The organism is Bradyrhizobium sp. IC4060 (assembly GCF_020193715.1).
GTDB lineage: Bacteria > Pseudomonadota > Alphaproteobacteria > Rhizobiales > Xanthobacteraceae > Bradyrhizobium > Bradyrhizobium yuanmingense.
The window spans coordinates 56087-110887 of the sequence record NZ_JADYVJ010000016.1; the positions used below are offsets into that span (position 1 = coordinate 56087).

Sequence of the window (54801 nt, forward strand, 5' to 3'; positions counted from 1 at the left end):
TCCGTGATGTGCTCGACTGACACCACGTGCTCGTCCTCGGCGGTGTCGAACACGATCACGCCTTGCGTCGAGCGGCCGGCGATGCGGATGCCTTCGACCGGGCAGCGGATCAGCTGGCCCTTGTCGGTGACCAGCATGATTTGATCCGCCTCCTCCACGGGGAACGAGGCGACGAGATTGCCGTTGCGGTGGTTGACGCTCATAGCGACGATGCCTTTGCCGCCGCGGCCGGTGGTGCGGTACTCGTAGGACGAGGTCCGCTTGCCGTAGCCGTTGACGGAGACGGTCAGCACGACCTGCTCCTGCGCCGACATCTCGACATAGCGCTCCTGCGGGAGCTGGAAGCTGCCCGAGGTCTCCTCGGCCTCGGCATCGGCCGGCGCCTCGTCTGCGGCGGCTTCGCCCGCGACCGCGCGGCGCATCTTCAAATAGGCCGAGCGCTCGTCCGAGGTGGTGTCGACGTGGCGCAGGATCGCCAGCGAAATCACCTTGTCGCCTTCGCCGAGCGCAATGCCGCGCACGCCCATCGAGGTGCGCCCGGTGAATACGCGCACATCGGTGACGGGGAAGCGGATGCACTGGCCGCCCGCAGCGGTCAGCAGCACGTCGTCGCGCTCGGTGCAGATCTGCACGTCGACGATCGCCTCGTTGTCGTCGAGCTTCATGGCGATGATGCCGGAGCGGCGGACGTCAACGAAGTCGGACAGCTTGTTGCGCCGGACGTTGCCGCCCGTGGTCGCGAACATCACGTCGAGCTGGCCCCAGGTCGATTCATCCTCCGGCAGCGGCATGATGGTGGTGATGCGCTCGCCCTGCTCCAGCGGCAGGATGTTGATCATGGCCTTGCCGCGCGCGTTCGGCGCGGCCATCGGCAGCCGCCAGACCTTTTCCTTGTAGACCTGGCCGCGCGAGGAGAAGAACAGCACCGGAGTATGGGTCGAGGCGACAAAGAGCCGGCTGACGAAGTCCTCGTCGCGGGTCTGCATGCCGGAGCGGCCCTTGCCGCCGCGGCGCTGCGCCCGGTAGGCCGACAGCGGCACGCGCTTGACGTAGCCGGCGTGCGAGACCGTGACGACCATGTCCTCGCGCTGGATCAGGTCCTCGTCCTCGACCTCGCCCTCCTGCTCCATGATCACGGTGCGGCGGGGCGTTGCGAACTCGGCCTTCACCTCGGCAAGCTCGGTCTTGATGATGTCCAGGATGCGCGCGCGTGAGCGCAGGATCGCGAGATAGTCGCCGATCTCCCCGGCGAGCTTCGACAGCTCGCCGCCAATCTCGTCGCGGCCGAGCGCGGTGAGACGTGCGAGACGCAATTCGAGGATCGCCCTCGCCTGCTCCAGCGAGAGGCGGATCGTGCCGTCCTCGTTGATCCGGTGACGCGGGTCATCGATCAGCGTGATGATGTCCTCGACGTCGCGCGCGGGCCAATCGCGCGTCATCAGGGTGTCACGGGCCGCCGCCGGTGTCGGCGAGGTGCGGATCACCTTGATGATCTCGTCTATGTTGGCGACCGCGATGGCGAGGCCGACCTGCTCATGGGCGCGCTCACGCGCCTTGCGCAGCTTGTACTTGGTGCGCCGGGTAACGACCTGCTCGCGGAAGCCGACGAAGATCGTCAACATATCCTTCAAGTTCATCGTCTGCGGACGCCCGGAATCGAGCGCAACCGCGTTGACGCCGAAGCTCGTCTGCAGCGGGGTGAACTTGTAGAGCTGGTTCAGTACCACGTCGGGCACGGCGTCGCGCTTGAGCTCGACGACGACGCGATAGCCCTCGCGGTCGGACTCGTCGCGCAGGTCGGAGATGCCCTCGATCTTCTTTTCCTTGTAGAGCTCGGCGATGCGCTCGACCATCGTCGCCTTGTTCACCTGATACGGAATCTCGGTGATGACGATCGCCTCTCGATCCTTGCGAATGGTCTCGAACGTGACCTTGCCGCGCATCACGATGGAGCCACGGCCGAGATGGTAGGCGCTGCGGATGCCCTGGCGTCCAAGGATGATGCCGCCAGTCGGGAAATCCGGGCCGGGAATGATGTTGATGAGCTCGTCGATGGTCAGCGAGGGATTGTCGATCAGCGCAATACAGGCGTCGATCACCTCGCCGAGATTGTGCGGCGGGATGTTGGTCGCCATGCCGACGGCAATGCCGCCCGCGCCGTTGACCAGCAGGTTCGGGAACCGCGCCGGCAGGACCACCGGCTCCTTCTCGGAACCGTCGTAATTGTCCTGGAAGTCGACGGTGTCGCTGTCGATGTCCTCGAGCAGCTTCAGCGCGATCTTGGTCAGGCGGGACTCGGTGTAGCGCATGGCCGCCGCCGGGTCGCCGTCGACCGAGCCGAAATTGCCCTGCCCGTCCACCAGCAACTCGCGCATCGAGAAGTCCTGCGCCATGCGCACCAGCGCGTCGTAGATCGCCTGGTCGCCATGAGGGTGGTATTTACCCATGACGTCACCGACGATACCGGCGGACTTCTTGTGCTTCTTGTCGGGCGTGAAGCCCTGCTCGTTCATCGAGAACAGGATGCGCCGATGCACCGGCTTCAGGCCGTCGCGCGCATCGGGCAGCGCGCGCGACACGATCACGCTCATGGCGTAATCGAGGTAGGACTTCTTCATCTCGTCGAGGATGGAGACGGGGCGAATGTCCGAGGGTTGCGCCGGCTGGTCGCCGGGCTTGTTATCGTCGTCAGCCAAGGGGAAATCCGGTGAGGTTTTATCTGGGAATCATATAGCGCATCACACCCCTGATAACCACCCTTGCCGAGCTTTGGGGAAGCGCTTTTTCCCACTGTTTTTCCAGAGACTTACGCCCTTCGCGCCACGGCCGCGGACGGGGCCGGAACGGACTGGGCGGAACCGGCTCTCACGCCCCGAAAGTCACCCGGTGCATGATGCGCCCAGGCGCCAGCGTGAACAGTCCTGCCACCACCAGGGCGCCGAAGAAGATCAAGATCATCATCCGCCGGTGGTCGGCGACGCGATGGGTGCGCGCACGCCATACCGCCAGCGGCAGCACCGCCAGGGTGAAGATCGACAAGAAATGGATCGGGCTGAACGGCCCGACCAGACGGATCTCGTGGATCCAGAACGACGAGGCGGCCACGAACACCATCAGGACCACCCAGATCCAGCCGATAGTCCGGTGCGGCAGCGTGCCCTTGGGGGCGGAGAACTGGAAGAGGCCAAGCACAAGGGCGGCCATTGCGGCAAAGGCATGCAGCGGGACCACCGGCGCGGCCTCAAGCAGCGGCGCAAGGCTCATGCAGGGCTTCCTCGTGTCCGGCGGAGGCGCACATAAGCTTAGGCCGGAAAAGCCGTCGACCAAAGAACTGTATTTATGTAGCAGGAACTCTCGGAAGCCCGCCCGAGAAGCACCGACCAATCATTCCCGCCGATACCTGCCCGATCGTCTCCGAGAGCGGCAAAGTGACCAACGTCCTTTTCGTCTGCAGCGCCAATCGCCTCCGCAGCCCTACCGCCGAGCAGGTGTTTTCGACCTGGCCGGGGATCGAGACCGACTCGGCCGGCATTTCGAACGGCGCGGACGTCTTGCTGTCCGCCGAGCAGATTGAATGGGCCGACGTCATCTTCGTCATGGAAAAGACCCACCGGACCAAGCTGAACCGGAAATTCCGGTCCAGCTTGAACAACAAGCGGGTCATCTGTCTCGACATTCCGGACGACTATGAATTCATGGATCCTGTCCTGGTGCGGATCCTTGAAAACCGAGTTGGCCGTTATCTGCGCCGAGACTAGCCGCCTCTTCCCAAGTCCTAGAACGGGATATCGTCGTCCATGTCGCTGTTGCGGCCGCCGCCGGCGGCAACGGGACGGCGCGGCGCGCTGCTGACGGGTCCGGAGGAGCCGAAGTCGCCGCCCGGCTCGTCGCCGAAGCTGCCACCTCCGCCGCCGCCACCGCGGCCGTCCAGCATCGTCAGCGTTGAGTTGAAGCCCTGCAGCACGACCTCGGTCGAGTATTTCTCGACGCCGCTCTGGTCGGTGTACTTGCGGGTCTGGAGCGCGCCTTCGATGTAAACCTTTGCGCCCTTCTTCAGATACTGTTCGACGATCTTGCAAAGCGGCTCAGAGAAGATCACGACGCGATGCCACTCGGTCTTCTCCTTGCGCTCGCCGGTGTTCTTGTCGCGCCAGGTCTCCGAGGTCGCGATGCTCAAATTCGCGATCGGCCGCCCGTCCTGGGTGCGGCGGATTTCGGGATCCTTGCCGAGATTTCCAACCAGAATGACCTTGTTGACGCTTCCCGCCATCGCCGCTCTCCACTCCGAATGCCACTGAATTTCAAAAGGGCGAATCCGCTGCCCGCGTTCCTCTGCGCCCGCTAGGGCGACCCTATACGCTTGCGGGCACCGATCAGCCTGCCACCCCCAAGGTTATCCCCACATATAGCATCGCGCGCACGTTTGTTCCAGATTTGTTCTTCGGCACGAGCGAGCGGAAATTTCCCGCATGTCCTCTCATGCCACAAAAAAGGACAGCCCTCGAATGGAACCTTTTTGGGTTCCCGAGTATGGCAAAAACCATTTAACATTCATCAAGTTGGAACCCATTCAATCAATCCGCAAGTGTGGCATTCCGGAGACGGACTCTGCCCTTTCCTTAGGCTACCTTTGCCTTGGAATTGATTCATATGGGTGTCGCGTCTGATCAGCCGCTTCGGGGACTTTCATGAAGCGGACGAAACTTGGGGAGACTGCAATGAATAAGATTCTTTTCGGCGTAATCAGTGCAATGGCATTGGGGCTGTCGGCTCCGGCAAGCGCGGCGGATATGGCTGCGCGTCCCTACACCAAGGCTCCGGCCCCGGCGGTCGCCGCGGTTTACGACTGGAGCGGCTTCTACATCGGCGTCAACGGCGGCGGCGGCACGAGCCGCAAGTGCTGGGACTTCGTGACCCCGGTCACGGGCGTTCTGGTGGCTGAAGGCTGTCACGATGCGACCGGCGGCACGGTCGGTGGTCAGATCGGCTACCGCTGGCAGTCGGCCAATTGGGTGTTCGGCCTCGAGGGCCAGGGCAACTGGGCTGACTTCTCGGGGGACAACGTCAGCCTCCTCTTCCCTGGAAGCGCTTTGGTCACCGGTGATCGTAACCGCTCTCACATCGATGCTTTTGGCCTGATCACGGGCCAGGTCGGTTACGCCTGGAACAACGTGCTGCTCTATGTGAAGGGCGGCGCCGCCGTAGTCGGGGACAAGTACGACGTCTATGCCGCGCCTGGCACGCCGGGCGCCGGCACGCTGCTGGCGTCGGCTCGCGAGACCCGCTGGGGCGGCACCGTTGGCGCCGGCCTGGAATTCGGATTTGCTCCGAACTGGACGCTCGGCGTCGAGTACAACCACATCTTCCTCGGCGACCGCACGATCGCCTTCACGACGCCTGCGGGCGTTGCCTTCGGGAGCGATCGCATCAGTCAGGACGTCGACATGGGTCTAGTCCGCCTGAATTATCGCTTCGGCGGCCCGTTGGTCGCGAGGTACTGATATCCCACCTATCGTGAGCGAAACGAAGGGCCGGCCCCAGCGCCGGCCTTTTTTTTTGCAGCACGACGGCTGGATGTAAATAAGTCAGCAACCATCACCTTTTCCGCTGTTGTGGCTTTTCGGAGACACAACTTGCGGCTTTGGTGGTGTAAAGACGGCGTCAGTTGGGCCGTTTGAGTCCGCTGCCCTTCCGCCACGGAAGGCAACAACAGAAACTGGGACTGGGATTAAGTTGAAAATGAAGAAGGTTTTGTTGGCTTCGGCCTGTGTATTCGCCCTTGCGGCCCCCGCTTCGGCTGCTGATCTGGCAGCCCGCCCCTACACCAAGGCCCCCGCGCCTGTGGCCTCGGTCTACAACTGGACCGGCTTTTACCTGGGTATCGTCGGTGGCGGCGCCTGGGAAAACAGCTCCGATGATCCGCGCATGCAGGGCGGTTTCGTCGGCGGCACCGTTGGCTACAACTGGCAGACCTCCAACGTCGTGTTCGGCATCGAAGCTGATGGCGCGTGGGCTGACGTAAACGCCTCGGCGACCGGTCTTGTTGATTTTGGTGGCGCCCTCGTTCCCACGACGGTCAGTTCGCGTATCGACGCGCTCGGCACCGTGCGTGGTCGCATCGGCTGGCTCGCTTCCCCGAGCGTCCTGCTGTACGCCACGGGTGGTTACGCCTGGATCAACAACAAGATCAGCGTCAGCGCGCCCCCTGTTCTGAGCCTCTCGGAGAGCCAGTTCCATTCGGGCTGGACGGTCGGCGCGGGCGTCGAGGCGATGTTTGCTCCGAATTGGTCGGTCAAGGGCGAGTACCTCTATCGCAGCCTGGGCGGCGAGACCTACTTCTCGGGCGTCTTCCCGGTCAACACCGGCACTCTCGACCTCCACACCGTGCAGGTCGGCGTGAACTACCACTTCGGCGGCCCGGTCGTCGCCAAGTACTGAGCTTCGTCTCTGACGCATCATCGTCACGAAAGGCCGGCCTCGCGCCGGCCTTTTTGTTTGTTGCGGCCGCCCGTTCGCTCGCGTTTTCGAAGGGGTGTGGCCGCTGGGTGACACAACCTTTGGCTTCAATGGTGTAAAAGCAATGACGTTGCTTGAGTCATAAGGTCCGCTGCTCTTCCGCTCTCCGGAAGACCGGAATGAGAAATGGAAGTGGGGAATGGATATGAAGAAGCTTTTGCTGGCTTCGGCCAGCTTGTTCGCACTCAGCGCGTTGGCACCGGCCTCGGCGGCCGATTTGGCGGCCCGCCCCTACACCAAGGCTCCGGTGGCACCGGTCGCGGTGTACAACTGGAGCGGTTTCTACCTCGGCGCCAACGCCGGCGGTGGCTGGAGCCGCAACTGTTGGGATCTCACCAGTGTCGGCCCCTTCGTGGTCGCTCCGGCGGTGGCCGAAGGTTGTCACAATGCGACCGGCGCACTCGTCGGCGGCCAGATCGGTTATCGCTGGCAGTCCGCCAACTGGGTGTTCGGTCTCGAAGCCCAGGGCGACTGGGCTGACCTGAAGGGTTCGAACATCAGCTCGCCTGCCGCGCTCGCGCCGCTGGTGAACGAGACCAGGATCGACGCCATCGGCCTCTTCACTGGCCAGGTCGGTTATGCCTGGAACAACGTGCTTTGGTACGTGAAGGGCGGCGCTGCCGTCACTCACAACAAGTACACTGGCAGTTTTGGCGGCGTTACGCTCGACACCGCGAACGAAACGCGCTGGGGCGGTACCGTCGGCACCGGCATAGAATTCGGCTTCGCCCCGAACTGGTCGGTCGCTGTCGAATACAACCACCTGTTCATGGGCAGGCACAACGAGACCTTCACCTTCCTCGGCGTGACCACTCGCACCGACAGCATCAAGCAGGACGTGGACATGGCTACCGTTCGACTCAACTACACCTTCGGTGGCCCGGTGGTCGCGAAGTACTGAACTTCCCTGCCGAGGTCACATCGTCACGAAAGGCCGGCCTCGCGCCGGCCTTTTTGTTTTGGCTGGGTGCTCCGCGAGCGGTTCCGCGCGTTCCTGCTGCCAGATCCCGCCAGCACGCCAACAATCCGTTGACGATTCGCAAGTCCCACTGGAAATCCGCCGCCGTTCTTCCTACGTTCGCTGCCATACCCATCGGCGCCGATCCCGGTTCCGGGCGCAGCGCGCCTTTTTTGTTGGCGCGATCGCGCACCTTTGGGCTTCCTTGAGGGCAACTCGGATGGATGAAGTGATCAAGGCGAAGCGCCAACAACAGAACGCGGGCTCCAGCCTGCGCGCAATTACGATCCGCGGCGCGCGCGAGCACAACCTCAAGAATATCGACGTCGAGATTCCCCGCGACAAGCTGGTGGTGTTCACCGGGCTATCCGGCTCCGGCAAATCCTCGCTCGCCTTCGACACCATCTATGCCGAGGGCCAGCGCCGCTACGTCGAATCGCTGTCGGCCTATGCCCGCCAGTTCCTGGAGATGATGCAGAAGCCCGACGTCGACCAGATCGACGGCCTGTCGCCGGCGATCTCGATCGAGCAGAAGACGACGTCGAAGAACCCGCGCTCCACCGTCGGCACCGTCACCGAGATCTACGACTACATGCGCCTGCTCTGGGCCCGCGTCGGCGTGCCCTATTCGCCGGCCACGGGCCTGCCGATCGAGAGCCAGACCGTCTCGCAGATGGTCGACCGCGTGCTGGCGTTGCCCGAGGGCACCCGCCTCTATCTGCTCGCCCCCGTCGTGCGCGGCCGCAAGGGCGAGTACAGGAAGGAGCTCGCCGAATGGCTCAAGAAGGGCTTTCAGCGCGTCAAGATCGACGGCACCTTCCATGAGCTGGCGGAAGCTCCTAGCCTCGACAAGAAATTCCCGCACGATATCGACGTGGTGGTCGATCGCATCGTGGTGCGTGCCGATATCGGCCAGCGCCTCGCCGAGAGCTTTGAGACCGCGCTGAAGCTCGCCGAAGGCCTTGCCGTCGTCGAGTTCGCCGATGCGCCCGCGGCGGCTGCGCCTGCGGAGGAGAAGAAGAAGACCGCGAAAATCCACGACAAGAGCGGGCCCGAGCGCATCCTGTTCTCGGAAAAGTTCGCCTGCCCGGTCTCCGGCTTCACCATCCCCGAGATCGAGCCGCGCCTGTTCTCCTTCAACAATCCCTACGGCGCCTGCCCCGCCTGCGGCGGCCTCGGCGTCGAGCAGCATGTCGACGAAGACCTCGTCATCCCCGAGAAGGATCTGACGCTGCGCAAGGGCGCGATCGCGCCCTGGGCCAAGTCGTCGTCGCCCTATTACGTGCAGACGCTGACCGCGCTCGGCAAGCACTACAAGTTCACGCTCGACACCAAGTGGAAGGATCTGCCGAAGAAGACGCAAAACGCGATTCTCTACGGCTCGGGCGAGGACGAGATCAAGTTCTCCTACGAGGACGGGGTGCGCTCCTACGACACCAAGAAGCCGTTCGAAGGCGTCATCACCAACATCAACCGCCGCTACCGCGAGACCGAGAGCGAGTGGGCCCGCGAGGAGCTGGCGAAATATTTCCACGACGTCCCCTGCGAGGGCTGCAAGGGCTTTCGGCTCAAGCCCGAGGCGCTCTGCGTCAAGGTCGGCGGCAAGCATATCGGCGAAATCTCGGAGCTGTCCGTGAAGGGCGCCGGCGCATGGTTCGAGACCGTGCCGGAGGCGCTGAACGCGCAGCAGAACGAGATCGCGGGCCGCATCCTGAAGGAGATCCGCGAGCGCCTCACCTTCCTGCTCGACGTCGGCCTCAATTATCTGACGCTGTCCCGCTCCTCCGGCACGCTGTCCGGCGGCGAGAGCCAGCGCATCCGCCTCGCCTCGCAGATCGGCTCGGGGCTCACAGGCGTGCTCTACGTGCTGGACGAGCCTTCGATCGGCCTGCACCAGCGCGACAACGCCCGCCTGCTCGATACGCTGAAGCGGCTGCGCGACCTCGGCAACACCGTGGTCGTGGTCGAGCATGACGAGGACGCCATCCGCCTTGCCGACTACGTGCTCGACATCGGCCCAGGCGCCGGCATGCATGGCGGCAACATCGTCGCCGAAGGCACGCCCGCCGAGATCATGCGCAACCCGAAATCGCTGACCGGCAAATACCTGACCGGCGAGCTCGAGGTCGAGGTGCCGGAGCGGCGTCCGCCGAACCATCGCCGCACCATCAAAGTGGTGAACGCGCGCGGCAATAACCTCAAGAACGTCACGGCGGAAATTCCGCTCGGCCTGTTCACCTGCGTGACCGGCGTCTCTGGCGGCGGCAAGTCGACGCTGCTGATCGATACGCTCTACCGCGCCATCGCCCGCAAGCTGAACAACGCCAGCGAGGGCGCCGCCCCGCACGACCGCATCGAGGGCCTCGAGCACATCGACAAGATCATCGACATCGACCAGTCGCCGATCGGCCGCACGCCGCGCTCGAATCCGGCGACCTATACCGGCGCGTTCACGCCGATCCGCGAATGGTTCGCCGGCCTGCCGGAAGCGAAAGCACGTGGCTACGAGCCCGGCCGCTTCTCCTTCAACGTCAAGGGCGGCCGCTGCGAGGCCTGCCAGGGCGACGGCGTCATCAAGATCGAGATGCACTTCCTGCCCGATGTCTACGTCACCTGCGACGTCTGCAAGGGCAAGCGCTATAACCGCGAGACGCTGGAGGTGCTGTTCAAGGGCAAGAGCATCGCCGACGTGCTCGACATGACCGTCGAGGAAGCCGCCGAGTTCTTCAGGGCGGTGCCGCGCGTGCGCGAGACGTTCCAGACATTGCACCGCGTCGGCCTCGACTACATCCATGTCGGCCAGCAGGCGACGACGCTGTCGGGTGGCGAAGCCCAGCGCGTCAAGCTGGCAAAGGAATTGTCAAAACGCGCCACCGGCCGCACGCTCTACATCCTGGACGAGCCCACCACCGGCCTGCACTTCCATGACGTCAAGAAGCTGCTTGAAGTGCTGCACGAGCTGGTCGCGCAAGGAAACACGGTCGTCGTCATCGAGCACAATCTCGAGGTCATCAAGACCGCCGACTGGGTCATCGATCTAGGGCCCGAAGGCGGCGACGGCGGCGGCGAGATCGTGGCGTGGGGACCTCCGGAGGACATCGCAAAAGCGCCGCGGAGCTATACGGGGAAATTCCTGGCTCCGGTGCTCGAGAAGGCGCGGAAGCCGAAGCGGAGGCGAACCGCGAGCGAGGCGGCGGAGTAGATTGCGCTGCATCGAAGCCACGGGGCTGAGGGCGGATTAGCGGAGCGTAATCCGCCACTATTCGATCGGGAAAGAACCGACATGTCCGCTGGACGCGTCCAAACCTACCGCGCCTTCGCCCACAACAACGCTTGGGCGAACCATCGCCTGCTCGCCGCCTGCGCTGCGCTATCCCAGTCTGAATTCGAAGCCCCCCGCACCGGCTTCTTTCCAAGCCTGCAGCGTACGCTGAACCACATCTACATCATCGACTTCTTCTACATCGATGCGCTTGAAGGGGGCTGGCTCGGACCGGCAGCCTGGAAGAACGCGGTGCCGTACCCCTCGTTAGCCGAGCTCAAAGCTGCCCAGGCCGCAATGGACGACCGCCTGATTGCGATCTGCGATGCGCTGACAACTGAACGGCTCGACGCCTTCGTCCGGATCAACCGCGATACGAGCGTTCAAACCGAGCGCTGCGACCGGCTGCTCATGCATCTCTTCCAGCATCAAATTCATCATCGCGGACAGGCGCATGCCATGCTGTGCGAAACGGATGTCGCGCCCCCGCAGCTCGACGAGTTCTTCGCGGAAGGCGAAGCGCCGCTGCGAGCCGCCGAATTCGCCGAACTCGGCTGGACCGAGGAGACCGTTTGGAAATCCAGGACGTAAGCTACGCCAGGAACTCCGGCGGCACATGGTCGGTCAGCCACACACCGTTCTCTGCGCGAAAAAACTTGAATCCCTTGGCATTCATGCTGCCGGCATCGACCTTGAAGATGTGCGGCTTGCCGTGGCGCTGACCGACACGCTGCGCAGTTGCCTCGTCGGAGGACAGATGCACCTGCTGGCGCGCCTGCGGCTTCAGGCCCTCGGACAGGATCGCCTCGACAAACCGTGTCGCCGTGCCATGATACAGGATCGACGGCGGCTCCTGCGGCGCCAAGCCAAGTTCAACCGAGACGGAATGTCCTTGCGCGGCGCGAATGCGATCAGTTCCAGGGGATAGCGAGAAACGCTTCTTGTCGCTCTCTGCGACGACGCGCAGCAGATCGTCGCGGCCAAACTTTGTGCCGGCGGCATTTGCCTTGGCGATCAGGTCGTCGATGCTGGCCCACCCGTGCGAATCCAGCACCAACCCGATCGTTTCCGGCTGGTGGCGCAGGACCAGGCTCAGAAATTTGCTGAGCTGGGTGTCATTGATCGGCATGGTTACCCTTCCAGTCCCGCATCACTACACTCAAGTGGTTGGCAAGGCCAGATGATCGATCTGGAGGGAGCAATGAGCCAGTCGAACCTATACGCTATTTCGGAACGCGATCCTCGCCGATCAACAGGTGACTTGCGTCTACGAGGGTCGCCGTCGCGAGCTCGGTCCGCATATTATAGGCACCGACAAGTCCGGTGACTAAGCCGTGCTGGCCTGGCAGTTTGCAGGCGAAAGCAGCAGGCGCTGCCGCAATGGCGCTGCCTGAAGCTGGCCAATGTCAGTGGGGCCCGGGCGCGGGATGGCCGCTGGCATGAAGGCGGCTCGCATAGGAGCACCCAGACCTGCGTGGCGAAGATCGATCTCGACATCAATGTCGATGTTCGTAAGTTGCGGTGAGGGAGCTACAGGGGTCGAGATCGGAATCGAACCCCGTCGACCACGACGTAACGGCCGATCGCAGGGTTGATTTCGATCCGCTCGTGTCGCATGGCTGTCCTCGAACTCCACGAATATTAGCAGGCGACCTCACGCATGTCAGCGAGCTCAAAATCCGGCCTCATGCCCTATTCCCTCGCCATATTCGATCTCGACGGTACCCTCGCCGACAGCTTCCCGTGGTTCCTGCGCACCATCAACGACGTCGCGGACCGCTTCGGCTTTCGCCGCGTAAAGGACGAGGATGTCGAGGAGCTGCGCCACGCCTCGTCGCGCGAGATCCTCGCCAAGCTCGAAGTGCCCATGTGGAAGCTGCCGGCGATCGCGCGGCATGCGCGGCGGCTGAAGGCGGAGGCGGCTTCCGAGATTTCGCTGTTCGCAGACGTCGAGACGATGCTGCGAACGCTGGCCGAGAACGGCGTGCAGCTGGCGCTGGTGACGTCCGACAGCGAGGCCAATGCGCGCGAGAAGCTCGAGGACGCCGCAGCGCTGTTCTCGCATTTCGACTGCGCAGCGTCGCTGTTCGGCAAGGCCGCGAAATTCCGCCGGGTCATCCGCCGCGCAGGCGTCGCGCCTAGCAGGGTGATCTCGATCGGCGACGAGGTCCGCGACATCGACGCGGCGCGGGCGGTCGGGATCGCCTGCGGCGCGGTGTGCTGGGGCTATGCGGCACCGGCGGCGCTAACGGCGCTTCGGCCCGACCATGTGTTCGAGCACATCCGTGACATCGCGCCGGCGCTGATCGGCGTCACAGCTCCGATGCGGGCTTAACACCACCGCGCGGCCGTATTGCTTTTCCATCGAGAGCCCGGGCCGGCCCTCACTCACTCGCCGGATCGACCGGCAGCCTTGCGCGAGGCTCCCGCTCCGATCTCCCGGTTCAGGCACGCAAAAGCCTCTTTCACGTAGACGGCCAAGGGCCGCTTGCCCTGGTCGCGATTCCAACTGTCCATCGCAAGCCGCAAGGCTCCGACCGACATCATGGCGACCACGCGCAGCGCAGCCTGCCGATGCGGCTGCGGCCACATCTGGGACAGCGCCGCGAACACGGCAGCTTCCTTCTCGACGTATTTCGCCTGCTGCCGGATGCGAAGCGACTCGTTCGCGGACATCAGGCGCTCGATCACTTTTGTTTGCTTGTAATCGACCGGGAAGCGGGCTGTCAGCTCCAGCAGGCCGTTCCTTGCGGCATCGAGCGGCGACTGCTTGGTCGTTTGCTCGAGCACGGCGGCACGCAAGGTCTCGCTGAAACCACCATCCTGCCACGCCAGGAGGATCTCTTCCTTGGACTTGAAGTAGTAGAAGAACGTCCGCCGCGAGATCCCCGCCGCCTCCGCGATCGCGTCGAGCGTGGTGGCATCATAGCCCCTGGTCAGAAACAGTTTAAGGCCCTGCTCGGCGATACGATGCAGCGTTTCGCGCCGCTTCCGCTCGCGCAGGCCTTCCTCCTTCCGGGATGAACTTTTCATGACCTGTTTTGCCATGAAATCGACCAGTTTGCAAAATTACACTAAGTGCAATACGTCGATTACACTCGGTGCGACTTCATACAAGGTGCCTTCATGGTGAACGGGTTGAGCGACACTTCCTCTCAGCATGTGCGATCCGCGCACGCGAATGGCGCGGACGGTGCGAGCGGAGCGACAAGCCTGACCCGACGGCGGTTCGGTGCCGCGCTGCTGGCGGTCGCCGTCACGGCCACGCTCGCCGCGCCTCCAGCCCGGGCGCAGTCCGCGCCCCCCGCGGTCGTCGACTTCGACTGGGTCGATCCGGCGCGTTCGCGGCCCGTTCCGGCGCGCCTGCACTGGCCGGCGGATGTTGCGCCGGGATCGCGCGTGCCGCTCATCGTGTTCTCCCATGGGCTCGGCGGCTCTCGCCGGGGCTACAGCTATCTGGGGCGATATTGGTCGGCCCGCGGCGTCGCCAGCCTGCATGTTCAGCATGCCGGCAGCGATTCCTCGCTCTGGGCGGGCAATCCCCTCGCCGTCGTGGACCGCCTGCAGCGTGCCGCTCACGAGAGCGAGGCGCTGGCGCGAGCCCTGGATCTGCGCTTTGCCCTGGATCGCATGCTGTCGAGTCCCCATGGTGCCCACGTAGACCGCCGGCGCATCATGGCGGCGGGGCATTCCTATGGGGCGAACACGGCGCTTGTTGCGGTTGGCGCCCGCGTGATGCGCGACGGCAAGTGGGTCGAGGCGCGCGACCCGCGCTTTGCCGCCGCCATCGTCATTTCGGCCCCTCCATTCTATGGCGAACCCGATCTTGCCTCGGTGTTGAGCAGGATCACCGTTCCAACCCTGCACGTGACGGCGACGAAGGACGTCATCCAGATCCCCGGATATTACTCACCCGCTGCCGACCGGCTGGAGGTCTTCAACGCCATTGCCACACCGCGCAAGCTGCTTGCCGTGTTCGAAGGCGGCTCGCACAGCATCTTCACCGATCGCTCGTTCACCGGTGGTCCGGCGCTCAACCCGAAGGTGAAGCTCGCGACGGCCGAGCTCACCCTGGCCTTTCTCGACCTGGTTTTCGATGGCAACGGTGCCACGCTGGCGCGCTGGAACGTGACCTGGCAGCCCATGCTCGCCTCGGCGCCGGGCGCCGCACCTTCTCCCCTGCCCGTCGCGCAGTCCCGGCGCGTGGCCCAGGGAGTGGCGACCGGTCTCGTTCCCTCGCCATGAGGTGGCTCGCAGTTGCGGTCTTGAGCTCGATGGCCGCCGGTTGCGCGGCGGCTCCGCTGGAACGAGCGGGGTCGCTGGCCTCCTACGACGATCTCACGCCGTCCGATGGTCTCTTGACCAAGTCGCAGCTCCGGATCAGCAAGGCTGATGTTCTCGCCGCGAAGACCGCTCGCATCGAGCCGACCGCGTTCACGGCGACCGCAGCCAGCCAGCCGTTCACGCCGCAGCAGCGCAGGCTGATCAAGAACGCAATCAACAGAGCGATGTGTCTTGCGCTCAGCGAGCGCTTCCGGATCGTAGCTCCCACGGAGGCTGCGGACTTGAATGTTCGCGCCGTCATCACACAGATTGCGCCGACCGATGCGGCGGCAGCCGGCGTCTCCAAGGTCGCGAGCGTCGTGCCGTCCATCGTCGCTCCCGGCGTGCCCATTCCGGTGCCGCGCCTTCCGATCGGACTGGGAAGCCTGTCCGTCGAGGCCGAGGCCCGTGACCGCAGCGGCAACCAACAGGCGGCCATGATCTGGGCGCGCGGAGCGAACTCCTTCACCAGCGCTCCGCGTGTATCGAGCGATGGCGACGCCTATGACCTGGCCGAGGCTTTCGGAAGCGATTTCGGGAGGTTTCTCGTTGCCGCGGAGAGCCCGTTCGGGAAGGTCCCCACACCGCCTTCCGTCGACAGATTGAGCGCCTCTCTCGGTGGTGCGCCCAAGGAAGCGATCTGCGAAACATTCGGCCGGGCGCCAGGATTGGCAGGCCTGGCCGGAGAAAGAATCGGGCTGCCGCCGGACTGGACCGACCGAGGCGCGCCGGAGAACACGATCTTGGAAGCGCAGAACGTCAATTGAGCTCTGGCGGAATGGCCGCTTGAATTCGGCCGGCCGGAGCAAGCGGCCTCGGGTTGTGACGAACTACTCCGTCCTGCGCAGGAACGCCCCGAACGCCCTTGGGCCGTCGCCGGTCTTGATCTCGCCGATCACCTTGAGCTCGGCCGCATCGATGATGCTTAGCGTGTTGCTTTCCCAGCAGGCGACAATGACGCGCTTGCCGTCGGCAGTCGCCGCAATGCCTTCGGGATAGTCGCCGACATGGATGCGCTTGACCGGCTTGAGGCTCGCCAGGTCGAACACGCTGACGGTGCCGCCATATTGGTCGGTGACGAAGCCTCGGCCTAGCGTCAGCGCCACCGCATATGGGCGCATGCCGACCGGCACGCGGCCGATCTCGCGGCCTTCCGCGATATCGATCACAGAGACATCGTCGGAGCCGACATTGGCGGTGTAGGCGCGCTTGCCCTCGGCATCGATGGTGACGCCGAACGGGCGGGTGCCGACCTTGATCACGGCCTTGCCTTGGCGCGTTGCCGTTTCCACCACCGAGACGCTGTCGTCGTCGCGGTCCGCCGAGAGCAGCAGCTTGCCGTCGGGCGTCACCGCAAGACCCGACGGCGAGGCGCCGACCGCGATGCTGGCGACAACGCTGCGCGAGGCCGTATCGATCACCCGCACCGCGGCCGCGTACCAATCGGCGACATAGACCGTCTTGCCATCGGGCGCCACGGCAATGCCGAGCGGCCCGCCGCCGACCTCGACGCGGCCGGCGACCTGCCGCGTGGCAGCGTCGACCACCGTCACCGCCTTGGCATCCGGGCTCGTGACATAGGCAAAGCGCCCGTCGGCGCTGACGGCGACGCCGGCCGGCTTGCCGCCGATTGGGATGGTCGCAACGCCGCGCGCGCCAGCGAGATCCACCACCATCAGATCTTCGCTGAGCTGGTTGGTGACGAACGCCTCGTCGGCGCGCGCGCTTCCAAAGCCGGCGTAACAAAGGCTGGCGGCGAGCGCCGCCAGAACCAGCGCTCGCACGATCAGCTGCCGCTCTCGATCTTCTTCTTGAGCGCCTCGAGCCCGGCCTTGTACAGCCCGCTCACGGCCTTGATCGCGGCCTCGTCGCTCAGCTCCGGCGGCGGGTCGTTGTTGGGATAGCCGCGATAGAACGCGCCGGCCCATTCCAGCTTGGCCTTGCCATCAGGCGCGGGCGAGACCGTCAGGGTCGAGGAATAATTGGTCACAGGCAGCACCTTCACGTCGACCTTGGTGATCCGGTACGAATAGCTCTGCATGTCGGGCTCGTATTTGTAGAGCTCCTCCTCGACCGTCCCGCCGCCCGTCAGGGTCAGCTTGCGCGTCGCGCCGATCTCGTTGCCCTTCTCGCCTTCGGTCTTGGTGACCGGCTGAAGCCAGCTCATGTCCTGGAAATTGCCGATCACCGCCCACACCTTGGCGGGGGCCGCGTTGATCTCGATGGATTCCCGCACCTTCTGCCGCGTCGGCCCATGGGCCCAGACCGGCTCGAAGGCGGTCATCAGAGCCATCCCCGCCACCGCCAGCGCCGCCACCCCGGCGATCGCCGGTCTGCTTCTCATCCTCATCTCGTTTCCTCGTTTCTCAATCTGCGCGACTTGGAACGCGCGCTGAGGTCATGCTAGCGCATTTTTGGGCCATGGGGAGACCCGTTCGTGGCACGGCGGTGGCAAAGCCAATGCACACTATTGATTGGGTTGGCGGACGGGCAAAACACCAGACCGGGGTCAATCATGCCAAGCCGAAATAATTCGCTTTACGCGAATTCGGAATTATCGCATGTTGCGCCTACCCCAACCCGGGCCGAGGGGCGCATCGCGATCGTCACGAACGCGGGATGGGAGGTGGTGGACGCAGGCAGCGTCGCGCGCAGGCGGTTTGCAGGGCGGGTCACTCCGTGAGCAGGCTAGGCGCGCACACGACGGGCGCAGTCTGCGTACGGCAAAATCGTGTGGTCCTGGCGCCCGGGGTCTGTGCGCCAAGGCTTGCGGTGACGTTGCGGCCCGACCGGGCCCGCACCGTCAGTCATCCGCAAGGCGACGGGGGCAATAGTGCATCGCTCCCCGGGGAGAGCACGACATAAGCCGTCAACCCACTGCGCAGGGAAGGCCGGATGTTTGGCTTCACCTGTATGCCGCTGTGCAGCTTTTTCAAGCACACGCTTCGCACAGTGGAGCGCGGGTGCCCGGCCGGCACCCGGCCTTCCCTGCGCCCTCGGCACTTTTCGAGGGTGGCGAATGCAGCAAAGCTCGGGCGGAATCCGCCGCGAGGATGCGAAACCGTGCCAGCGAATTGATAACGGTCTCGTGCCACAGACGCTGCGCAGCACCATAAGCGCGTTCACGCGCGTCTTCGACGCTATGATGTTGCGCTGCAGAGCCGGGGCCCATGCATCCGCGATGCTGCGGCTCCTGGGTCCCGGCTCCGCGCCGCAACGCCCACGCGTTGCAGCTTGACCGGGACACGGGAGTTGGCGCACTGCTGCTCCACACTCCGTCATTGCGAGCGCAGCAAAGCAATCCAGACTGCTGCCGCGGAAAGATTCTGGATTGCTTCGCTGCGCTCGCAAGGACGGCAGAGAGAGCTACTGTTAGGGGATTCCCTCACCTACTCCCCCAGCGTCGCCTCCACGAACCCGCGCGGATCGACACAAAACTCACGCATCAACCGGTAATGGTCGGTCTGCTCCACCGTGACAGGCTCCAGGCCGTATTTGCCGAGCCGCAGCAGCCGCGCGTTGGGATAGGCCATGAGCATCGGCGAATGCGTTGCCATGATGACCTGGCAGATGCGGGAGTCTTCCATGCGCCGCAGTAGCTTGAGGAATTCGATCTGGCGCGCCGGCGACAGCGCCGATTCCGGCTCGTCGAAGATGAAGATGCCCTGGCGCTGGCAACGCTCCTCGAAGAAGCGCAGAAAACCTTCGCCATGGGAGTGCGACAAGAAATCGGGACCGACCTGGCCGGCGTCGCGCGCAGCCTTGTCCAGATATCGCGCGACCGAGAAAAAGCTCTCCGCACGAAAGAACCAGCCGTTGGTGATCTTCGGCACCCAGCTTGCGCGCAGCGCCTTGGAGAGTTGGCCGCCCATCTCCTCGCGCGCTTCGGAATGATCGACCGGCCTGTAGCCCTTGCCGCCTCCGGCATCGTCATAGCCGGCGAGCGCTGCGATGCCTTCGAGGATGGTCGACTTCCCGGTGCCGTTCTCTCCAACGATGATCGTGATGGGGCTGTCGAAGCTAAGCTCGAAATCGTCAGGGAAGATCGGCAAGCAAAACGGATAGGCCTCGCGGTCGCGAACCTGCGACGGGTCGAGCCATACCCGCTTCAGATACGGCGCTGGCAGGTTGATCGTTCGATTGCCTCTTCGTGCCATGACTTCCCGCCGCTCCTCGCGCCCGCGATGGAACGTAACAGGAACATTTGGAGTGCAAAAGCGCTATCTTGCACCCACTCCCTTACGGCTGACGAGCTAGTCCCCTGCCTCCAGCACCAGCTCCATCGTCATCAGTACCGGATTGTCGCCACGGATCAGACGCCCCTCCGCAACGCCGCCGGTATAGTCGATCAGGGCGACATCGAGCGCAGCTTCCAGCGCGCCGGAGGCGCCGGGCGCGATTGTCCCTGCCGTAATCGCCAGCTCCGTCGCAAACGGCTCGGTCACGCCGCCATGGCTGAAGTGCGCGCCGATGGTCGATCCGACGCCGCCATGGATCTTCGCGCGGGCGATGCCGTTCGTGCGGCAGAACGCTTCGAGTGCGCCGGCAAAATCCTGGTTCGGGCGCAGCCGTAGCGCGAAGGCGCGGCTCGTCGTGCGCACGCCGGTGCTTGCAGCCGCGACCGGTCCGAACAGCTTGAAATTGGTCTCCGCATCAGGCTCGGCCGTGAACATCGCACCGTCGAGACCGAAGGCCTCGACCTCGAACGGCTCGGCGACGACGGTCTCGTCCGGCATCATGTGGCCGCCGCTCGTCTTGCCGTCAGCCTCCGTCCACAGTCCGTGGCAATGAAAGAACGGCGCACCGTCGCGCGTGCCGAGCGTCATGCTGCCGAGCCTCAAACGCGTCACGCCGGCGGGCCGGAACGTATCGCTGTAGAACGCCGCATTCTCACCGGTCTTCGACAGCGCCGGCATGACATAGGCGAACGGCCCGAGCGCGCCATGGCGAAAATTCAGCACGCCGCCGGCGAAGCCCTCCGCGGCAAAGCCGCGCCGCGCGGCCTCCAGCAGCGGCAGACCGGCCTGAAGTGTGAACGAGAAAGCGCGTCCCCTCGCCTCCACCCATTGAATGCGTTCGGGAAGCGGCGCGCCCGGCTGCTTGATGCTCCGCATCTGGTGCGCTCAGCTCGCCTTGTCGAGGTCGAGCAGCCCGCGCGCCTCGAGCTCGTCGCGCACCATGCGCTTCGGCACCTTGCCGTAGCCCGATTTCGGCAGCGCGTCCCAGAAGAAGAAGCGCTTCGGCATCTTGTAGCGCGGCACTTTCGGCGACAAGAACGCCGCCATCTCCGCTTCGGTCACCGCCTTCGCGCCTTCTCGGACAACGCAGACGGCGACACCGACCTCGCCCCAGGTCGCGTCGGGCACGCCGAGCACGGCGACCTCGCCGATCCCGGGATGGGTCAGGATCTTCTCCTCGATCTCGCGCGGATAGATATTGGAGCCGCCGGAGATGTACATGTCCGACGCACGTCCTGTGATGTACACAAAACCCTCCTCGTCCATGTGGCCGAGGTCGCCGGTGCGGAACCAGCCATTGCGGAACGCCTTCGCATTGGCTTCGGGGTTGTCGTAATAGCCGGCGAACACGGCAGGCCCGATCACGCAGATCTCACCGCTCTGGTTAGCCTTGAGCTCGCGGCCCTCATCGTCCTGAATCGACACCTGCATGCCGGTGCGCTCGAAGCCGCAGGTGCCGATCCTGGCGTGCGGGCCGTCCTCCGGGTCGTGCAGCGCCGCCGGCAGCACGGTGATGTTGCCGGTGACCTCACCGAGGCCAAAATACTGCACGATCACCTTGCCGAGCTTCTTCAACGCCGCCTTCTGGTCCTCGCGATACATCGGCGCGCCCGCATAGATGACGTAGCGCAGCGAGGAATGGTCGTATTTGCCGGCGGCGGGATGCTCGACCATCATCTTCAGGATGGTCGGCACGGTGAAGAGATTGCTGACGCGATGCGCCTCGATCAGGCGGAACGCCTCGTTGATGTCGAATTTCTCGGTCGGCAGCAGCACGGTGCGCGCGCCGCGCGCGGTCTGCATCAATTGGTGCACGCCGGCACCGTGCGACAACGGTGCCACCACCAGCGAGGCATCCTGCTCGGTCGTGCCGGGCGTCAGATCGGCGAGATGATTGGTAACGACGAATCCCATCTGGCCGTGGGTGAGCACGGCCGCCTTGGAGCGTCCAGTGGTGCCGGAGGTGAAGAAGAACCAGCAGGGATCGTCATGCTCGACCGCGACATTCTCCACAACGGCGCCTGCATGCGAGGCGATCGCATCGGCCACCGAGCGCTCGCCGAACGCGGCCTTGCCGTCGACGCTCCAGGTGAACTCCAGCGCACCGTCCTTCACCGCCGCGGCGTGCTCGGGGAAATCGACATGGCACAGAAACGCCTTGGCGCCGGAGGCCTGCGCAAGATAGCTGACCTCATCCGGCATCAGGCGGAAATTGGTGGGCACCCAGACCGCGCCGAGGCGAAACGCGGCGAACATCGAGACAAACATCTCATCGCCATTCTTGGCATGGACAAGGATGCGGTCGCCCTTGGCAATGCCCCGCGCGGCGAGCGCCGCAGCCAGGGCGGAGACCTGCGCATCGATCTCGCGCCAGGTCCAGGACTTGTCCCCCCAAACGAAGCCGGGACGCGCGCCATGCCGCCGCGCATTCTGGGTGAGCATATAGGCGAGATTCATGACGCGGCGGGACATGCGCAGGGGCTGCATCGGGCTTCCTCTTCGACGACGGGCGGCACGCAAGCCGTCCGTTCATTGCAGCCCATTTATCGCCATCGCCAGCGGCCCTGCAAGGCCGGCTGCCGCGGACTTGGCCTACTGCTTGAACGCAAAAGGCGTCGCCGTGATGGCCTTGGTCTTCCAGCAGGCTTGCGGACCAAAGCCGCCGCAGAAACTGCCATGCAGATCGAAGCGGATGGTGCGCGCGGCTCCGCGCTTCACTGGCGGGGCCATGATCTTATAGCGGAGCACGTAGCCGTCGAACACCTCGCGCACGCTGCCATCCGGCAGCGTCACCATGATCTTCATGACGCAACCGCCGGTTCCGCAATAGGTCGTCTCGCGATCGCCGCATTTGGTGTCCTGGAAATCGACGATGTAGTCCTCGCGGCCATCGCCGGTCAGGTCGATCCTGCGCACCGTATCATGCGCGAAGGTCACCTCGCCGCCTTGCTGGCTCTCGCATTCCTCGTTGGCGTAGCGCACAGCCTTCTGCACGCCGGGCGGATAATCGGCCGGATTGAACGGCTTTGCGTCGTCGGCACGCGCGCCGGTCACGAGCAAGCTGAGCAGGAGGATCAGATATCGCATTGGTGTTGGTCGCAACCACAAACGATATCGTTCAGGAAATCTTAAACATGATCGACGCAACCTCGCTCAGTTCTCGCGTACAGAGTGCCGTATCATGGTCAAAGCGCCTGCCCTCCTTCTGTTGTCACTGGCGCTCGCCGGATGTGCCGCGACTCCGCAAGCGCATCTGGCATCCGATCTCGCCGTCAAGCCTGCGCGTTATGCCTGGGATGGCGCCGGCGAGGATCCCAACCGGCCCCGCGCCGCCTCGCAGCCGACACGAACCTCCAGCCGCTCCGAGCGCAACAGGTTGCAAGCCGACGCTCAGCCCCATTCGAAGGAACGGTGGCAGGCGCAGGATGGCATCGAGGCCGAACAGGACGCCAGGGTCAACCGCTCCCTGGTCATCTGCCAGGGCTGCCTCCGCCCGCAGCCGCAGGCCGAAGATTCCAGGCTCGCCAAAGCGACCGATTGAACGGAACAGCTTCGGATTGGAAACCCCGGCCGGACCGTGCGTTACGATCTCGTGCGCGAGGCCGGCAGCTGCAAGGCAATGATATGAGCGACGTCATCAACAACAAGGCCCATCACCGCTATGAGCTCGACGTGGAGGGTCATCTTGCGACCGAGCACTACCGGCTCGACGGCGGTGTCATCACCTTCGAGCACACCGACGTGCCGAAGGAGCTTGGCGGCAAGGGCATTGGCTCGAAGCTGGTGCAAGGCGCGCTCGACCAGGTCCGCGCCGACGGATTGAAGCTGATCCCGCAATGCCCGTTCGTGAAGGCGTGGATCGACAAGCACCCGGACTATGCGGATCTCGTGACACGGTGAGTGCCCAGGCCCGCCGCTCGTGGCCGGCGGGCCTGCCGTACTTACGGTCTATTGTCCGTGCTTGAGCAAGTCCTGGTCATTCATATCCCAGTCCTGCCATAGCTGGAGAATGCCGAGCAGCACCACCACCGCACCGAGGGTCGTGTGATAGATGCGGAGAAATCCCTCACCGGAATAGCCGATCACGTATGGCGAGGCGATGAGCCACAGTCCGGCCAGGATCGTCATCACCTCCTGCCAGCGCTGCAAGGCGACATATTCGAGCTGGCTGATGCCAAATACGACGAGACCGATCGCGACCGTGTTCAGGATGGCCGTCTGGTGACCGGAGATCGCCTGATCCTGGATCGGGAACCACGGCGAGGCCACGATCACCGCACCCAGCAGCATCCCACACCAGTCTTCCCATGTTCGATGAGTATTCAAGAAACCAGAGTCCGACATCGTACCCTCCTGCAAAAGAGGCATACGTCTGCGGCTGGCGATCATGACACTCCGAATATCTGGCGACCCTGCCGGCCGCATTCGGGCGTATGTCCTTTCTAGGACGTGGGAACCGAACTCCGGCTTGCAAGAGCGGTATCGGGAATTATTTGCGGAGCCGCGGGACCATGCTCGCCGGGCGCCATGGCCATACCGCAGTGCGGTCAGGGCGGCGCGCATTTGCAGATGATCTCATCTGCGCCAATCTCCCCTGGTCCCACCTTGGCAAGGGCCGTGTCAGCCTCCTAGATCAGGAGGCACCTGCAGTTCGGAGGGACCCCGCATGGCGGCTTCGGTACGCGACAACAAGGACAGGAGCCGCTTCGAGCTCGATGTCGGCGACGACATCGCCTTCGCCAATTACCGGCTGACGCCGTCGGCCGTAATCATCACCCACACCGAGACGCCGCGCGCGTTGCGCGGGCGCGGCATCGGCTCCGAGTTGGTCAAGGGCGCGCTCGACCTGATCCGGCGCGACGGCAAGAAGGTGATCGCCGGCTGCGGCTTCGTCGTCGACTATCTCGATCGGCATCCGGAGGATGCGGATCTGGTCGCCTGAATGCAAAAGGGCCCGCGGCGATCGCGGGCCCCTGAGGCACTACCCCAGATCCGGTCAGTGCTTGATCTCCGGCGGCAGCTTGCCGCCATTAGCGGCGAGCTTGGACATCACCTGCTTGTGCAGCCAGACGTTCATGCTCGCCGAGTCGTTCATGTCGCCGCTGTAGCCCAGCTCCTTGGCGAGATCCTTGCGCGCAGCGAGGCTGGAATCGATGTCGAGCGCCTTCATGAGGTCGACGATGGAGGTACGCCATTCCAGCTTCTCGCCCTTGTGCGCGGCGGCCGCCTTGTCGACGATCGCCGCCACGTCGACCGCAGCCATGGGTGCGGCGGCCGGCGCCGAAGGACTTGCCGACCCTGCGGGGGCGCCCGGCGAAGCGGCGCCACCGGCCGGCGCAGCGGAGGCCGGCTGGCCGCCGAAGATCGCGCTGATGATTTTCCCGAAAATGCTCATGTCTGCTCCCCGAAAAGGAATCCGTTGGAAGGGCCTTGCGTGGCACTTATAGACGAAGTTGGTGCGCCGCGCCCGCGAAGTTGCGCGAACGGACAGCAGCATCAGCTTATCTGCGGCGAAATGACGACAGAATGACGCCGCATTGATTGCGTCGCGGCATCGAAATTTCACCCAAGCGTGAGGGACAGGACTCGGACTTGGGAGTATGCTTGCCGTTCAGCTCGCGATGCCATCCGGAATTCGCGTCTGGTCGGGATCGTGGGATTTCAAGAGAATGGGCGGCCGCTTGCGCCGTTTGCCGGCGCCGGATGCAGCCGCTTGGCAAGGGAGCTAGCGACCATGGCCACACTCTACCAGGGCAATGTCCCCACGATGGCCCAGCCCACGGATGAGGCTGGACCGGTGATCCGAACCATACAATTGTCCGATCTGCACGACGCGCTCAGGCGCGGCTGGGAGGATTTCAAGGCCGTTCCGAGCCACGCCATCATCCTCTGCGTGATCTACCCGGTGCTCGGCCTCGTGCTCGCCCGTGTGGTGATGGGCTATTCGGTGCTGCCGCTGCTGTTTCCGCTCGCCGCGGGCTTCGCGCTGATCGGGCCCTTCGCTGCGCTCGGGCTCTACGAGCTTTCCAGCCGGCGCGAGCGCTATGAACCGGCCAGCGCCTGGGATGCCATGGAGGTGCTGCGATCGCCGTCGTTCGGCGCGATGCTCGGCCTCGGTACGTTGCTGCTCGCCCTGTTCGTCACCTGGGTGGCGACCGCGCAGGCGATCTATATCGCGGCGTTCGGCTACGAGGGCGTCACCGGATTCTCGGACTTCATGATGCGCGTGCTGACGACGCAGCAAGGCTGGTGGCTGATCGTGGTTGGCTGCGGCACCGGATTCCTGTTCGCGCTCGCCGCGCTCTGTCTCAGTGCCGTGTCGTTCCCCTTGATGCTGGACCGCCATGCCGGTGCGTTCGAGGCGATGAGCACCTCGTTGCGCGTGGTCGCGAAAAACCCGGTGCCGATGGCGGCCTGGGGCCTGATCGTGGCGGTGCTGCTCGCGCTTGGCACGATCCCGGCCTTCCTCGGCCTCGCCGTTGTGGTCCCGCTGCTCGGGCACGCCACGTGGCACCTTTACCGCAAGGTGATCGCGTCCGATCCGGGCGCACGTCCGGTCCCCCCTCCGCCGCATCGGGCGCGCAAGCCGGCCGCCGACTTCCCGGCCAACCTTTTCCCGTGGCGGAATCGGACTGACGTCTGACAATCTCGTGACGTGCGGCCCTGGCCGGTTCGGACAGGGCCGCGCGCCTTGCTTTGGCCGCGGTTACAGCCGAGATTATGCTGCCGGTCAGGTCAATTCACGGAAATCCATTTCATCTGATGACTCCGACGATTTCTCGTCTTGCTCTCGCAGCCTTGGCCGTCTCCGCGTCCCTTCTCTCAGTCCAGCCAGCGCCCGCCGCGGTTGCCTGCGACTCGGGCAATTTCGACGCTTGGCTGGCTGATTTCAAAACCGACGCTGCGGCGAAGGGCATCTCGCAGCAGACCATCACTGCCGGGCTTGCCGGCGTCACACTGGATCAGAGCGTGCTCAACCGCGACCGCTCGCAAAAGGTCTTCACCCAGAGCTTCGAGGAGTTCTCCGGCCGCATGGTGCCGCCACGCTTGGAGCGCGGCTCCAACAGGATGAAGCAATACGGCTCGGTGCTGTCGCGCATCGAGCAGGCTTACGGCGTGCCGGGCGAAGTCCTGGTCGCGATCTGGGGCCTGGAGACCGATTTCGGCGTCAACACCGGCAAGTTTGCAACGATCCGCTCGCTTGCAACGCTCGCTTACGATTGCCGTCGCTCCGAGCAGTTTCGCGCCGAGCTGTTGGATGCGTTGCGCATCGTCCAGCGCGGCGATCTTGCGCCTGCCGACATGAAAGGCGCCTGGGCCGGCGAGCTCGGCCAGACCCAGTTCATGCCGTCATCCTGGATGAAATATGCCATCGACTTCGACGGCAACGGCAAGCGCGATCTTCTGCATAACGTGCCCGACGTGCTCGCCTCCACGGCCAATTATCTGGTCGGCTATGGCTGGCAGAAGGGCAAGGACTGGCAGCCGGGCAGCCCGAACTTTGAGGTGCTCAAGCAGTGGAACAAGAGCGAGGTCTACTCCAAGACCGTGGCCTATTTTGCCGCACAGCTCGCACGCGCCCCTTAGATCTCAGCCCAGCCGAAGCGCGCCGAATCGCCGCTGCCGAACCCCGGCAAGCGGGCCTAGCCTGTAGCGGCGCCAGCGCATCGCTCATGGGCGCATTTTCGGTATTCAATGGATCTTAAAGTGAATCCATATTCATATAATGGCGTCGCGTCCTATGCGAATCAGGCAGGCATGACTTGAGTCTATAAGCTGCTGGGTTGAACTTGCTGGCCGCTTATAGGCAACCTATTTCCGCGATGACCCATATCAATCTGTGACATAAGCCCGTTATTTTACGAGTACTTATCGCCGACACCGGACGACCTTGGCCAAGCTCTGGGCGGGAGGGCCTTCCGGTTAATCATCCGTTACGTACGCCATGCGCACAGCGCTTAGCTGCATCGCAACATCGGAACTTTCGCACTGCACCACTCTCACCTATATTCATTTCAACGATGAGGCCTCAAGCAAAGGCTGAATCGAACTACAGGAGACTACCAATGCTGCTCTCGCTCATCCGCATGATCCAGGCCTTCCGGGACTATCAGCGCAATGTTGCCGAGCTGTCCCAGCTCAGCGATCGCGAATTGGCCGATATCGGCCTCGATCGCTCGGACATCCCGCGCGTTGCCGCCGGTCAGTATCAGGGCTGATATCCTTCAGCCCTTCACTAGAACGGACCGATAGCGCCCGCCTCGTGCGGGCGTTGTCGCATCTGGTGGCAGAAAACTCGATCTCGGCGATTCCACTCTCCGCCGAAAAGCGCTACCTGTCCGCCCCATGACAGGACCCCAATCCAACCTCGTCCACGTGATCGGTGCCGGCCTCGCCGGTTCGGAAGCTGCCTGGCAGATTGCGAAGTCCGGCGTGCCCGTGGTGCTGCACGAGATGCGGCCGACCCGCATGACCGACGCGCACCGCACCGACGGACTTGCCGAGCTCGTCTGCTCCAACTCGTTCCGCTCGGATGACGCCGCCAACAACGCCGTCGGCCTGCTGCATGCGGAGATGCGCCGCCTCGGCTCGCTGATCATGCGCGCGGCCGACGCCAACCAGGTGCCCGCCGGCGGCGCACTCGCGGTCGATCGCGACGGCTTCTCGGCGGCCGTCACCAAGGCGCTGAACGATCATCCCCTGATCGAGATCGCGCGCGGCGAGATCGCGGGCCTTCCGCCGGCCGCGTGGAGCAACGTCATCGTCGCCACCGGCCCTCTCACCTCCGCGCCGCTGGCCGACGCCATCCGCGAACTGACCGACGAGAACGCCCTCGCCTTCTTCGACGCCATCGCGCCGATCGTGCACCGCGAGTCCATCGACATGTCGGTGGCCTGGTTCCAATCGCGCTACGACAAGGTTGGCCCCGGCGGCAACGGTGCCGACTACATAAACTGCCCCATGACCAAGGAGCAGTATGAGGGCTTCGTCGCCGCGCTGATCGCCGGCGAGAAGACCGAGTTCAAGGAATGGGAGACCAACACGCCCTATTTCGACGGCTGCCTGCCGATCGAGGTGATGGCTGAACGTGGCCCCGAGACGCTGCGCCATGGTCCCATGAAGCCGGTCGGCCTCACCAACCCGCACGATCCCACCACGAAACCGTACGCGATCGTGCAACTGCGCCAGGACAACAAGCTCGGCACGCTCTACAACATCGTCGGCTTCCAGACCAAGCTGAAGTATGGCGAGCAGCAGCGCATCTTCCGCACCATTCCGGGGTTGGAGAACGCCGAATTCGCCCGCCTCGGCGGCCTGCATCGCAACACCTTCCTGAACTCGCCGAAGCTGCTCGATGGCCAGCTGCGGCTGCGCGCACAGACGCGGCTGCGCTTCGCCGGCCAGATGACGGGCTGCGAAGGCTATGTGGAGTCCGCCAGCGTCGGCTTGATCGCGGGTCTCTATGCAGCCGCGGAAGCGCGCGGCGAGACGCTTGTCAGCCCGCCGGCTACGACCGCACTGGGATCGCTGCTCGGTCACATCACCGGCGGCCATATCGAGACCATCGAGCCGGGCACGCGCTCGTTCCAGCCGATGAACATCAATTTCGGCCTGTTCCCGCCGCTCGCGAGCTTGCCAACGAAGAAGCCCGACGGCACGAGGCTGCGCGGCAACGAGAAGACGGTGGCCAAGAAGCAGGCGCTGAGCGCACGGGCGCTCGCCGATCTCGATCGCTGGATCGCCGATCACCTGCGCATTGCCGCCGCCGCGTGAGTTTGCAATGAGCTTGCCCAAAGACGACGCCGCAGAGCTGTCGGCGCGCTGGACCGAAGGCGTGCTGCTCAAGCGCGACGTGTTCTCGACCGTCGAGCGCGGCCGTTTCCGCAGCGAAAGCGGCGAGATCGACGCGGTGCTGCGCCGGCTCGACGAGGTGCCATGGTGGTCGTTCCTGCTGGCACGCCACCTGTTCGCCCGCGAGAAGCGGGCCCTGGTACGCGCCAAAGGCCTCGACGTCGGCCCCGAGTTGCTGTGGGCCGGGCGCCGCGCCCTGGTGCGCGGCTTCGTCGACGGCGTCGCGCTGCATCTGGCAAAGCCCCATGGCGATCTCGCCTATTTCCGCTCCGCCAAGGCCGCACTGCGCCGGCTGCGCCGCGCCGGCATCTGCCACAACGATCTTGCCAAGGAGCAGAACTGGCTGGTCGGTCGCGACGGCCGCGCCTATGTGACCGACTTCCAGCTCGCCGCGTGCTTTGAGCGCCGCGGCCGGCTCTATCGCATCCTCGCCTATGAGGACCTCCGGCATCTGCTCAAGCACAAGCGCTCCTACGCGCCCGAGGCGCTGACGCCGCGAGAGCGAAAGATCCTGGCGAGGAAGTCGTTCGCCGCGAGCCTATGGCTCGCCACCGGCAAGAAGGTCTATCGCGCCATCACCCGCGGCCTGTTCAACTTCACCGATCGCGAGGGCGGCGGCCGTCGGCTCGTCAACGACGCGCCGGTGCTGGCCGAGCTGATCCGCCGGAATCCCGCCGTGCGCGACGCCGCCATCGTCGCCTTTGCCGACCGTCGCTCCGGTGTCGGGCTTTACGCCTTCGTCGAAGCCGATCAGGCCGCGCTCGAGGGCCAGCTCCGCAGCGAGCTTGCCGCCTCCAAGGGACCGAAGCCGCCCGAGCACATCCAGGTCGTGCACGCCCTGCCACGCAACGCCAGCGGCAAGCCACGCATCGAGGTCCTGCAACTGGTCGCCATGAACCAGCTCGACCTGATCGAGCCGATGATGAAGAACGAGCAGGATCGCGCCTTCCTCAAGGATATCCTGGAGCAGCGCAAGAACCTGCGCGACCGCTTCAATTTCGAGGCGAAGCTCCCGACGAGCTAGCGCGGAATCTGCGCCTTGAAGCCTCCACAATGGCGATCGAGAAGCGCTTGGATCAGGAAGGGTTGGCAGAGATCATGGGCGCTCGGGGGACGATGATGCATCGTATGGTTGGCGGAACGATCGCCGGCCTTGTGCTGCTGGCAGGGGCGCCTGCGCTGGCCGACTCACCGGCGGAGCTGATCTCCAGCTTCCGTCTCAAGCATGGTGAGGCCCGCGTCGTGCGCGACGCCACCCTCGATCGCATCGCCATGGATCAGGCCCGCGCGATGGCGGCGAAGGACGACCTCAGCCACGACACACTCGGCCCATTCAATCGCCGCGTCGCACCGGCCGGCGCGGGCCGCGCCGCAGAGAACATCGCCTACGGCTACGACAGTTTCGACAAGACGCTGGGCCAGTGGATCGACTCCTCCGGGCACCGCAAGAACCTGTTGCTGCACAATGCCTCCCGCGTCGGCATTGCCAGCGCCAAGAATGCGAGTGGCAAGCGCACCTATTGGGCCATGGTCATCGCCGGCGACTACGAGAAGGGCAAAGGCAAGAAAAAGGACAAGGAGCCCGTCGTCGCGGTGAAGCGCGAGGTACCGCCCGCGAGCAAGCCGAAGTCCGGCAACTGTCACGTCAAGCTGCTCGGCCTCTGCATCTGAGGCGCGACCGTCTCAGCCGCGGCGCGCGGCTTCGATCGCGGCGACGTCGATCTTCGTCATCCCCATCATCGCATCGAAGGCGCGCTTGGCCTCCGTGCCACCGGCGGCCAGCGCCTCGGTCAGCACCCGCGGCGTGATCTGCCAGGAGACTCCCCATCTGTCCTTGCACCAGCCGCACGCACTCTCCTGCCCGCCATTGCCGACGATGACGTTCCAGTAGCGATCGGTCTCCGCCTGATCGTCGGTGGCGATCTGGAACGAGAAGGCCTCGTTGTGCTTGAAGACGGGTCCGCCATTGAGACCGAGACAGGCAACGCCGGCTACCGTGAACTCGACGGTCAGGACATCGCCTGCCTTGCCGGACGGATAGTCGCTGGGCGCGCGATGGACCGCACTCACCGCGCTGTCGGGAAACGTCTCGGCATAGAAGCGGGCCGCGGCTTCAGCATCCTTGTCGTACCAGAGGCAGATCGTGTTCTTTGCCATTGGGTATTCCCTGTGATTCCGTGCCAGATTGCGCTTCCGATCAGCATAGGCATCCCGATCTGCATGCTCCAGCTGGAACAGTCGTTTGCCCGAGCTTGCTCGCGTGCGTCATTGTGTCTACGAGGAACCTGAAGATGGAGGCTCTGACGTGATCGACATCAACCAGATTCGTGCCGACACGCCTGCTGCCTCCCGGCTCGCGTATCTCCACAATGCCGGTGCGGCTCTCATGCCCGCGCCCGTCGTCGCGGCGATGAAGGGACATATCGATCTCGAGAGCGAGATCGGCGGCTATGCCGCAGCCGATCGCGCGTCAGATCGGCTCGAAGCCGTTTACGGCTCAGTGGCCCGGCTCCTGAACGCATCGCCGGATGAAATCGCCCTGGTGGAGAACGCGACGGTTGCCTGGCAGATGGCGTTCTATTCGCTTTCATTTCGAGAGGGCGACCGGATCCTGACGGCCGAAGCGGAGTACGCCGCCAACTATGTTGCGTTTCTTCAGGCCGCCAAACGCACAGGCGCGGTCATCGATGTGGTGCCGAGCGATGCGACGGGCGAGTTCGACGTCGGCGCACTCGAACGTATGATCGACGAACGCGTGAAGCTGATCGCCATCACCTGGGTTCCGACCAATGGCGGGCTGACCAATCCCGCAGCGGCCATCGGCAGAATTGCGCGAGCACACGGCATCCCCTATCTGCTCGATGCCTGCCAGGCGGTCGGCCAGATGGAGGTCGACGTCGAGGCCATCGGCTGCGACATGCTGTCGGCCACGGGACGCAAATTCCTGCGGGGACCGCGTGGTACCGGCTTTCTCTATGTGCGCGGGGCGCTCCTGCAGCAGCTCGAGCCACCGATGATCGACCATTTTGCAGCGCCCTGGGTCTCGCGCGATGAATATCGGCTCCGCGACGATGCCCGCCGCTTCGAGACATGGGAGAATAATTACGCCGCCCGGCTTGGGCTCGGCGCTGCCGTCGATTATGCGCTCGACATCGGCATGGATGCCATCGAGGAGCGCTGCCGGCTGCTCGCGGGCCGCCTTCGCAGCGGCCTCGCTTCCATTCGCGGCATCACTATTCACGACCTTGGCCGCAAGCCTGGCGCCATCGTCAGCTTCACTTTGGATGGATATGAAGCGGAGGCCATTGTCAGCAGCGCCGCGGCGGCGGGCATCACAATCGGCGCTTCAGACCCGTCGAGTACCCGCATCGATGCCCAGAACCGCGAGCTGCCGCCGCTCGTCCGAGCTTCCCCCCACTACTACAACACCCAAGCCGAGATCGACCGGCTGATCGACCACGTCGCGGATTTGGCGTCACGTTAGCGCGTGCTCAGGTGCAGCGCGCGCTCAGTCCGGATGCGCTGAGCCTGGCCATCACCTCGTTGAGATGGGCGGCATCGCGGGTCTCGATGACAAGCTGCAGCAGCGTCGCCTTGGCCGGCAGGTCGGAGAAGGTCCGCTGGTGTGAGACCTCGATGATATTCGCACCCGCTTCGGCCAGCAGTGCCGCTACCGCGGCGAGCTGCCCCGGCCTGTCGGGGATATCGAGCGACAATTGCGTCAGCCGCCCCTCGCGCGCGAGCTCGCGGGTGAGCACGGAGGCGATCAGCCGCGTGTCGATATTGCCTCCGCTCAGCACGAGGCCGACCTTCTCGCCGGCAAAGCGGGACGGATCGGACATCAGCGCGGCGAGGCCGGCGGCGCCGGCGCCCTCGACGACGGTCTTCTCGATCGAGATCAGGGTCGCGACTGCGCGCTCAAGCTCGGCTTCGTTGACGAGCGCAATATCGTCGACGAGGCGCCGAACGATTTCGGTGGTGATCTTGCCCGGTGATTTCACCGCGATGCCCTCGGCGAGCGTATCGCCGCGCGCCGGCAGATTGCCGTCGTGAATGGCGTTGTACATCGAGGGATAGAGCCAGGCCTCGACGCCCAGTATCCTGAGCGACGGCTTGATCGACTTCGCGGCAATGGCAATCCCGCTGATCAAACCGCCGCCGCCGATCGGGACGACCAGCGTGTCGAGCTCCGGGACCGCCTTCAGCATTTCCAGCCCGATCGTGCCCTGCCCGGCGATGACGAGCGGATCGTCGTAAGGATGGACGAAGACCATGCCGTGCGCTTCACCGTGGCTGCGCGCAAAGGCGGCCGCCTCCTCCAGCGTCGCGCCCGTGACCACCACCTCGGCGCCGTGATGCCGGGTGTTCTCGATCTTCACCATGGGCGTGCCGATCGGCATCACGATGGTGGCGGGAATGCCGAGCCGCTTGGCGTGGTAGGCAACGCCTTGCGCGTGGTTGCCCGCGGACATCGCGATCACGCCCCGCGCGCGCTCCTCCGCCGTCAGAGCGGTAAGCCGGTTGAGCGCGCCGCGCTCCTTGAACGAGGAGGTGAACTGCAGGTTCTCGAATTTGAGCCAGATGTCGCAGCCGCAGATGCTGCTCAGCGTCCGGCTATGGCTACAAGGCGTCTCGACGACGGCGCCTTGTATGGTCTTGGCGGCGGCCTGAATGTCTTCCGGTGCGACCGGAAGGCCGCTGAGATCGAACGAGCTTTGGGACATGTCAGCCATAGGACAGCATAGAGCATTTGGGCGGGCCAGGCGATAAGCCGGCGTCTATTTGGTAAATTCACGCGATCGCGAGGCGCGCCACAGCGTCCAGAGCGTGCGCAACCGCGAGGTCGGCTGCAACCTAAACGGATTGCGTCCCGGGCGCGACAGGCGCTCAAGATCGGCCTGCGCCTGGCGCAGCGGCAGAAACGCCGGCCGCAACGGCGGCGCCAACTGCGCCAGCAGCGATGAAGCCGCGGTCATATGCTGCCGGGCTTCACCCGCGAGTTGCTCAAGCACCGCATGGAGATTGGGTGTTTCCTTGCCGGCGAAGACATCTTCCATGCTGCAATCGTGCTTCTCCAGCACCTGCTGCGGCACGAACAATTGCCGGTGCGCGGCATCGCGCGGCAAATTGGCTATGACCTGCACGATACCCTGCGCCAGCCCGGCATGGCGGGCGACATGCTCGGCCGCCTCCGAAGGCGGTCCCAACACGTGCGCTGCCAGGGCGAACAGCGCCGATGAGGTCGCCGCGAGGTAACCTTCCAGCGCGGCCATGGTCGGCATCGGGTCGTTGTAGAGATCGAACTGATGCTCCTCGGCAAGCAGCGACAGCGACTCGACCGGCAGGTCGAAATCGCGAATCGCGCGAAGCAGCTCGGCCGCCACCGGATTGCCTTCGGCGCTGCCATGGACGTGGCCCGACAGCATGTCGGTCCACCATTGCAGGCGGATCTCGCCGGGCAAGGGCTGGCTCACCTGGTCGCGGATGCGAACGATCTCGACGTTGAAGGCATAGATCGCCAGTAACGCGCGGCGCTCGGCGGCCGGCGCAAACAGGGTCGCGGCGTAGCGGGGAAAGTCGTGGCTGCGCACGAGATCGGCGCAGAACGCGGCGGAGTCGGATGGCGGGTTGCTCATGGCACGGCGATCAGCGCGGCGGCAACCCGCCGCCGTTCGCCGATCATGATGTTGTAGGTACGCACGGCCGGGCCGGTCTGCATCGTGTCCAGCACCACCCTCACCGCCTTGAGCGCCTGACGCAGCTCCGGCGGCGGGAGCCACAGCCCCGTTCCAGTGCCGACCAGGAGCGTGTCGATGCTGTTGGCCGCCGTGAACACCCGATCCAGCGAGTAGCGGTCGATCTTCGCGGGATCGATCACGTCCCAGGCCCAGATCGCGTCGGGCAGACAGAGCAGCGAGCCCCGATGCGACATGCCGGCAAAGGCGAAGCCGCCCTTGCCGTAGGCATCGATCGGCGCCGAGCGCGGAAAATGCGGAGCGTTGGGATCGCCGGCCATGAGCTTCGTCCGAATGGGCTTACTGCCCTCGCAAACGCGTGCAAGGGCATGAGGTTCGGATCATGCCTTGCTTTTCTTCGCCGGCGTCGCCGTATCGGGCGCGTCTTCGCGGTGCTCGCCGACGCCGAGATAGATCAGGATCGGCGCTGCAATGAAGATCGAGGTGTAGGTGCCGACCAGCACCACGCCGAACATCATTACCGCGGTGAAGCTGTGGATAGCATGGCCGCCGAACAAGAGCAGCGCGAGCAGCGCGAGCGTCACCGTGACGTGGGTGATGATCGAGCGCGACAGCGTCGAGTTGATGGATTCATTGAGCAGCTGCGGCATCGGCATCTTCTTGTAGCGACGCAGCATTTCCCGGATGCGGTCGTAGATGACGACGGTGTCGTTGAGCGAGTAGCCGAGAATCGTCAGAAGCGCGGCGATGCTGGTCAGATCGAAATCGACCTGGCTGATCGACATGAAGCCGATCGTCAGCACGATGTCGTGCACGTTGGCGATCATGGCGCCCAGCGCGAACTGCCATTCGAACCGGAACCAGAGGTAGATCAGGATCCCGAGAATCGCGAGCATCAGGCCGAGCATGCCGAAGGCCAGCAATTCGCCAGAGACGCGCGGGCCGACCACCTCGACACGGCGATATTCGACGGAATCGCCGAGCGCGGCGCGGACCTTCTGCACGGCTTCCTGCTGGGCGGTGTCCCCACCCGGCTGCTCCGCGACGCGGATCAGGACGTTCTCTGGCCCGCCGAACTGCTGCAACTGCACTTCGCCGAGACGCAAGGAATCGAGCGTCGTGCGCATCGCCGCGATGTCGGCGGCGCCCGATTTTGCCTTAACCTCCAGCAGCGTGCCGCCGCGAAAATCGATGCCGAAATTCAGGCCGTGGGTGAAGAACAATACGATAGCGAGGATCGACAGCGCCGCCGAGATCGGAAAGCTGATGCGACGGAAACGCGTGAAGTCGAAATGCGTATCGTCGGGGACGATGCGCAGCGACGGCAGCAGGCCGAGGGCCGAGACCACGGTGAGGATGGCAATGAGGACGCCGAGCCCGATGAGAACGGTGTGAGTCACGATCAGGCTCCTAGATCGGCACGCTCTGCGGCCGCTTCCACCGCACCCACCAGGCGACGATCAGCCGGGTCAGGGTGAAGGCGGTGAACACCGTGGTGATGATGCCGATGCCGAGCGTCACGGCAAAGCCGCGCACCGGACCGGTGCCGATGTAGAACAGCACCGCGGCAGCAATGAAGGTGGTGATGTTGGAATCGAGGATGGTGGCGAGCGCCCGCTTGAATCCGGCGTCGATCGCCGAGATCGCATTGCGGCCGCCGCGCAATTCCTCGCGGATGCGTTCGTAGATCAGCACGTTGGAGTCGACCGCGATGCCGACGGTGAGCACGATGCCGGCGATGCCGGGCAGCGTCAGCGTGGCGTTGAGCAGCGACAATAAGCCGAAGATCATGGCGACGTTGATGGCCACCGCGATGTTGGCGAACACTCCGAACAGCCGGTAGGTCAGCAGCATGAAGATGATGACAAGGATCGAGCCGACATAGGCCGCCAGCTGGCCCTTCTCGATCGAGTCCTGGCCGAGTCCTGGACCCACGGTGCGCTCCTCGACCACCGTGAGCGGTGCCGGCAATGCGCCGGCGCGCAACAGGATGGCCAGATCGTTGGCCGATTGCACGGTGAAGTTGCCGGAGATCTGGCCTTGGCCGCCGGTAATGGGCTCGCGGATGACGGGCGCCGAGATCACCTTATTGTCCAGCACGATCGCGAACGGCAGCCCCACGTTCTCCTGCGTGGCCTGCGAGAATTTGCGCGCGCCCGAGGTGTTGAACTTGAAGCTGACGACCGGCTCACCCGTGCGCTGGTCAAAGGTCGCCTGCGCATCGGTCAGGTCGCCGCCGGCGACCAGCACCTGCTTCTTGACCACGTAGGGCGTCGGCGGAGGCGAGGCGCTCATCAGCAGTTCGGATTCCGGCGGCACCCTGCCCGCTTGCGCCTGATCCGGCGGCACGGAGGTGTCGACCATGCGGAATTCCATCTTCGCGGTCCTGCCCAGCAGTTCCTTCAGGCGGGTCGGGTCCTGAAGACCGGGGACCTGCACCAGGATGCGGTCGTTGCCCTGGCGCTGGATGACGGGCTCGACGGTGCCGAGCTCGTTGACGCGGCGTTCGACGATCTGGATCGACTGCTCGATGGTCTTGCGCAGGCGATCGAGCACCGCAGCCTGCGGGACGCTCAGGCGGATCACCCCGCCGCCGGCATCAGTCACCTCGAGGTCGCGCTGACCGCTGGATCCCATCAGGCCGCCCAAGGGCTGGGACAGCTCGCGCAACTTGGCAAGCGCCGGCTGCGCATCGGTCTCCTTGGTGATGCGAACCTCGACGGCATCGTTGCGCACGGTGACGCCGCCGGTGAATCCGATCTTGGCGTCGCGCAGGGTCCGGCGAACGTCGTCGCGGACCTGGTCGAGCCGCTCCTTCTTCACATAGGCAGCGTCGACCTCGAGCAGCAGATAGGAGCCGCCCTGGAGGTCGAGGCCGAGCACGATGCGGCGCTGCGCCCAGGCGGGCCAGCTCTTGACTTGCGCCTCGGGGAAGAAGTTGGGGACCGCGCAGAGGCACACGATCAGCGCCGTCAGGATAATCCCCAGCGCCTTCCACCGCGTGAAATACAACATCGACTGGACCTGTCAGATCAGGAGACTTGAGACTCGCGGTGAAGCTCTCACTTCGCCGCGGTGTCGTCCTTGGCGCTCTCTTTTGCGCTTTCCTTGGCCGGCTCGCCCTTGGCGCGCACGCCCGAGATCATCTGGCGCATCTGCCGCACGCGCACGCCGTCGGAAATCTCGAACTCGATCTGGTCGTCGTCGACCACCTTGGTGACCTTGCCGACGAGACCTCCCGAGGTCACGATGGTGTCGCCGCGGCGGATATTCTTCACGAGCTCGGCGTGGTCGCGGACCTTCTTCTGCTGCGGGCGCAGAATCAGGAAGTACATGATCACGAAGATCAGGGCGAACGGCAGCAGCGACATCAACATGCTGTTGGTGTCGCCAGCGGCCGCGGCCTGGGCATACGCAGGGGTAATCAGCATTCGGACGATCCTCGTGAAAACGGGGGAAAGCCGGTCAGGCCCTCAAAGGCGACCGGTTCGGTCAAATTCGCGCGGACTATAGCGGCCATTGCCCCAATTGCAACGCTGCCAGACTGCCCTTTTGGGCCACCTTGCGGCGGCCCGTCAGGCCCGATAAGGCTGCGTTCTCAGGAACTTCGGACATGCCCAAAAACCATAGCAAAAGCCCGGCCGGCAAAGGCCCCCGCACCCCTGCCAACAAGCCCACCCGCCTCGCGGCAAAACGCCCCACGGCGGCGGTCACCAAGGCAGGCCCGGACCTCCCGCAGGAGCGCATCGTCCGCGCCCTGGAGACCATTGCGGCGCACCTCTCCGCGCAGGGCAAGCCGGCGGTCGAGGCCGAGTCGTTCAAGCAGGCGGACGCCTACGTCTGGCATCCCGACGGACGCCTCTCGGCGGTGCCGCGCGTGAGCCGCGTCGAGCTGTTCCTGCTCAAGGGCGTCGACCGGATGCGCGACATCCTGATGGAGAACACCGAGCGCTTCGCCAACGGCCTGCCCGCCAACAACGCCCTGCTCTGGGGCGCACGCGGCATGGGCAAGTCGTCACTGGTGAAGGCGGCGCATGCCAGCATCAACGCGGAGCGCAAACCGGCCGACAAGCTCAAGCTGATCGAGATCCACCGTGAGGACATCGAGAGCCTGCCGGCCCTGATGGAGCAGCTGCGGGCCTCCTCCTTCCGTTTCATCGTGTTCTGCGACGACCTCTCCTTCGACGGCAATGATGCCTCCTACAAGTCGCTCAAGGCGGTCCTCGAAGGCGGCATCGAGGGCCGGCCCGAGAACGTCATCCTCTACGCCACCTCCAACCGGCGCCATCTGCTGGCGCGCGAGATGATCGAGAACGAGCGCTCGACCGCGATCAATCCGGGCGAAGCGGTGGAGGAGAAGGTCTCGCTGTCGGATCGCTTCGGCCTCTGGCTCGGCTTCCACCGCTGCAGCCAGGACGAATATCTCGCCATGGTGCGCGGCTATTGCAGCCATTTCGGGATCAGGGTCGACGACGAGACGCTCGAGCGCGAGGCGCTGGAATGGTCGACGACGCGCGGCTCGCGCTCGGGCCGCGTCGCCTGGCAGTTCGTGCAGGAGCTGGCGGGACGGCTGGGTGTGAAGCTGACGGCGTAGTAGCGCGAGCTGTTACCCCGAATTCAACTGTCATCGCCCGCCTTGTGCGCACTTGCGCACTGGAGCGGGCGATGCAGTATTCCAGAGACGGTTGTTGTCAATCGAGAGGCCGCGGCGTACTGGGTCACCCGGTCGAGCCGGGCGACGACACCGTTCGTGCGGAGGCTACGTAAGTCTCACGCCCCGTTGAGGAATTGAAGCGGGTCAACCGGGCTCGATCCCTTGCGGATCTCGAAGTGGAGCTGCGGCGACGCCACCTCCCCGGATTGACCCGACTTGGCAATGACCTGGCCGCGCTTGATGGTATCGCCGCGCTTCACCAACAGCTCACTCGCATGGGCATATGCGGTGACGTAGCCGTTGGAGTGCCGAACCAGAACCAGATTGCCGTAACCCTTCAGCTCGTTGCCGGAATAGGCGACGACGCCATCTTCGGCCGCCTTGACCGGCGTCCCCTCGGGCACCGCCAGATTGATGCCGTCATTGGACTTGCCATTGGTCTTGGCACCGTAGCTCGTGACCACCTTGCCGCGGACGGGCCAGCGGAAGGTCGGCAGCGCGCCGGTGGCCTCCGCAGCCTTCGCCGGCGTCTCGGCAGCCTTCTCTTCCACATTGCTCGTGGCCTGGGCGAGCCGCGCGCTCTGCACGGGCGCGGCGGCAGTGGCCATCTTGGTCGCGGGTGCCGGAGCTGCCGCAACAGGCTGGAGCGTTCCGGCCACCGGTGCAGCCGCGACCGGAGCCGCAGCAACCGGCGCCGCGACGGCGGCGGTCTTGGCGCCGGGCACGGTCAGCTTGGTGCCGAGCTTCAGCTTTGCCGACGGATCCATGCCGTTGGCACGGGCGAGCTCTGCCGCCGAGATGCGGTTCTTGCGCGCGATGCTGGCGAGCGTGTCGCCACGGTTGACGAAGTGCGTGCTCGGCGGTGCCGCGACGGCAGCAACCGGCTTCGCCGCAGGCGCTGCCGCGACCGGAGCCATCGCGGCCGCCGGTGCAGCTGCGGTCGCAGGAGACGGAATGATCAACTGCTGGCCGGGCGAGAGCGCCCGCGGACCCTTGTAGCCGTTGGCGGCAAGGATCGCCTGCGGCGTGACGCGATAGCGCTTGGCGAGCACGTCGAGCGTGTCGCTGGTCCCGACGATGATCTTGGTTCCGCCGGCCGGCTGGGCGGCCGCGACCGACCGCGGCGGGACGGTCGCCGTGGTCTCCAGGTGCGGTTGTGCCGGGGGCGCATATGAGCTGACGCCGCGTCCGCCGCCGGACACCCCGCCCCCGGAGGCAACGGGATAGGACTGCGGGGCAGATACCGCGGGCGGAGGCAAAGCCTGCGACTGGTAGTAACCGGGCTGCGTCTGCGGCCGCGCATATTGCGGCAACTCACGCTGCGGCGGCGGCGGCTGCTGCACCGAACCGGTCTGCTCGGAGGCGAAAGGATTGGAGAAGTTAGTCTGGGACAGCCGCGACGACATGTCGGCGCTGCACCCTGCAAAGCTGAAGGAGATCAGCGCCAGCACCGCGACCTGCGGCACGCGGCGCGAGTAAAGCAACTCGGCGACAGCGGACATGGTTACTCACTCGTACGCAACAGAACTGGTGTTTTAAGTAAACACGCGGCGAGTAAATAACGGCTTAACCCTCACAATAAGATGTTGGCGGCACTGCCGATCCGGGATTCTACAGCTCCCGCGCCACCCCGGGCAGTGCCGGCACGAAGCGGACCTCGACGAGTTCCTTGCGCTCGATTCCGGTTTCGCTGCGGGCCAGGCGGGTCAGCGTCTGCACGCCCTGATGCGGGCCGACCGGGGCAATCAGGATGCCCCCGACCTCAAGCCGCTCGACCAGGTTCTCCGGTATCTGCTCCATCGCCGCGGTGACGATGATGCGATCGAACGGGCCGATGTTGGGAGGCAGATTGAGACCGTCACCGAGCATCACCTCGACATTGTGACAATCGAGCTTCTCAAGCCGGGCGCGTGCCGTGTCGGCGAGCTTGCGATAGCGCTCGACGGTCAGGACCTGGCCGGCGAGCCGCGACAGCACGGCGGCCTGGTAGCCGGAGCCGGTGCCGATTTCGAGCACCCGGTGCTGCTTCTGGAGCTGGAGCTGCTCGGTCATGTAGGCGACGACGAAGGGCTGGCTGATGGTCTGCCCGCACGCGATCGGCAGCGCGCTGTCACGATAGGCGCCCTCGCGATCGGCCTCGTCGACGAAAAGCTCGCGCGGCACCTCTTCCATGGTCCGCAGCACGGCCTGATCGCTGATGCCCCGACGCCTCAGCGTGAGCTGAAACATCATCTTTTCCGGCGGGTGCTGGTGGGACGTCATTGCTGCTATCGCTCGTCTCGTCTGGCGGATCGCCGTACTGCACCGCAAGAACCCGAGACGAGAATCTTGTTCCGGCTCAGGAACTCATGATATCCTTTCGGCACAGCATTTGACCACAACAAGGCCTTCAGAGCGCTAAGCCATTTGCGAGGTTTGCGTTCGCCGAAACGCGCATTGCGTCGCCTATCGTTATCTGCGAACGTTTACGAGAATGGGCAAGGACTCAACCATGACTGCGACAGGGCTTTCGGGCCGCTCTGTTTTCCTCGTCGAGGACGAGGTCATGATCAGAATGATGGTCGCAGACATGCTGGAGGAGCTTGGCTACAAGGTTGCCGCCGAAGCGGGCGACATCAATGAGGCCATGCGGCTTGCGCAATCCACCGAGTTCGATCTCGCCATTCTCGACGTCAACGTCAACGGCAAGGTCATCTCGCCGGTCGCCGATGTCATCATGGCCAAGGGCTGCCCGTTCATCTTCGCCACCGGCTACGGCTCCTCCGGCCTGCCCGAGCAATATCGCGACCGGCCGGCGCTCCAGAAGCCGTTTCAGCTCGACGCGCTCGGCAAGACCATCGAGGCCGCGCTTCGCGGCAGCTAACCCTTATTTCAGGGTGAGGCCAAGCTGCTCCGAAAACGCCTCGTCAGTGCGGTCGAGCCTGAGCGGGGTGACCGAGACGTAGCGCTCGCGCAGCGCCGCCAGATCGGTGCCGTCGGCGGGCGTGTCGAGCATCGCGGTCCGCTCGAAGCCGATCCAGAAATAAGGATTACCGCGGCCGTCCCGGCGCTCGTCGATCCTGAGGAAGCCGAGATTGCGCTTGCCTTGCCGCGTGACGCGGATGCCAAGCACATCCTCCGGCGCGCAGGATGGGAAGTTGATGTTGATGACGGTGTCCTTCGGAACGCCGGCGGCGATCACCTTGCGCAGGATATCGGGCCCGAATTTGCGGGCCGTGTCCCACGGCGGCCGTTCGCGGGTCTCGACGCTGAACTCCTGCGACAATGCGAATGACGGCAACCCCAGGATGGTGCCTTCCAATGCGCCGGCAATGGTGCCGGAATAGACCACGTCCTCGGCGACGTTGCGGCCCTTATTGACGCCGGACAGCACGACATCGGGCAGCTTGGCTCCCAGGATATGGCGCGCTCCCATGATGACGCAGTCGGTCGGCGTGCCGCGCACGGCGAAGTGCCGTGGGCCGACCTCGCGCAGACGCAAGGGATCGTTCAGCGACAGCGAGTGCGACACGCCGGACTGGTCGAGCTCGGGCGCCACCACCCAGACATCATCGGTCAAAGCGCGCGCAATCTCCTCCACGACCTTGAGGCCGGGAGCGTGGATGCCGTCGTCATTGGTGCAGAGAATGCGCATGCGGAAGGTTCGATTCCTGAAAGCGGGTCTGAGCCGTCTTATCCGGCCAGCGCCGATCAGGCAAACCGGACGATTGCGGTCCGGCGGCCGGTTCCCTTGGTTGGTCCCGCTAGCGGCGAACGCGCCATTGCGGCAGGAAGCGCGCAAGCCGGCCTTCTGCACGCAATTGCATCGCCGGCACGACCGGGTTCACGACGGAAGTCTCGATGACGCCGAGCGCCTTCAGCTGTGCCACGAACGGGTCGGACGTCGGCTCCTGCGGAAAGCGTTCGCGTGCCACGCTCAACGCCTTGTCGAAATCCGCAGCATTGACGCCGGGCTTGGCCCGCCGGCTCTGCACGAGATCATCGTCCCAGAGCCGCGCGATCCCGATGTCGAGAACGCCGCGCAGGCGCTGATCGATGGCCTGGATCCCGGCCCCCGTCACCGCCCATTGTCTTCCGACCCAGAAGATGTCGCGGTGCAAGGCCATGAACGGAGGGTTCGCGTGGACGGGCCGGCAGGATAGCCGGCCGCCCGATCTTCGCAACGCGATTCTCGTCATGCCGCGTTTTCGGACGCGAACCGCTGCCCACTTCGCGGGAAAACCCTTTAGTCGCGCGCGATCACCTTCAGCCCGCCCATATAGGGCTGGAGCACGTCCGGGACCGCGATCGAGCCGTCCTCCTGCTGATAGGTTTCCATCACGGCGATCAGCGCGCGGCCGACTGCGGTGCCGGAGCCGTTCAGCGTGTGCACGAAGCGCGGCTTGCCGTCGGGCCCGCGCGAGCGCGCATCCATGCGCCGTGCCTGGAAGTCGCCGCAGACCGAGCAGCTCGAGATCTCGCGGAACGCCCCGCCCTCGCCCTGCCCGGGCATCCAGACCTCGATGTCATAGGTTTTTTGCGCCGAGAAGCCCATATCTCCTGCGCAGAGCGTCATCACACGGTAATGCAGGTCGAGCTTCTGCAGCACCTGTTCGGCGCAGGACAGCATCCGCTCCAGCTCGTCCTTGCTCACTTCCGGCGTCGTGATCGAGACCAGTTCGACCTTGGTGAACTGGTGCTGGCGGATCATGCCGCGAGTGTCGCGCCCCGCCGCACCCGCCTCGGCGCGGAAGCATGGCGTCAGCGCGGTCAGCCGCATCGGCAATTGCTTCTCATCGAGGATGGATTCGCGGGCGAGATTGGTGAGCGACACTTCGGCGGTGGGGATCAGACCGAGGCGCTCGGTCTTCAGCCGCTCATGGTCCGGCGAGGCGAGCAGCTCGCCCTTGATCGCCCAGAACTGATCGTCCTCGAATTTCGGCAATTGCCCGGTGCCGAACATCACCTCGTTGCGCACCAAGAGCGGCGGATTGATCTCGGTGTAGCCGTGCTCGGTGGTGTGCAGATCGAGCATGAACTGGCCGATGGCACGCTCGAGCCGCGCCAGCCCCTTTTTCAGCACGACGAAACGCGCGCCGGAGAGTTTTGCCGCCGCTTCGAAATCCATGTAGCCGAGCGCGGTGCCGAGATCGTCATGCAGCTTCGGCGCAAAGCCATAGTTGCGCTTGTTGCCGAACACGTGATGCTGCACGTTGCCGTGCTCGTCGAGACCGTCGGGCACGTCCTCGAACGGAATGTTCGGGATCGCGGCCAGCTCTTTGGTCAGCTCATCGTCAGCGGCTTTTGCCGCCGCTTCGAGCTCGGGCATCGTGGTCTTGAGCTCGGCGACCTCGGCCATCAGCTTGGCCGCACGCGGCTCGTCCTTGGCCTTCTTGGCATCGCCGATTTCCTTCGAAGCTGCATTGCGCCGCGCCTGCGCCTGCTCGGAGGCCAGGATCGCCGCACGCCGCTTCTCGTCGATCGCGAGCAGCAAGGCCGACATCGGCTTCAAACCGCGCCGTGCGAGGCCGGCGTCGAAGGCTTGCGGATTGTCGCGGATCGCTTTGATGTCGTGCATGGCTGTGGTCCCGGATCAGCGCGTAAATAGTCAACGTTTATGCCGACAACTTACATTGGCGCGCTTTCCCCTAGCATTCTGTCATCGCCCGTGAAAGCGGGCGATCCAGTATTCCAGAGACGTCAGTGTTTCCCCGAGGGGCCGCGGCGTACTGGATTCCCCGCTCCAGTGCGCAATTGCGCACAAGGCGGGGAATGACACCGGTGGGCTTGGTCGCCCTACTCCGCCGGATTGGCCGGCGTCGACACGTCAGTGCCGGTGGCAGCCTGTGCGGCGGCCGCTTTCCTCTCCACCATCGCCACCGCGAGGATCGAGCCCTCGTAGAGCGCCATTAGCGGAAACGCGAGGGAGCACTGGCTGAGCACGTCGGGCGGCGTCAGCACGGCTGCGATCACGAAGGCCATGACGATGAAGTAGCGGCGCTTCTCGCGCAACATCGTCGAGCTGACGATGCCGATCCGCCCGAGCAGCGTCAGGATCACCGGCAGCTGGAAGGCGATGCCGAAGGCGAAGATCAGCGACATCATCAGCGACAGATATTCGCCGACCTTGGGCAGCAGCTGGATCTGCGCGGTCTCGTCGCCGCCGGTCTGCTGCATGCCGAGCGAGAAGCGCACCAGCATCGGCAGCACGACGAAATAGACCAGCGCCGCGCCCAGGACGAAGAAGAACGGCGTCGCGACCAGATACGGCAGGAACGCCTGCTTCTCGTGCTTGTAGAGCCCGGGCGCGACGAACTTGTAGATCTGCGTCGCCACGATCGGGAACGAGATAAAGCCGGCGCCGAACAGCGCCAGCTTGAGCTGGGTAATGAAATATTCGAGCAGCGCCGTGTAGATGAATTTCGAGTTCTCCGGCCCCGCAATCCACACGAACGGCCAGACAAGCACGTTGTAGATCTGCTTGGCGAAGAAGAAGCAGAAGATGAAGGCCAGGCCAAAGCCGAGCAGCGCCTTGATCAGCCGCGAGCGCAGCTCGATCAAATGGTCCATCAGCGGGGCTTTGCTGGCCTCGATATCGGCGTCGGTCATGACGCTTTGGCGTCCTTGATCGCTTCGGATGGCGCGGTGTCCTGCGCAACCTCTGCCTGTTCGACCTCACGGGTGATCGCGAGCGGCTCGTTCGCGGCCGCATGCGCTTCGGCTTCCATGAAGGTCGACGGCGTCGGGGTCTCCGGTGTCGTGGGCGTGACGGGCGGATCGATGGCAGTAGCGGCCGGCGTCTCGGCCGGCTTGTCCAGCGCATCGATGCGAAGCGCGTCGCTCACGTCCTTCTGGAGCGAGCTCATCGGATTGAAACCCGTGGCGGCTTCCTTGACCTCGTCGAAGCTTTTCTTGAGGTCGGCCATCTCGGCCTCACGCATCGCCTCCTGGAACTGGCCCTGGAATTCGGCCGCCATCTTGCGCGCCTTGCCCATCCACTGCCCGACCATGCGCAGCACGCCCGGCAGCTCTTTCGGGCCGATGGCGATCAGGGCCACGACCCCGATGAGGACCAGTTCACTCCACCCGATGTCGAACATGAGGTCTTCCGTTCACGCGAAGCCGGAGCCGGCCCAATCCCTTGCGCGCAGGATCGGGCCGCTACCCGCGTCTCGCGTGCTTCTTCCGGCTCAGACGGCCTTGCTGCCGACGTCGGACCGTGTCGCGGTCGGCGCAGCATTGTGCTCGATCGACTTCGTCGGCTCGGGCTTCTCGGCAGCCTTGTCGTCGTCCTGCATGCCCTTCTTGAACGCCTTGATGCCCTGAGCCACGTCGCCCATCAGATCCGAAATCTTGCCGCGGCCGAACAGCAGCAGGACCACTGCGATCACCAAGATCCAGTGCCAAATGCTGAGTGAACCCATCCTGCAACCCTCCAAACGCGCATGGCCGGGGACCCGGCCGATCTCACCGAAACCTAGGCTTGGCAGACCTCAAAAACAAGGACCAAGGCAGCGCCAATTCGCTGTCGGCGCTACGCAATCTTGCTAGTGTTAACTGGTCGCAGGGGCCCGTATTTCGCCGGTACGTCAGTCCTCGGCGCCGCCTTCGCTGCCACCCTCATTGCCGCCTTCTGGCGGGCTCTCAGGCTCGACCGCAGGCGCAAGGGCGAGATCGAGGTCATCGCCCGGTTCCAGCGGATCCTCATCCTCCCGCAGGGCCGGATCATCCGACGGCGTCGGCACGCTGAACCCGGTGGGCAGACGCGAATCCAACAGTCCCGTCCCCTTCAGCTCTTCCAGGCCCGGCAGGTCGCCGAGCTGTTCCAGGGTGAACTGCGACAGGAACTCCTCGGTGGTTCCGAAGGTTAAGGGCCGGCCCGGCGTCTTGCGCCGGCCGCGCGGCTTGATCCAGCCGGTCTCCAGCAGCACGTCGAGCGTGCCCTTCGACGTGACGACGCCGCGGATCTCCTCGATCTCGGCCCGCGTCACCGGCTGGTGATAGGCGATGATCGCGAGCACCTCGATTGCGGCCCGCGACAGGCGGCGGGTCTCGGTGCTCTCCCGCGTCATCAGCCAGGCCAGATCGCCCGCGGTGCGGAACGTCCATTTGTTGGCGACGCGAACGAGATTGACGCCGCGCGAGGCATAATCGGCCTGCAACTGCTCGAGCGCAGCCTTGACGTCGACGCCCTCGGGCATGCGCTTGGCCAGCGTCGCGGTGTCCAGCGGTTCATTCGAGGCGAACAGCAGCGCCTCCAGCAGCCGCAACTCCTCGGGACGCGCCTGGGATTCGTTCTCCATCGGCTCGGCCTCTTCTACCCGCACTTCAGCCAGGCTTGCCATGGCAGATTCTCCTTCTTGCACTTAAGCGACCGGCGCATCAGGCGCAGGAGCTGCGTCCGGGACCGGTTTTGGGCGCCCCTTCCGGAAATAGATCGGCGCAAACGCTTCCTTCTGATTCAGCTCGAGCTGACCTTCGCGCACCAGTTCGAGCGCGGCGGCAAAGCTCGAGGCGAACACCGTCGCGCGCTGCGTCGGGTCGGCGACATGCCGGATCAGGAAGTCGTCGAGAACACCCCAATCGTCCTGCTCGGTGATGCTGCCGACCAGCCGCTCCAGCGTGGCGCGTGCTTCGGCGAGCGACCACACCGTGCGCTTGGCCAGATGCACGCTCGCCAGCACGCGCGACTGGCGTTGCGCGGCATAGGCGGTGAGCAAATCATAGAGCGTGGCCGTGTATTTCGGGTGCTTGATCTCGGCGATGTGCTCGGGCTCGCCACGCGCGAAGATGTCGCGCTGCAATTGCGGCCTGTTCATCAGCCGGTTGGCGGCTTCGCGAATGGCTTCCAGGCGGCGCAGCCGGTTGGCGAGCGCCGTCGCCATCTGCTCGGCGCTCGGGCCTTCCGCGCTCGGCGGCTCCGGCAGCAGCAGGCGCGACTTCAGGAAGGCAAGCCATGCGGCCATCACCAGATAGTCCGCGGCGAGCTCCAGCCGGATCTTTCGCGCGGCTTCGATGAAATGGAGGTACTGGTCGGCGAGCGCGAGGATCGAAATCTTGGCGAGATCGACCTTCTGCTGCCGCGCCAGCGCAAGCAACAAATCGAGCGGGCCCTCATAGCCCTCGACGTCCACCACCAACGCCGGCTCACCCTCGGCGAGCTCTGCGGGCCGCCCGGTTTCGAACGATAGGATTTCTGCAGTCATGCCGATGCCGTGTTTGCCCGTGCGATCAATGCATCCAGTTCGGCGCGTGCGGCCACGCGGTCGAACGGCTGCGGCGGCTTGCGTGCGGCGAGCGCGGCGTTCGCACGCTCCAGCGCCCCACCGGCCAGTTCAGGTGTCTCGCCGGCGACGTCGCGCATCTCCTCGATGTTGCCGTTGCAATGCAGGGCCACGTCGCAGCCGGCCGCGAAGATCGCGCGAGTCCGCTCGGCGATATTTCCCGACAGCGCGTTCATCGACACGTCATCACTCATTAACAAACCCTGGAACCCGATTGCGCCGCGAATCACGTCAGCAATCATTGTCGCAGATGTCGTCGCCGGATGGGCGGGGTCGAAGGCGCTAAACACAACATGTGCAGTCATCGCCATCGGCAGATCAGCCAGCGGTTTGAATGCGGCGAAATCGGTCCGCTCCAGCTCGTCCCGGGGCGTGTCGACGGTCGGCAGCTTGAAATGGGTGTCGGCGGTGGCGCGGCCATGCCCGGGAATATGCTTGAGCACCGGCAGCACGCCGCCCTGCTCCAGGCCCTCGGTGACGGCGCGGGCAATCGCCGCGACCTTGCCGGGCTCGGTGCCGTAGGCCCGGTTGCCGATGACCGCATCGGCGCCCGGCACCGGCACATCCGCCAAGGGCAGGCAATCCACGGTAACGCCGAGATCGGCGAGATCGGCTGCGATCAGGCGGGCACTGAGGCGCGCCGCGGTGAGCCCGAGGGCCGAATCAGTGTCGTACAAATTCGCGAATACGGCCCCCGGCGGATAGACCGGCCAGTGTGGCGGCCCCAGCCGCTGCACCCGTCCCCCCTCCTGGTCGATCAGGACCGGCGCGTCGGGGGCCTTCGCGACCGAACGCAATTCTGCAACCAACGCAGCAACTTGTGCTGGTGTTGCGACATTACGCTTGAACAGGATGAAGCCCCATGGGCGTTCGGCACGGATAAACTCCCGCTCGGCGGCGGTCAGTTCCGTTCCGGATACGCCGGTAATGAAGGCCCGCGTGCTCATAACCGGCCGATTAACTCTGCCCCGCGAGGGGGTCAAGGAAACGACCGTTAATTCCTCTGGACGAAGCAGGCAGACAGGCCTGCGGACTTCAGATTGTTGCAGGCTTGCGTCGCTTCCTCGGCCGAACCATAGGGGCCGGCGAAGGCGCGGTAGACGACTCCCTTGCCCTTGTCGGTGAGGTCGACACGCTTGATGACGGGCGAACGGGAGCCGAGCACGCTGCCGTATTTGCTCTGAAGCACCCGGTAGGATGCGGCGGCGCTATCCTCGCTCTGCTGCGAGGAGACTTGCACGATGTAGCCGCCACCGCTGCTGGTGGGCGCGATCTGCGTCGGGTTGGTCGCAGCTATCCGCTGCGGCGGCTCGGCCGCCGGGGACGATTGCGGCGCCAGCGACATCGGCTGGTTGGCGCTGGCATTGGCCGAGGTCGGCGGATTGCGCGGCGCGGCGGGCGCAACCGGCGCGGCAACGGGCTTCGGCGCCGCGGGCGCCGGCTTGGCGGCGGCCGATTGCGGCACGGCGCTATCGGTCTGATCGCCCTTCACCGCAACGGTCCTGATCGCGCGCGGCGAATTGTTCGGCAGCGTGCCGTTGCTCGGGCTCGGACCCGCGCTCGGCGGCGGCACGGTGGATGGTGACACGCTCGCCACCGAGGGCGGATTCGCATTCTGGTTCAGCGGCGGGAACACCACGCGCGGCCCGCCCGCCTTGGCGTTGACGTCGACGGGCGCCTCCTCGCGCGGCACGATCTTTTCAGTGCCGTCACCGCTGACCATGCGATCCGGCACCTTGGCCGCGGAGTCCGTCGGCGCCGGCACGATCTTGGTCGGGGTGTTGTCGGCCTTGATGATCGGCGGCTCGCCGCTGCGAGGCGAGCCGATATAGGTCTTGTAGGCGAATGCAGCACCGGTGCCGAGCACGGCAAGCGCCAGGATCGCCGCGACCGTCATCATGCCGCCGCGCTGCTTCTTCGGCTCCTCGACCTCGTCCTCCGGATAGTCGCTCTGGTCGGCGTAAGGGTCGTCGGGATAGGCCGGCTCGCGCTGATAGTCCTGCTCGCCTGTCTCCAGCCGACCATAGAGCGCATCGTCGTAGCGCGACGGATCGGGCTGCGCATACGGCTCCTGATAGGATTGCTCCTGGTAGGCCTGACCATGCTGCTGATTGGCCTGCTCCTGATGAGCCTGATCTTGATAGGTGTCCTGATAGGCCTGGGGCTGATAAACGACAGGCTCGGGCGCGGCAGACTTGGCGGCGTAGCGATGCAGCGGGTGGACCGGGCTTACGGTGACCGGATAGTCAGGCTCCGGCGCAGGTGCCGGCTGCGGTTGCACGTTGGCACGCCGCATCCATGAGGGCGGCGACGGTGCCTGCTCCGCGTAGTCCTGCTGATCATCGAGCTGGCGGTAATCGTGGTCCTGATAGCTCTGGACCGGCGGACGCGACTGCGCTGCAAACGGATCGGTCTGCCCGATCAGACGGGCGAGCTCGGCCAAGGGATCGCTATCCGCCTTCCCATGCTGGTCGCCGCCGCGACCATAGTCATCGGAAGGAAACGGTCTGTCCTGATATCGTTCGGCCATCGTGATGATGCGTCCCTTCGGGAAAGCCGCGCGCCCCTCGACCAAGGCACGGCTTTCGACCCACAAGGCTTTCAACCAAGTCTAAGCGATCCGGCTTCTGCCGGTTACCCCCGAATTCCCCTTAAGTAGTTCGCCCCAAACTACCGCATCTCGTCCGGGGCATGGACGCCGAGGATGGCGAGGCCCGATGCCAGGACCGAGACGACGCCCTGGACCATTGCCAATCGCGCCTTTGTAAGATCTGCATCATTATTGATAATGAAGCGTAAATAGGGCAAATCGCGCCCTTTCGTCCAAAGTGCATGAAATTCGCTGGCTAAATCATAGAGATAAAAGGCAATTCGGTGCGGCTCATGGGCCGCGGCGGCAGCTTCCAGCATGCGCGGATAAATTGCTAGGCGCTTAAGAAGATCGAGCTCGACGGGGTCCGACAGCCGTTCCACCGCCGACTCAGCGAGCCATGCGATCCGCGGGCCGGCATCCTCCGGGAGTTCCGGGAACACCTCGGCGCGGGCATTGCGGAAGATCGAGTGACCGCGAGCATGGCCGTACTGGACGTAGAACACCGGGTTGTCCCGCGACTGTTCCATGACCTTGGCGAGATCGAAATCGAGCACCGCGTCGTTCTTCCGGTACAGCATCATGAAGCGGACGGCGTCCTGGCCGACCTCATCCACCACTTCACGCAAGGTGACGAAGTCCCCGCTCCGCTTGGACATCTTCACCGGCTCGCCGTTGCGCAAGAGCTTCACGAGCTGGACGATCTTGACGTCCAGCGATCCCTTAGCCGACGTCGTCGCCTTCACCGCGGCCTGCATGCGCTTGATGTATCCGCCGTGATCGGCGCCCCAGACGTCGATCATCTCGGCAAAGCCGCGGTCGAACTTGTCCTTGTGATAGGCGATGTCGGAGGCGAAATAGGTATAGGAATTATCCGACTTGATCAGCGGACGATCGACGTCGTCGCCGTAGGCGGTCGCCCTGAATAGCAGCTGCTCGCGGTCTTCCCAATCCTCGACCGGCGCGCCCTTCGGCGGCGGCAGGCGGCCTTCGTAAATGTCGCCCTTGGCCTTCAGGAAGTCGATGGTCTCCGCAACCTTGTTGTTGCCGGTCTCGATGAGGGAGCGCTCGGAGAAGAACACGTCGTGGCGGATGTTGAGGGCGGCGAGATCGTCCTTGATCTCGTCCATCATCATCGCGATCGCCTTGGCGCGCACGGTCGGCAGCCACTGGGCCTCGCTCATCGCGAGCAGCTTGTCGCCATGCTCCGTCGCCAGCGCCTGCCCGACCGGCTTGAGGTAGTCGCCGGGATAGAGCCCTTCCGGGATCGCGCCAATATCCTCGCCGAGCGCTTCGCGATACCTGAGGAAGGCTGAGCGCGCGAGCACGTCGACCTGGGCGCCGGCGTCATTGATGTAATATTCGCGCGTGACATCGTGGCCGGCGAACTGGAGCAGGCTCGCCAGCGCGTCGCCGAACACGGCGCCGCGGCAATGGCCGACATGCATCGGCCCGGTCGGATTGGCGGAGACGTATTCGACATTGACCTTGGTGCCGCCCCGGATGCGGCCGTAATCGGCGCCTTCGCGCAGCACCGTGCGCAGCGCCTCGGCCCAGGCGGCGGGCTTCAGAGTCAGATTGATGAAGCCGGGACCGGCGACATCGACCTTGGCGATCAGCGCGTCGGCACGCAGCCGTTCGGCAATCTGCTCGGCGAGATCGCGCGGCTTTGCCTTTGCCTCTTTCGCAAGCACCATGGCGGCGTTGGTCGCCATGTCGCCATGGGAGGCATCGCGCGGCGGCTCGACGACGACGCGGGAGAAATCGATGCCCTCGGGCCAGCTGGAATCCGCCGCAAGCGCGCGGCAGGCGCCGTGCACGCGTGCGAGCACGTCGGCGAACAGATGCAGCGATGAGGATGTCTGGGGCATGGCCGCCGCCTAACGCAAATCCGGGGTCGAGTCAAAGAGCCGCTGGTGCTCGGTCAGGGCGAAACGGTCGGTCATTCCGGCGATGAAATTGCCGATCCGACGGGCCCGGTCGCCCTCATCGTCCGCCTCCGACCCCAGCAGCCATTCCGGCGGCAGCTCGCTGGGGGATTTCAGGTATTTTGCGAACAGGTCAAACAGGATCTGCTCGGCCTCGCCCATCACCCGCATCACCCGCGCGTGGCGGTACATGTGCTGGTACAGGAAGCGTTTGATGGCGGCCTCTTCCTCGGCCACTTCGGCGGGGAACGCGACCAGCGCCCGGCTCTGCCCGCGGACATCCTGGGCCGATTGCGGCTTCACGGCCGCGAGGTTCTTCCCTGTCTCCGCAAACACCGCTCCGATCAGGTGCGAGATCAGCTCGCGCACCAGCTCAGCACCGCGCCGGACGTCTTCAAGATCGGGATAATGCGCCGCAGTCTCGGCGATGATCTCCGCCGTCAGCGGCATCACCTTGAGATCGTCGAGCTGGAACAGGCCGGCGCGCAGACCGTCATCGATGTCGTGGGCATCATAGGCGATGTCGTCGGCGATCGCGGCGACCTGCGCCTCCAGCGAGGCGAAGCTCCACAATTCGAGATCGTAGGTCTTGACGTAGTCGGCGATCCCGACGGGAACGCCATGCTCGCGGTAGCCCCCGACCGGGGCGCCGCTGCGGTCGGTCAGCGGACCGTTATGCTTGACGATGCCTTCCAGCGATTCCCAAGTCAGGTTGAGCCCGTCGAACTCGGGATAGCGGTGCTCGAGCGAAGCCACGACGCGCAGCGTCTGGGCATTGTGGTCGAAGCCCCCGAACGCCTTCAGACAGGCGTCCAGGGCCCGCTCGCCGGCATGCCCGAACGGCGGATGACCGAGATCGTGCGCGAGCGCCAGAGTTTCGGTGAGGTCCTCGTCGAGCCCGAGCTGGCGGGCCAGCGCGCGGGCGATCTGGGCCACCTCCAGCGAATGGGTCAGCCGGGTGCGGTAGTGGTCGCCCTCGTGGAACACGAACACCTGGGTCTTGTACTTGAGGCGGCGGAACGCGGTGGAATGGATCACCCGATCGCAATCGCGCCGGAACGGGCTGCGGGTCCGGCTCGGAGGCTCGGCGACCAGCCGGCCGCGGCTGCGATCGGGGTCGCAGGCATAGGGCGCGCGGGGGGCTGCCATTCCGACGGACACGGCGAATTTAGTCCCTATCCATTTGATTCTGCGTATGGTGGCACTTAACTATGTCGGGCGCGGGATACCAAATGAATTGGGTATGACGCCGGGACTATCGGAGACCAGCAATGACGACTGCCGTGACCATCAGCGACCGGGCCGCACGCCGGATTGGGGAGATCCTCAAGGGCGAAGGCTCGGGCGCGATGCTGCGCATTTCGGTCGAGGGCGGCGGCTGCTCCGGCTTCCAGTACAAGTTCGACATCGACCGCGCCCGCACCGACGACGATCTCGTGATCGAGCAGGACAATGCGGTGGTGCTGGTCGATTCCGCCTCCCAGCCGTTCCTGGCGGGGTCGCAGGTCGATTTCGTCGACG

Annotated in this window: 56 protein-coding genes (2 of these 56 only partly in view); 22 read left to right on the forward strand and 34 right to left on the reverse strand. The window is 64.8% G+C overall.

Annotation, left to right across the window (positions count from 1 at the left end; all coding sequences use genetic code 11):
- Together gyrA and I6F16_RS33015 are read right to left on the reverse strand one after the other, a co-directional pair.
- Window positions 1–2696 carry the 5' portion of a DNA gyrase subunit A gene (gene gyrA, locus I6F16_RS33010; protein ID WP_225112462.1) on the reverse strand. Its footprint begins 37 nt before the window's first position, so 2696 of the gene's 2733 nt are visible here — the first part of the coding sequence; its start codon is at window positions 2694–2696; its stop codon lies beyond the left edge, outside the window.
- A 169-nt stretch (window positions 2697–2865) separates the two neighbouring features.
- Entirely contained in the window at window positions 2866–3264 is a 399-nt protein-coding gene (locus tag I6F16_RS33015; RefSeq protein WP_225112463.1) for a DUF2306 domain-containing protein, read from the reverse strand.
- A gap of 164 nt (window positions 3265–3428) precedes the next feature.
- Between I6F16_RS33015 and I6F16_RS33020 the strand changes: the two genes are divergently transcribed.
- Window positions 3429–3758: a low molecular weight protein tyrosine phosphatase family protein gene (locus tag I6F16_RS33020; protein WP_036028161.1), complete on the forward strand. Its 330-nt coding sequence runs from the start codon at window positions 3429–3431 to the stop codon at window positions 3756–3758.
- A 17-nt stretch (window positions 3759–3775) separates the two neighbouring features.
- Here I6F16_RS33020 and I6F16_RS33025 read toward each other — a convergent pair whose 3' ends face one another.
- Complete coding sequence (locus I6F16_RS33025; protein WP_025036423.1) at window positions 3776–4270, reverse strand: single-stranded DNA-binding protein; 495 nt, start codon at window positions 4268–4270, stop codon at window positions 3776–3778.
- Between the two features lie 448 nt (window positions 4271–4718).
- Here I6F16_RS33025 and I6F16_RS33030 point away from each other — a divergent pair, with 448 nt between their 5' ends.
- The 5 genes from I6F16_RS33030 to I6F16_RS33050 all read left to right on the forward strand — a co-directional run bounded on the left by I6F16_RS33030 (window position 4719) and on the right by I6F16_RS33050 (window position 11327).
- The gene (locus I6F16_RS33030; RefSeq protein ID WP_036028162.1) at window positions 4719–5501 is read left to right on the forward strand and encodes an outer membrane beta-barrel protein; all 783 of its coding nucleotides are present in this window, start codon (window positions 4719–4721) and stop codon (window positions 5499–5501) included.
- 238 nt (window positions 5502–5739) lie between these two features.
- Entirely contained in the window at window positions 5740–6438 is a 699-nt protein-coding gene (locus I6F16_RS33035) for an outer membrane protein (RefSeq protein ID WP_036012666.1), read from the forward strand.
- Window positions 6439–6661: 223 nt separating this feature from the next.
- Window positions 6662–7417, forward strand: coding sequence for an outer membrane beta-barrel protein (locus I6F16_RS33040; RefSeq protein ID WP_225112548.1), 756 nt, complete (start codon window positions 6662–6664; stop codon window positions 7415–7417).
- A 277-nt stretch (window positions 7418–7694) separates the two neighbouring features.
- On the forward strand, window positions 7695–10676 hold the full coding sequence (gene uvrA, locus I6F16_RS33045) for an excinuclease ABC subunit UvrA (protein ID WP_225112464.1): 2982 nt from the start codon (window positions 7695–7697) through the stop codon (window positions 10674–10676).
- 81 nt (window positions 10677–10757) lie between these two features.
- Window positions 10758–11327: a DinB family protein gene (locus I6F16_RS33050; protein WP_225112465.1), complete on the forward strand. Its 570-nt coding sequence runs from the start codon at window positions 10758–10760 to the stop codon at window positions 11325–11327.
- Between the two features lies 1 nt (window position 11328).
- Here the strand turns inward: I6F16_RS33050 and I6F16_RS33055 are convergent, their stop codons facing one another.
- Window positions 11329–11865: an RNA 2'-phosphotransferase gene (locus I6F16_RS33055; protein ID WP_225112466.1), complete on the reverse strand. Its 537-nt coding sequence runs from the start codon at window positions 11863–11865 to the stop codon at window positions 11329–11331.
- A 558-nt stretch (window positions 11866–12423) separates the two neighbouring features.
- On the opposite strand from I6F16_RS33055, the gene I6F16_RS33060 reads away from it, so the two are divergent.
- Entirely contained in the window at window positions 12424–13071 is a 648-nt protein-coding gene (locus tag I6F16_RS33060; protein WP_225174303.1) for an HAD-IA family hydrolase, read from the forward strand.
- 53 nt (window positions 13072–13124) lie between these two features.
- Here I6F16_RS33060 and I6F16_RS33065 read toward each other — a convergent pair whose 3' ends face one another.
- The gene (locus tag I6F16_RS33065; protein WP_036028176.1) at window positions 13125–13769 is read right to left on the reverse strand and encodes a TetR/AcrR family transcriptional regulator; all 645 of its coding nucleotides are present in this window, start codon (window positions 13767–13769) and stop codon (window positions 13125–13127) included.
- 105 nt (window positions 13770–13874) lie between these two features.
- Between I6F16_RS33065 and I6F16_RS33070 the strand changes: the two genes are divergently transcribed.
- Window positions 13875–14981, forward strand: coding sequence for an acetylhydrolase (locus tag I6F16_RS33070; protein WP_225112467.1), 1107 nt, complete (start codon window positions 13875–13877; stop codon window positions 14979–14981).
- Window positions 14982–15010: 29 nt separating this feature from the next.
- Window positions 15011–15826, forward strand: coding sequence for a DUF3313 domain-containing protein (locus I6F16_RS33075; RefSeq protein ID WP_306469099.1), 816 nt, complete (start codon window positions 15011–15013; stop codon window positions 15824–15826).
- A gap of 63 nt (window positions 15827–15889) precedes the next feature.
- Here the strand turns inward: I6F16_RS33075 and I6F16_RS33080 are convergent, their stop codons facing one another.
- From I6F16_RS33080 to I6F16_RS33105, 6 genes are all read right to left on the reverse strand, one after another.
- Window positions 15890–16843 carry a cytochrome D1 domain-containing protein gene (locus I6F16_RS33080; RefSeq protein WP_074447968.1) on the reverse strand — a complete coding sequence of 318 codons (954 nt, stop codon included), beginning with the start codon at window positions 16841–16843 and terminating at the stop codon, window positions 15890–15892.
- A gap of 2 nt (window positions 16844–16845) precedes the next feature.
- Window positions 16846–17409 carry an SRPBCC family protein gene (locus I6F16_RS33085; protein ID WP_225112469.1) on the reverse strand — a complete coding sequence of 188 codons (564 nt, stop codon included), beginning with the start codon at window positions 17407–17409 and terminating at the stop codon, window positions 16846–16848.
- 1039 nt (window positions 17410–18448) lie between these two features.
- Entirely contained in the window at window positions 18449–19216 is a 768-nt protein-coding gene (locus tag I6F16_RS33090) for an AAA family ATPase (RefSeq protein ID WP_225112470.1), read from the reverse strand.
- Window positions 19217–19312: 96 nt separating this feature from the next.
- Window positions 19313–20173, reverse strand: a complete 861-nt coding sequence (locus tag I6F16_RS33095; RefSeq protein WP_225174300.1) for a DUF296 domain-containing protein — start codon at window positions 20171–20173, stop codon at window positions 19313–19315.
- Between the two features lie 9 nt (window positions 20174–20182).
- On the reverse strand, window positions 20183–21784 hold the full coding sequence (locus I6F16_RS33100; protein ID WP_036012717.1) for an acyl-CoA synthetase: 1602 nt from the start codon (window positions 21782–21784) through the stop codon (window positions 20183–20185).
- 105 nt (window positions 21785–21889) lie between these two features.
- Window positions 21890–22384: a hypothetical protein gene (locus I6F16_RS33105; protein WP_225112472.1), complete on the reverse strand. Its 495-nt coding sequence runs from the start codon at window positions 22382–22384 to the stop codon at window positions 21890–21892.
- Between the two features lie 94 nt (window positions 22385–22478).
- On the opposite strand from I6F16_RS33105, the gene I6F16_RS33110 reads away from it, so the two are divergent.
- Both I6F16_RS33110 and I6F16_RS33115 read left to right on the forward strand, forming a co-directional pair.
- On the forward strand, window positions 22479–22838 hold the full coding sequence (locus I6F16_RS33110; RefSeq protein ID WP_036012720.1) for a hypothetical protein: 360 nt from the start codon (window positions 22479–22481) through the stop codon (window positions 22836–22838).
- 83 nt (window positions 22839–22921) lie between these two features.
- On the forward strand, window positions 22922–23197 hold the full coding sequence (locus I6F16_RS33115) for a GNAT family N-acetyltransferase (RefSeq protein WP_036028195.1): 276 nt from the start codon (window positions 22922–22924) through the stop codon (window positions 23195–23197).
- A gap of 48 nt (window positions 23198–23245) precedes the next feature.
- Here I6F16_RS33115 and I6F16_RS33120 read toward each other — a convergent pair whose 3' ends face one another.
- Window positions 23246–23641 carry an SPW repeat protein gene (locus tag I6F16_RS33120; protein WP_057029358.1) on the reverse strand — a complete coding sequence of 132 codons (396 nt, stop codon included), beginning with the start codon at window positions 23639–23641 and terminating at the stop codon, window positions 23246–23248.
- 322 nt (window positions 23642–23963) lie between these two features.
- Between I6F16_RS33120 and I6F16_RS33125 the strand changes: the two genes are divergently transcribed.
- Window positions 23964–24239 carry a GNAT family N-acetyltransferase gene (locus I6F16_RS33125; RefSeq protein WP_036044205.1) on the forward strand — a complete coding sequence of 92 codons (276 nt, stop codon included), beginning with the start codon at window positions 23964–23966 and terminating at the stop codon, window positions 24237–24239.
- A 54-nt stretch (window positions 24240–24293) separates the two neighbouring features.
- Here the strand turns inward: I6F16_RS33125 and I6F16_RS33130 are convergent, their stop codons facing one another.
- Window positions 24294–24692, reverse strand: a complete 399-nt coding sequence (locus I6F16_RS33130; protein WP_036028199.1) for a DUF3597 domain-containing protein — start codon at window positions 24690–24692, stop codon at window positions 24294–24296.
- Between the two features lie 339 nt (window positions 24693–25031).
- On the opposite strand from I6F16_RS33130, the gene I6F16_RS33135 reads away from it, so the two are divergent.
- From I6F16_RS33135 to I6F16_RS33160, 6 genes are all read left to right on the forward strand, one after another.
- Entirely contained in the window at window positions 25032–25940 is a 909-nt protein-coding gene (locus tag I6F16_RS33135; protein WP_225112474.1) for a DUF2189 domain-containing protein, read from the forward strand.
- 119 nt (window positions 25941–26059) lie between these two features.
- The gene (locus I6F16_RS33140; RefSeq protein WP_036012731.1) at window positions 26060–26884 is read left to right on the forward strand and encodes a lytic murein transglycosylase; all 825 of its coding nucleotides are present in this window, start codon (window positions 26060–26062) and stop codon (window positions 26882–26884) included.
- A gap of 479 nt (window positions 26885–27363) precedes the next feature.
- Entirely contained in the window at window positions 27364–27516 is a 153-nt protein-coding gene (locus I6F16_RS33145) for a DUF1127 domain-containing protein (RefSeq protein WP_007590701.1), read from the forward strand.
- 127 nt (window positions 27517–27643) lie between these two features.
- Window positions 27644–29071: a methylenetetrahydrofolate--tRNA-(uracil(54)-C(5))-methyltransferase (FADH(2)-oxidizing) TrmFO gene (gene trmFO, locus I6F16_RS33150; protein WP_225151703.1), complete on the forward strand. Its 1428-nt coding sequence runs from the start codon at window positions 27644–27646 to the stop codon at window positions 29069–29071.
- A 7-nt stretch (window positions 29072–29078) separates the two neighbouring features.
- Complete coding sequence (locus tag I6F16_RS33155) at window positions 29079–30173, forward strand: serine/threonine protein kinase (RefSeq protein WP_225112476.1); 1095 nt, start codon at window positions 29079–29081, stop codon at window positions 30171–30173.
- A gap of 95 nt (window positions 30174–30268) precedes the next feature.
- A complete protein-coding gene (locus I6F16_RS33160; RefSeq protein WP_036028219.1) occupies window positions 30269–30820 on the forward strand; it encodes a CAP domain-containing protein in 552 nt (183 codons plus the stop codon).
- A 12-nt stretch (window positions 30821–30832) separates the two neighbouring features.
- Here the strand turns inward: I6F16_RS33160 and I6F16_RS33165 are convergent, their stop codons facing one another.
- Complete coding sequence (locus tag I6F16_RS33165) at window positions 30833–31306, reverse strand: VOC family protein (protein ID WP_225112477.1); 474 nt, start codon at window positions 31304–31306, stop codon at window positions 30833–30835.
- 148 nt (window positions 31307–31454) lie between these two features.
- On the opposite strand from I6F16_RS33165, the gene I6F16_RS33170 reads away from it, so the two are divergent.
- Window positions 31455–32633 carry an aminotransferase class V-fold PLP-dependent enzyme gene (locus tag I6F16_RS33170; protein WP_225112478.1) on the forward strand — a complete coding sequence of 393 codons (1179 nt, stop codon included), beginning with the start codon at window positions 31455–31457 and terminating at the stop codon, window positions 32631–32633.
- Window positions 32634–32640: 7 nt separating this feature from the next.
- Here I6F16_RS33170 and I6F16_RS33175 read toward each other — a convergent pair whose 3' ends face one another.
- Genes I6F16_RS33175 through yajC form a run of 6 tightly spaced genes read right to left on the reverse strand, consistent with a single transcriptional unit; the run spans window position 32641 to window position 38276 of the window.
- Window positions 32641–33882 carry a threonine ammonia-lyase gene (locus tag I6F16_RS33175; RefSeq protein ID WP_225112479.1) on the reverse strand — a complete coding sequence of 414 codons (1242 nt, stop codon included), beginning with the start codon at window positions 33880–33882 and terminating at the stop codon, window positions 32641–32643.
- A 45-nt stretch (window positions 33883–33927) separates the two neighbouring features.
- Window positions 33928–34785 (reverse strand): phytoene/squalene synthase family protein, encoded by an 858-nt coding sequence (locus tag I6F16_RS33180; protein WP_225112480.1) that lies wholly within the window; start codon window positions 34783–34785, stop codon window positions 33928–33930.
- Window positions 34782–35165, reverse strand: coding sequence for an MTH938/NDUFAF3 family protein (locus I6F16_RS33185; RefSeq protein ID WP_128261560.1), 384 nt, complete (start codon window positions 35163–35165; stop codon window positions 34782–34784). Before I6F16_RS33185 ends, I6F16_RS33180 begins: the two co-directional genes overlap by 4 nt.
- A gap of 60 nt (window positions 35166–35225) precedes the next feature.
- On the reverse strand, window positions 35226–36245 hold the full coding sequence (gene secF / locus I6F16_RS33190; protein ID WP_225112481.1) for a protein translocase subunit SecF: 1020 nt from the start codon (window positions 36243–36245) through the stop codon (window positions 35226–35228).
- Between the two features lie 10 nt (window positions 36246–36255).
- Window positions 36256–37860 (reverse strand): protein translocase subunit SecD, encoded by a 1605-nt coding sequence (gene secD, locus I6F16_RS33195; protein WP_036012748.1) that lies wholly within the window; start codon window positions 37858–37860, stop codon window positions 36256–36258.
- A 47-nt stretch (window positions 37861–37907) separates the two neighbouring features.
- Window positions 37908–38276, reverse strand: coding sequence for a preprotein translocase subunit YajC (yajC, locus tag I6F16_RS33200; protein WP_036012751.1), 369 nt, complete (start codon window positions 38274–38276; stop codon window positions 37908–37910).
- A gap of 182 nt (window positions 38277–38458) precedes the next feature.
- Here yajC and I6F16_RS33205 point away from each other — a divergent pair, with 182 nt between their 5' ends.
- Complete coding sequence (locus tag I6F16_RS33205) at window positions 38459–39439, forward strand: ATP-binding protein (RefSeq protein ID WP_225174301.1); 981 nt, start codon at window positions 38459–38461, stop codon at window positions 39437–39439.
- Window positions 39440–39615: 176 nt separating this feature from the next.
- Here I6F16_RS33205 and I6F16_RS33210 read toward each other — a convergent pair whose 3' ends face one another.
- Window positions 39616–41001 (reverse strand): LysM peptidoglycan-binding domain-containing M23 family metallopeptidase, encoded by a 1386-nt coding sequence (locus I6F16_RS33210; protein ID WP_225112482.1) that lies wholly within the window; start codon window positions 40999–41001, stop codon window positions 39616–39618.
- A 109-nt stretch (window positions 41002–41110) separates the two neighbouring features.
- Window positions 41111–41761, reverse strand: coding sequence for a protein-L-isoaspartate(D-aspartate) O-methyltransferase (locus I6F16_RS33215; protein ID WP_085969151.1), 651 nt, complete (start codon window positions 41759–41761; stop codon window positions 41111–41113).
- 229 nt (window positions 41762–41990) lie between these two features.
- Between I6F16_RS33215 and I6F16_RS33220 the strand changes: the two genes are divergently transcribed.
- Entirely contained in the window at window positions 41991–42362 is a 372-nt protein-coding gene (locus I6F16_RS33220; RefSeq protein WP_036044248.1) for a response regulator, read from the forward strand.
- 3 nt (window positions 42363–42365) lie between these two features.
- On the opposite strand, the gene surE is transcribed toward I6F16_RS33220, so the two are convergent.
- The 12 genes from surE to I6F16_RS33280 all read right to left on the reverse strand — a co-directional run bounded on the left by surE (window position 42366) and on the right by I6F16_RS33280 (window position 54441).
- Window positions 42366–43133 (reverse strand): 5'/3'-nucleotidase SurE, encoded by a 768-nt coding sequence (surE, locus tag I6F16_RS33225; RefSeq protein ID WP_192893197.1) that lies wholly within the window; start codon window positions 43131–43133, stop codon window positions 42366–42368.
- A gap of 109 nt (window positions 43134–43242) precedes the next feature.
- On the reverse strand, window positions 43243–43605 hold the full coding sequence (locus I6F16_RS33230; protein ID WP_109143663.1) for a hypothetical protein: 363 nt from the start codon (window positions 43603–43605) through the stop codon (window positions 43243–43245).
- Between the two features lie 119 nt (window positions 43606–43724).
- Complete coding sequence (gene serS, locus I6F16_RS33235) at window positions 43725–45056, reverse strand: serine--tRNA ligase (RefSeq protein ID WP_225112483.1); 1332 nt, start codon at window positions 45054–45056, stop codon at window positions 43725–43727.
- Window positions 45057–45274: 218 nt separating this feature from the next.
- Complete coding sequence (tatC, locus tag I6F16_RS33240; RefSeq protein WP_036012758.1) at window positions 45275–46087, reverse strand: twin-arginine translocase subunit TatC; 813 nt, start codon at window positions 46085–46087, stop codon at window positions 45275–45277.
- On the reverse strand, window positions 46084–46578 hold the full coding sequence (gene tatB / locus I6F16_RS33245; protein WP_225112484.1) for a Sec-independent protein translocase protein TatB: 495 nt from the start codon (window positions 46576–46578) through the stop codon (window positions 46084–46086). The genes tatC and tatB overlap by 4 nt, the downstream gene beginning before the upstream one ends.
- A 90-nt stretch (window positions 46579–46668) precedes the next feature.
- The gene (locus I6F16_RS33250) at window positions 46669–46902 is read right to left on the reverse strand and encodes a twin-arginine translocase TatA/TatE family subunit (protein WP_225112485.1); all 234 of its coding nucleotides are present in this window, start codon (window positions 46900–46902) and stop codon (window positions 46669–46671) included.
- A 165-nt stretch (window positions 46903–47067) separates the two neighbouring features.
- On the reverse strand, window positions 47068–47823 hold the full coding sequence (scpB, locus tag I6F16_RS33255) for an SMC-Scp complex subunit ScpB (RefSeq protein ID WP_036012763.1): 756 nt from the start codon (window positions 47821–47823) through the stop codon (window positions 47068–47070).
- Between the two features lie 21 nt (window positions 47824–47844).
- Complete coding sequence (locus tag I6F16_RS33260) at window positions 47845–48684, reverse strand: ScpA family protein (protein ID WP_036012765.1); 840 nt, start codon at window positions 48682–48684, stop codon at window positions 47845–47847.
- A complete protein-coding gene (gene nagZ / locus I6F16_RS33265; RefSeq protein ID WP_225112486.1) occupies window positions 48681–49709 on the reverse strand; it encodes a beta-N-acetylhexosaminidase in 1029 nt (342 codons plus the stop codon). Before nagZ ends, I6F16_RS33260 begins: the two co-directional genes overlap by 4 nt.
- A 47-nt stretch (window positions 49710–49756) precedes the next feature.
- Window positions 49757–51292 carry an SPOR domain-containing protein gene (locus I6F16_RS33270; protein ID WP_225112487.1) on the reverse strand — a complete coding sequence of 512 codons (1536 nt, stop codon included), beginning with the start codon at window positions 51290–51292 and terminating at the stop codon, window positions 49757–49759.
- 140 nt (window positions 51293–51432) lie between these two features.
- Window positions 51433–53223, reverse strand: coding sequence for an arginine--tRNA ligase (argS, locus tag I6F16_RS33275; RefSeq protein ID WP_225150016.1), 1791 nt, complete (start codon window positions 53221–53223; stop codon window positions 51433–51435).
- Window positions 53224–53232: 9 nt separating this feature from the next.
- A complete protein-coding gene (locus tag I6F16_RS33280) occupies window positions 53233–54441 on the reverse strand; it encodes a deoxyguanosinetriphosphate triphosphohydrolase (RefSeq protein WP_225112489.1) in 1209 nt (402 codons plus the stop codon).
- Between the two features lie 110 nt (window positions 54442–54551).
- On the opposite strand from I6F16_RS33280, the gene erpA reads away from it, so the two are divergent.
- A protein-coding gene (gene erpA / locus I6F16_RS33285) for an iron-sulfur cluster insertion protein ErpA (protein WP_024342679.1) crosses the window boundary here: on the forward strand, window positions 54552–54801 show its 5' portion. Its footprint extends 80 nt past the window's final position; only the first 250 of its 330 coding nucleotides appear in the window; its start codon is at window positions 54552–54554; the stop codon falls past the right edge of the window.

What these genes read in the sequence shown, in the direction of transcription:
- I6F16_RS33105 (WP_225112472.1), bottom strand. Translation starts at nt 22,384, where the DNA reads ATGCGATATCTGATCCTCCTGCTCAGCTTGCTCGTGACCGGCGCGCGT.
- I6F16_RS33100 (WP_036012717.1), bottom strand. Translation starts at nt 21,784, where the DNA reads ATGCAGCCCCTGCGCATGTCCCGCCGCGTCATGAATCTCGCCTATATG.
- I6F16_RS33115 (WP_036028195.1), top strand. Translation starts at nt 22,922, where the DNA reads ATGAGCGACGTCATCAACAACAAGGCCCATCACCGCTATGAGCTCGAC.
- I6F16_RS33120 (WP_057029358.1), bottom strand. Translation starts at nt 23,641, where the DNA reads ATGTCGGACTCTGGTTTCTTGAATACTCATCGAACATGGGAAGACTGG.
- I6F16_RS33090 (WP_225112470.1), bottom strand. Translation starts at nt 19,216, where the DNA reads ATGGCACGAAGAGGCAATCGAACGATCAACCTGCCAGCGCCGTATCTG.
- I6F16_RS33130 (WP_036028199.1), bottom strand. Translation starts at nt 24,692, where the DNA reads ATGAGCATTTTCGGGAAAATCATCAGCGCGATCTTCGGCGGCCAGCCG.
- I6F16_RS33185 (WP_128261560.1), bottom strand. Translation starts at nt 35,165, where the DNA reads ATGGCCGGCGATCCCAACGCTCCGCATTTTCCGCGCTCGGCGCCGATC.
- I6F16_RS33025 (WP_025036423.1), bottom strand. Translation starts at nt 4,270, where the DNA reads ATGGCGGGAAGCGTCAACAAGGTCATTCTGGTTGGAAATCTCGGCAAG.
- I6F16_RS33215 (WP_085969151.1), bottom strand. Translation starts at nt 41,761, where the DNA reads ATGACGTCCCACCAGCACCCGCCGGAAAAGATGATGTTTCAGCTCACG.
- I6F16_RS33160 (WP_036028219.1), top strand. Translation starts at nt 30,269, where the DNA reads ATGCATCGTATGGTTGGCGGAACGATCGCCGGCCTTGTGCTGCTGGCA.
- I6F16_RS33030 (WP_036028162.1), top strand. Translation starts at nt 4,719, where the DNA reads ATGAATAAGATTCTTTTCGGCGTAATCAGTGCAATGGCATTGGGGCTG.
- I6F16_RS33180 (WP_225112480.1), bottom strand. Translation starts at nt 34,785, where the DNA reads ATGAGCAACCCGCCATCCGACTCCGCCGCGTTCTGCGCCGATCTCGTG.
- serS (WP_225112483.1), bottom strand. Translation starts at nt 45,056, where the DNA reads ATGCACGACATCAAAGCGATCCGCGACAATCCGCAAGCCTTCGACGCC.
- I6F16_RS33140 (WP_036012731.1), top strand. Translation starts at nt 26,060, where the DNA reads ATGACTCCGACGATTTCTCGTCTTGCTCTCGCAGCCTTGGCCGTCTCC.
- secD (WP_036012748.1), bottom strand. Translation starts at nt 37,860, where the DNA reads ATGTTGTATTTCACGCGGTGGAAGGCGCTGGGGATTATCCTGACGGCG.
- I6F16_RS33165 (WP_225112477.1), bottom strand. Translation starts at nt 31,306, where the DNA reads ATGGCAAAGAACACGATCTGCCTCTGGTACGACAAGGATGCTGAAGCC.
- I6F16_RS33250 (WP_225112485.1), bottom strand. Translation starts at nt 46,902, where the DNA reads ATGGGTTCACTCAGCATTTGGCACTGGATCTTGGTGATCGCAGTGGTC.
- surE (WP_192893197.1), bottom strand. Translation starts at nt 43,133, where the DNA reads ATGCGCATTCTCTGCACCAATGACGACGGCATCCACGCTCCCGGCCTC.
- I6F16_RS33155 (WP_225112476.1), top strand. Translation starts at nt 29,079, where the DNA reads ATGAGCTTGCCCAAAGACGACGCCGCAGAGCTGTCGGCGCGCTGGACC.
- I6F16_RS33050 (WP_225112465.1), top strand. Translation starts at nt 10,758, where the DNA reads ATGTCCGCTGGACGCGTCCAAACCTACCGCGCCTTCGCCCACAACAAC.
- I6F16_RS33175 (WP_225112479.1), bottom strand. Translation starts at nt 33,882, where the DNA reads ATGGCTGACATGTCCCAAAGCTCGTTCGATCTCAGCGGCCTTCCGGTC.
- I6F16_RS33230 (WP_109143663.1), bottom strand. Translation starts at nt 43,605, where the DNA reads ATGGCCTTGCACCGCGACATCTTCTGGGTCGGAAGACAATGGGCGGTG.
- argS (WP_225150016.1), bottom strand. Translation starts at nt 53,223, where the DNA reads ATGCCCCAGACATCCTCATCGCTGCATCTGTTCGCCGACGTGCTCGCA.
- I6F16_RS33075 (WP_306469099.1), top strand. Translation starts at nt 15,011, where the DNA reads ATGGCCGCCGGTTGCGCGGCGGCTCCGCTGGAACGAGCGGGGTCGCTG.
- I6F16_RS33110 (WP_036012720.1), top strand. Translation starts at nt 22,479, where the DNA reads ATGGTCAAAGCGCCTGCCCTCCTTCTGTTGTCACTGGCGCTCGCCGGA.
- I6F16_RS33260 (WP_036012765.1), bottom strand. Translation starts at nt 48,684, where the DNA reads ATGACTGCAGAAATCCTATCGTTCGAAACCGGGCGGCCCGCAGAGCTC.
- I6F16_RS33035 (WP_036012666.1), top strand. Translation starts at nt 5,740, where the DNA reads ATGAAGAAGGTTTTGTTGGCTTCGGCCTGTGTATTCGCCCTTGCGGCC.
- I6F16_RS33015 (WP_225112463.1), bottom strand. Translation starts at nt 3,264, where the DNA reads ATGAGCCTTGCGCCGCTGCTTGAGGCCGCGCCGGTGGTCCCGCTGCAT.
- I6F16_RS33205 (WP_225174301.1), top strand. Translation starts at nt 38,459, where the DNA reads ATGCCCAAAAACCATAGCAAAAGCCCGGCCGGCAAAGGCCCCCGCACC.
- scpB (WP_036012763.1), bottom strand. Translation starts at nt 47,823, where the DNA reads ATGGCAAGCCTGGCTGAAGTGCGGGTAGAAGAGGCCGAGCCGATGGAG.
- tatC (WP_036012758.1), bottom strand. Translation starts at nt 46,087, where the DNA reads ATGACCGACGCCGATATCGAGGCCAGCAAAGCCCCGCTGATGGACCAT.
- I6F16_RS33040 (WP_225112548.1), top strand. Translation starts at nt 6,662, where the DNA reads ATGAAGAAGCTTTTGCTGGCTTCGGCCAGCTTGTTCGCACTCAGCGCG.
- I6F16_RS33065 (WP_036028176.1), bottom strand. Translation starts at nt 13,769, where the DNA reads ATGAAAAGTTCATCCCGGAAGGAGGAAGGCCTGCGCGAGCGGAAGCGG.
- I6F16_RS33125 (WP_036044205.1), top strand. Translation starts at nt 23,964, where the DNA reads ATGGCGGCTTCGGTACGCGACAACAAGGACAGGAGCCGCTTCGAGCTC.
- I6F16_RS33085 (WP_225112469.1), bottom strand. Translation starts at nt 17,409, where the DNA reads ATGAGGATGAGAAGCAGACCGGCGATCGCCGGGGTGGCGGCGCTGGCG.
- I6F16_RS33145 (WP_007590701.1), top strand. Translation starts at nt 27,364, where the DNA reads ATGCTGCTCTCGCTCATCCGCATGATCCAGGCCTTCCGGGACTATCAG.
- I6F16_RS33210 (WP_225112482.1), bottom strand. Translation starts at nt 41,001, where the DNA reads ATGTCCGCTGTCGCCGAGTTGCTTTACTCGCGCCGCGTGCCGCAGGTC.
- uvrA (WP_225112464.1), top strand. Translation starts at nt 7,695, where the DNA reads ATGGATGAAGTGATCAAGGCGAAGCGCCAACAACAGAACGCGGGCTCC.
- I6F16_RS33220 (WP_036044248.1), top strand. Translation starts at nt 41,991, where the DNA reads ATGACTGCGACAGGGCTTTCGGGCCGCTCTGTTTTCCTCGTCGAGGAC.
- I6F16_RS33270 (WP_225112487.1), bottom strand. Translation starts at nt 51,292, where the DNA reads ATGGCCGAACGATATCAGGACAGACCGTTTCCTTCCGATGACTATGGT.
- nagZ (WP_225112486.1), bottom strand. Translation starts at nt 49,709, where the DNA reads ATGAGCACGCGGGCCTTCATTACCGGCGTATCCGGAACGGAACTGACC.
- I6F16_RS33055 (WP_225112466.1), bottom strand. Translation starts at nt 11,865, where the DNA reads ATGCCGATCAATGACACCCAGCTCAGCAAATTTCTGAGCCTGGTCCTG.
- I6F16_RS33135 (WP_225112474.1), top strand. Translation starts at nt 25,032, where the DNA reads ATGGCCACACTCTACCAGGGCAATGTCCCCACGATGGCCCAGCCCACG.
- yajC (WP_036012751.1), bottom strand. Translation starts at nt 38,276, where the DNA reads ATGCTGATTACCCCTGCGTATGCCCAGGCCGCGGCCGCTGGCGACACC.
- I6F16_RS33095 (WP_225174300.1), bottom strand. Translation starts at nt 20,173, where the DNA reads ATGCGGAGCATCAAGCAGCCGGGCGCGCCGCTTCCCGAACGCATTCAA.
- I6F16_RS33060 (WP_225174303.1), top strand. Translation starts at nt 12,424, where the DNA reads ATGCCCTATTCCCTCGCCATATTCGATCTCGACGGTACCCTCGCCGAC.
- tatB (WP_225112484.1), bottom strand. Translation starts at nt 46,578, where the DNA reads ATGTTCGACATCGGGTGGAGTGAACTGGTCCTCATCGGGGTCGTGGCC.
- trmFO (WP_225151703.1), top strand. Translation starts at nt 27,644, where the DNA reads ATGACAGGACCCCAATCCAACCTCGTCCACGTGATCGGTGCCGGCCTC.